We start from the raw sequence: 57,671 nt of genomic DNA, 5'->3' as shown, positions 1-57,671 counted from the left end.
CTTATCTGCAATAACTCTTAAATATGGTGTAACACACTTATTAATTGGTATGTAAGAGAAATTTTACGGAAACTACAAATATTCATAATGTATTTGTCTAATAAAATCAGTAAATACACCATAAGTAAATCTAGCCAGTTACGATTGAATAAGGGACTAAAATCAACCATCACAGGGATTTTCTGGTGATAGACCCTGGCGCAACGCCTTGCGCCCTTACCACGGATGTTTGTGCTGAGGAGAACGGTAATCGATTTTGGATTGACCCTGACCACAAGCGGGTGTGGTGCGTCAGATATAAAATATTGAAAACACATCTGTTTTCTGGTTTTCTGACGCACCCTACTTATTGGAGATTTTTTTAATTGTCAGGGGGTGTGGTGCGTCAGATATAAAATATTGAAAACATATCAATTTTCTGGTTTTCTGACGCACCCTACTTATTGGAGATTTCAGCGGTTGAATATGCGGATTATACTGCGCCAGAACCTCATGATTGGTGTTTCGATTTTGAGTTTAAAGGCTAGTATCTGGGTGCGTTGCAATTTATTGAAATTGTTATCGCTGACGAGAATTAATGTGCGTTGTCCATCTGGTAATTGGGGACCGAGGGTTAAGCCTTCGATGTTGTCTAGCAGTAAGTCTAGATTTCTCAAATCTAACAGTAGTTTTTTCTGGACTGGTTTGATTTTTTTGCTGTCAACACTCAAAATGCTGTTGATATCATGAATGTCATCAGCATTTTCTAAGGAAACTTCAAAGAGGGAAATACCAAATCCTAAGCCACTAAAAGTCCTTTCTAAACTCAGAAAGTTTCCTTGATTATCGAGTGCAATTAAATCAGGTAATCCGCTGGCGAATTTGCCAGTAATATTGAATAGAGGTGAGACTGGTTCTGTCTGGTAAAGATATTCCTTTTCTGGTTGGTTGGTGAGTAGGTTGTATTGTATAATTCGACAAGGACTGCTGATTTTGGGTTGGGCTGCTGGACCATCTTGAATTAGCGCATTTTCGCTGGCTGTGAACAGATTCTTTTCGTCTGGTGTGATGGTCAGGCTTTCAAATGCTAAGTTTTGGCGGATACCTTGTTTACCATTTTTATCAGGTAAAAATTTGTCTGGTATGGGTAATTTTGTGATTACTTTACCAGAAGATAGTGAGAATTCTTGAATAAATGGATTAATGAGTTTGCTGACATCACCTTCAGAAGAAATGAAGATTGTTTCTTTGCTAGTTAAAGCAATTCCTTCTGTATCACTGGTACCTGGAGGAAACTTTTCTCCATTTTCATTTAATAAGGTGGTGACACCAACGGGAACAACGCCGTTTTTTTGCAATGTACCTTTGCTGAGGTCAATTTTCAGGGTGTAAAAACGGGCGGGTGCTTTTTCGCTACGGTCGTCGGAGATGGCGTAATAAAGGTCTTTTTTTTGGTCGTAGGTAATTCCAGATAACCCTCCTACTTGAGTTTTTTGGAAGGTTAATCCTGTGGGTAATATGGCTTGTCCGATCAACTCTATGTTAGTGACTGTTACAGCTGCTGATGCTAAGTTGCCCAAGCAGAGGCTAATAATCAGAATTGGGAGAATAAAGTAAATAATTCTTGGCCAGGATAACAGTTTTTTCAGGCGCTGCATAGATAGCGATGAGTGTGAAATTACTAAACACGATATCACGCTCAATTTCTAACTCAACGCCCTACAGGATTTCATATTGACTTGATCAATCACTGCTGTTGCTGGTGCGTTACAGCGCATCTGGTAATTCATCCTGAAAAACAGGCGCAAATAAGCGCCGTAACACACCCTACAGATGAAACCGTTACCAATAACCAATAACCAATGACAAATGACAAATGACAAATGACAAATGACAAATGACAAATGACAAATGATTTTCAAGGTAGTTGTCGATAATATTCTGGCTGGAAAAAGTTGACTAACCAGTCTTTAACATTGCGGGTGGCGCGGCAGTCGTCTTCGTTGTATTGTTGAATTATTTCTAATAAGGTGCGATCGCCTGTTTCTAACCACTGGTCATACCAGTATATACACTTGGCTCCGCTGGCTTCTGGATTACGCCACTCGAATCCTAACCAACGAGCAATGGCTTTGAGGGCGTAGCTTTCTACTGGTAAGGCGACGCTTTGAATTAATTGTTCATATACATCGACAAACCGATTTAATACAGGTCGCACGGAGGAATATGGTGTGTCATAAAGCTTTGCTAGCCTTTTGACTGTATCCAATTCGTAGACACAAAAATGATATATTGGCGCTTGGGGATATTGCTCAACTAAATTGAGAAATTGCTGCCAAATTAATTTTTCTGCTGCTGGATTTTCTGCTAAAAAAGAATAAAACTGTTCGGTGTTGGTTTGTCTGTCAACGACTAAAACGCCTAAAAGATAATTTAAATTTAAGTCTGGTTGGGCTTCAATATCAAAGTAAATTTCTATGGGGGCTGTAAATATGATGTCTTCGATTGGTGGTGGGTTGGGTAAGATCAACGGCCGATTTTCCAGGACAGATTGAGCTTGTACTATGAGCTTGGATGCAACTTGAGCATCGAAACCAAGTAGACTTTCTAGAACCCTGGGACTGGTATTGGCGAGGGATTCTACTGTGGTGATGGAAAGTGCTTGGAGTTGGCTATAGCGAATGGGTGTGACGCCTGGTAATAATGATAGATGTTTCTGAGATTGGGCGATCGCATAACATTGATTGTACCAATGGCAAAGATGGCATTTCTGACGGGCGATAAATACCTCTGGCGCCTCCAACAACTCTAAAGCTTGAATCAATTCTGCCAAAATCTCTTGCATCTGTGGCGTCCATTTGGATAGATCCACTGGATATGCTGTATCTTTGGTACGCAATAGTAACCATGCTGTCTGGGGTGCAACTTGCTGGACTGTCGCCAATATTTGGGTGTGAAATGCTGCTACTACTTGATATTCTTGCTTGGGGCGTTTACCTAGTTCTAAACTTGCGCTAACGTATATCCAATCACCAAAGCGGGATTTTCCTGGCTGTTTGGCGAGTAAATCGGGACAACTGAGGAGGGTATATTGTTGATGTTCGCCTGCAAAGTCTGTCCACTCGTTGTAATTTAGTAACAGCACTCCGTGACGAATGTAATCAACTCCTTGCTGCATCAATTCTAATGTGGCTACGTGCCCTGCTTGCCAGTTGAAGCGTGGATAGTTTGGTTGGTGATAGGTCAGTTTGGATAACACACCCAACTGATAAGCGATTTTATCTTGCTGTAGTTTGAGCAGCAATTCATTGGCTTCATCTCGCTGGCTTTTGTCACCGTGAGTATCTAAATAAGGTCGGCGTTTGCAGCGTTGATATTGCAGTAGGAGTTCAGCATTGATTAGCATTCCTTTAGGCTAACAATAATTGGCGCGTTGTGGAAGTAAACCACATCACTTATCAAGGATCAAGGCTAAAACTTGAGCCTTTGAGCCTAAAACTTGAGCCTTGTGGGGTGCGTCAGTGCGAAAATCTGGAATTTCATGAGTTGTCTGGTTTTCAGACGCACCCTACTTATGGGATATTTTTTTTTAATTGTCAGTGGGAGAATGAGAGTGAGTATTTCCGTTGCCAAAAATCGCTTGCATCAGCATCGAGAGCAATTTCCAGCTTTAGGGAATAAGATTTATTTTAATTACGGTGGACAAGGACCGATACCGCAAGGGGCGCTGGATGCGATTCACCAAGCTCAAATTCATATCCAGGAGATTGGTCCGTTTAGTGCTGAGGTGGCTAACTGGATTAATCAAGAGAAGAAAGCTGTCAAAGATGCGATCGCCTCTGAGTTACATGCACCATCGGATACAATTACTCTGACGGAAAATGTCTCTGTTGGTTGCAATATCGGGATTTGGGGTATAGATTGGCGCCAACGCGACCATCTGCTACTTTCTGATTGCGAACACCCAAGTGTGATTGCTACTACACAAGAAATCGCCCGGAGATTCGGGGTGGAAGTTACTACCTGTCCCCTGATGGCGACTTTAAATGAGGGGGACCCTGTAACAGTTATTGCTCAACACCTGCGCCCCAATACTCGCCTTGTGGTTTTAAGTCATGTGCTGTGGAATACGGGTCAAGTTTTACCTCTTGACAAAATTGTTAAATTATGCAGAAATAATCATTCCCTACTGCTGATAGACGCTGCCCAGTCTGTTGGTTTATTACCTTTAAATTTAACTGAATTAGGTGTAGATTTCTACGCTTTTACGGGTCACAAGTGGTTATGTGGACCTGCGGGTGTGGGTGGTTTGTATGTGCGCCCAGAAGTCAGAGAAATTTTGCAGCCTACATTTATCGGTTTTCGTGGCGTTGTGGCTGCGAACCCTGTGAATTGGCATCCTGATGGGCGAAGATATGAAGTAGCCACCTCAGCTTATGAATTGTACGTGGGTTTAAGGCAGGCGATCGCCGTTCATCAGCAATGGGGAACGCCACAGGAGCGTTATGAGCAAATTCTCCATAACAGTGAGTACCTTTGGCGAGGGTTGACGGCGTTACCCCAAGTCCAATGTTTACGAACTTCCCCACCCGAAAGCGGTTTAATCTCTTTCCAATTCACCAACCAGCTACAAAGTCTCAAGTTGGTGCAATTTTTGGAGTCACAACGGATATTAACCCGCACAATCGCCCATCCTAACTGTATCCGCGCCACGGTTCATTATTTGACTTTAGAGTCGGAGATTGACCAATTGGTTGACGGCGTGCAAAGATTTATTACAGCATCTTCCTCTGAATAGACCACGCTTTTGGGGCGCAAGCCCTTGCGTCCCTAAGACACACACATGTAACTCCTAACTCCCAACTCCCAACTCCTTACTCATTACTCATTACTCATTACTCCTTACTCATTACTCATTACTCCTTACTCATTACTCATTACTCATTACTCATTACTCATTACTCATTACTCCCAACTTCTAAATGGAACGCCCAATTATATATATAGCTATCACTAATCATGGTTTTGGTCATGCTACTCGCACAGCATCGTTGGTGGCGACAATTCAAAGGTTGTATAAAGATGTAGGGGATCTAGGCCTAGATCCCCTACTAATTATGGTGACTACTGCCCCACGGTGGTTGCTAGAGTGTTATATAGAAGGGGATTTTATCCATCGTCCCCGTGCTTTTGATTTGGGTGTGGTGCAAGCAGATAGCTTGACTATGGATAAAGAGGCGACCTTAGAAAAGTTAAGAGATATTAAGAAAAATCAAAATTCGTTGATTGCTTCGGAAGTCAATTTTATTCGGCAAAATCGGGTTAATCTGATTTTGGCAGATATTCCCTTCCTCGCCCCTCTCATGGCTAAGGCGGCGAATATCCCCTGTTGGATGGTAAGTAATTTTGGTTGGGATTTAATCTACCGTGATTGGGGTGAGGAATTTCGGGAAATTGCTGATTGGATTAGTAATTGTTATTCCAAAAGCGATCGCCTATTCCGTCTGCCTTTCCATGAACCGATGCCGGCTTTCAAGAATATTATAGATGTGGGATTAACTGGTGGTACTCCCCGTGTTGCTGTTGATGATTTACGCGCTAGTTGGGGTATAACTGCACCCAAAGAAAAGACTATTTTGCTTACCTTTGGTGGTTTGGGTTTGCAGCAGATTCCCTATGACAACCTGCAAAAATTTGCCGATTATCAATTTATTGTCTTTGATCAATCTGCTCCTGATTTACCCAATTTGGTGAAGATTAGTGACAAAAAATATCGCCCTGTCGATTTTATGCCTCTTTGTGCGCGAGTAGTTTCTAAACCGGGTTACGGTACTTTCGCGGAAGCGACAAAACTTGATGTACCTATCGTGACAATTACTCGCGAAGATTTTGCGGAAGCGGCTTTTATGTTAGAAGGTGTGCAGAATTATAACCAACATCAAATTCTCACGCCAGATGAATTTTTTCAAGGTTCCTGGGATTTTCTCTCTCAACCTCTCCAACCACGAAAGCAACCCCAACCCATTGCTAAGGATGGTAATGAAGTTATCGCCCAGGCTGTGATTAATTATCTTTGCTAAGAGACTTCCAGTTAAATGTCTAAAGGATAAAGGTCAATAACTCCGACCTGAAGGTACGGAGCTTGTAAGAAACAAATCTTACGTGTTTGACTAGCCCATTGAGACTAATCCTGATACGCACCTCCGAATACTTCCCCAGTTCGGACAAGTTGCAAGACTTTTTGTTAAGTCGTTGGGTAATGCCAAGACATTCTGGATTAGTTGGGCGAGGGGACTTACTACTTTACTCCGAGGATTATCTCCATGTTGCGAGTACCAGTATTAGCGTATAGCGGGAAACCATTAATGCCTACAAAGGCTAGCAGAGCAAGACGTTGGTTGAAAGAGGGGAAAGCAAAGGTCATTCACAACGACCTGGGTATTTTCCAAATCCAACTAACCAACCGCCACTATCTAAAAACTAAGAATACCCAGCCTATCGCCGTAGGAATTGACCCAGGAAAGCTATACACGGGTATGGCGGTACAATCTGCGAAGTTTACCCTCTGGCTAGCGCATCTCCAATTACCATTTAAAACCGTGCGAGACCGTATGGAGCAACGCGCCATGATGCGAAGGGGTCGCCGGGGTCGCAGAATTAACCGCAAAATAGCGTTTAAACTTCGCGCTCATCGTCAAGCAAGATTTGATAATCGTCGCCAACGTGGTATTCCTCCTAGCATTCTGGCTAATCGAGAATTAGAACTAAGAGTGCTGGACGAGTTATCGCTGATTTACCCCATCACTACCATCGTCTACGAAGTAATAAAAGCGCGTGGAGATAAGGAATTTAGTCCTGTAATGGTGGGTCAAAAATGGCAGTTAGAAAATCTCCGCAGCGATTGGGACTTCTGCTTTGAACTTAACGGGTGGGAAACCTCAAACATTAGGCGGGAACTGGGACTAGAAAAACAGAAACACTCAAAAGGCGATGCAATTCCAGCAACTCACGCAGTAGATGGTATAGCGCTCGCTTGCAGTGTATTCATCAAATACGGCATCATTGACCGCCATTCAAGAGGCTGGAAAGGGGATGTTACCGTAACTCCCGCACCATTTACAGTTATTCGTCGTCCGCCAATATCGCGCCGCCAACTTCATCTAATGGTTCCCTCAAAAGGTGGGATTAGAAGGAAATACGGCGGTACTGTTACCCGTCACGGTTTCCGAAAGGGCGACTACGTTGAGGCTACCCAAGGTAATAAAACCTATCGCGGCTGGGTAAGTGGCGATACTGAAAAACAAGTTTCTGTCTCTGATGCTGACTGGAAGCGGTTAGGTCAATTCAGCAAAAACAAAGTGCGATTGATTCAGCGTTCAACTGGACTAATTGTCACTAATCAAAGCAAAGCCGTCCTATAAGGACGGGGTTTCTACCCAAGAATTCTGATGACTCATTACCAAAAGCTACTGAGAGTTTCCACGACTGGTAAATCGTTTTATAATATCACCTCAAAAATTGCCGCGATTGTTGCTGAGTCGGGGGTGGAAACTGGACTGTGTACTTTATTTTTACGCCACACTTCAGCCAGTTTGGTCATTCAAGAAAACGCCGATCCTGATGTGCTTGTGGATTTAGCTGATTTTATGGCGAAACTTGTGCCAGAATCAGGTAAATATATCCATGATGCGGAAGGAGCGGATGATATGCCGGCACATATCCGTACAGCCCTCACCCACACTTCGGAACACATCCCCATTAATGGCGGTCACTTGGTGCTGGGAACTTGGCAAGGTATCTATATATGGGAACACCGTCAGCTTAATCATACCAGAGAGTTGGTTGTCCACATTTCTGGATGAATTTGTCATTTGTCATTTGTCATTTGTCATTCGTCACTACTCCCCAATCCCCAATCGCCAATTCCCAATTCCCAATTCCCAATCCCTGGTAACAGAGCGGAGCCGTTCGCGTAGCGTCTCGCAGAGAAGTGCAATCCCCAATCGCCAATCCCCAATCCCGAAATCTATGAAAATAGCTGATTTAATTACGTGGTTTGAAGCATGGGCTAATCCGGCTTGGTGTGAAAGCTGGGATAATTGTGGTTGGCAGGTAGAACCGGGAGTTCTGCAGGAATCAGCAAGGGTTTTGGTGTGTTTAACGCCGACAATAGCTGTGATGGAGGAAGCGATCGCCTGTAATGCTAATCTGATTTTTGCCCATCATCCCCTGATTTTCACTCCCCCTAAGTCTTTTCGCACAGGTTCGGCGATCGCCCAAATGGTACGATTGTCTTTTACCAAAAATATCGGGATTTACAGCGCCCATACCAATTTTGACCAGGTTCAGGATGGGACTGCTGATGTTTTGGCTCAAATTCTCGAACTCCAGGAAGTTACTCCTATAGTCCCGACGCAAGCAGGGTTAGGATATGGGCGAGTTGGGCTGTTAGAACCTGTGTTGATGTTACGGGATTTGTTGACGGTAATCCACACTCGACTCAAAAGCCCTAATCTGCTAGTTTCACCAACTACTGATTTACAACAGGCGATTTCACGAGTGGCTGTTTTAGGTGGTTCGGGAGCAAGTTTTATTTCGGCGGTTGTCAAAACAGGCGCGCAAGCTTATCTAACTTCTGATTGTAAGTTCCATCAGTTCCAAGAAAGCCGCGACTGCAATCTGATTTTAATTGATGCTGGTCATTACGCGACTGAACGCCCTGCTTGCGATCGCTTGGTGCAAAAATTCCGGTCTTTAAACTTAGACTGGGTGCAGTTGAGTGACCAGGATGAGAATTTCCGCCAGTTTTTTCCTTAAATACGGGTATCATATTTCTTGATAGTGTATTTGTGCCTGATCAAATATCGTCGCCTTGACTTGATGAATTTTTGTATATTTTGTTTTCGTTTCTTTGTGTGATTTTTTGATCTGGCAACTGGATTTTTTTGGAACTATAATCTCTATGGGTCTTGAATTATAAATCTTTCAGACATATCACCCTGAAAGAAACCGTGTGATTTAAATCACAACTATTTAGCGATGACAATCACTCATAACAATGTTAGACATCAACAAAAATCTCAGTAAATGCTTGATAATGAAGGTAATAAATTGTTCATTATGCCCTAATCATCATGATTCGCGCTATCGTTGAATCTGCTTTCCAAACTGGATGTCTGAGTGTTGAATCTGAGGGTCTATTGCATCAAATGCTGGGGATTAAATGCTATCAGCCAGATGATTTGATCGCTCTGACAGCCTTATATGATGCAGTGCGTGCGGGTAAAATTAAACGAGAAGCTTCCTCGGAACTGGTCATGGAATTGCCCATAGGATACCAATCTTGCTGATCCACTCAACAGGTGAGGGGAGGAAGATGAATAATTTTCTGGATGGAATACACAACTCTAGTCCCTAGTCCTCAAGTGAAAAGCGCTATATCTGGTATTACAACGCCTAAGACGAATTGCCAAAAGTGTTTCCAGCCTGCGATAATGCGGGTGATAACTTACAGCTGCTAAACTTGATTCTTCCCTTGAACGCTTGTTTGGGTGATTCTGCCGCTGCATTGTTACCCACAGGCAGATATGTATCATCAAGCAAATACCCTCAATTTAAAACTCTTGAGGTATTGTTGTTTAAAAGTATTCAGGTGAGCAAGAGAATGAGTTAAGATCAGACACATAGGGGCAAAAGTACAGCCGAGTTACCGGACTTCCCAGCAATGCCAATGACTACAAGTAGGCAACTCCAACAACCGCACTCAATGCTTGTTCCAGAGTATCTATTATTACATAATGGTAGGCAGGACTCACCAGCAAGTATTAACCTTGTTAGGACAACTCCCGAATTCTATGACTTCTATGAAGTAGACATTCGCTGAATGACCCTAAAGTGATTGAGTTTAACTGGTGCAGTAACTACTAGTTTATGGCCAAAAACTTCCCTAGATCTGATAAATATAAGCAAGTCTTTGGATTTGGTCAACAGACTAACTTCCTACTAGACCATGAAATTGATCACTTATGGGTGTGATTTATTGGGGTAAAACCCAGATTTTGACAGGTTTAACTAGTTGTTTAAAAAGGCAGAAGCAGTACATGCTACACCGCAAGATTTATCAACTGTGTTGCGATGGGCGGGAGGTATGTGTATTCTTGCGGGACCAGCAACGCTGGATTGAACGCGCCCGCATCATCGATATCGAGGGAGATTTAGTGACCCTACGCTATGAAACAGAAGAAGAAGATGAGGTTTGTTCGTGGGAAGAGATGGTTCGTCTCGAAAGTATTGGCGCTGTCACACAAAAATTGGCTTCAGTACCACGCGGAAATGTAGAACCTCTCATGACTGAGGATTGTCCTGAGGCTGAACGTATCCGCAACCATTATCCTGACTCGAATCCTGAATAACTGAATTAGTCGAAACTCAAGAGTCCAGAGTCTATTTTTCCACTCTGGACTCTTGTTTTTTTTATTACGCTGCGCGTGATGAGGTCTTGGCTGATTTGACATCTCCCCCGGCTGGAAGCGCGGGGGATTCTAAACGGATGTTGCTACGGCTTATAGGCGCCGTAGCAACGTTTACGATATGATTTACTTAATCTCTTGAATAAATCAATTCGTTGTGGCACTGTCAAAGATGCCCTACCCACCTCGGCTAGGTTTAATCCTAGCTGTGTGGCTACTTTTCTCATGATGTTGGCACTTCCATTACAATCCGCATTGATTAAAGCGCCATCAGAACTTTTATACAAACCGCGTTCTACTCTTCTACCACAAGATTCCACCCTTCAGGTTTTTCTCCATATTTGGGCAGGGAGTCGCAATCAAGGAATGATGCTTTAGAACTGTAAGCCTCCTCAGTTATTGTTAAGGTAATTCCATACTCTGGACACAATTGTTTTAGCTTAAACAGCAAGAAGCCCCGCACCATACACTTCGTGTTGGTGTCGGGATGAATTGCGCGACAAAAAGGAGACGCCATTCAATCAATTTTTACCGCAGGTGAAACAGATTGAATGGCAGTCGAGTTTTTGTCAATTTCTGGATTCGGTAGTGAATCGATAAATTCTTCTAAAACTTGTGTCATTGTTTTATCAACTTGTATTGAATATAACTGCAACTTATTATATCTACGTTCAGACATCCTTAACCCTAATCTTTTTCATGATGGCTGTACATTGTTTGTACATTCATGCTAGCATATAACAAGTTAAGTGAGAGGTCGAATCACGATGAAAACAACTTACCAGTATCAGTTTTACCCAGATACTAATCAAAAGATAGAGCTTAACGAGTGGTTAAGAATATCTCGTTATTGGTACAACCGACAATTGGGTGAGCGGTTTTCATGGTGGCAGAACAATCACTTGCAGCTAAAAGCGTTTCCTTTTTGGAAAGACACTTTCCCTGGTTTATTTGAGCGGCCAAGTTACTACTCTCAAAAGTTGCAATTACCAGAAATAAAGAAAGATTTTATCAAGGTAATGCATAGTGGAGAGTTACTAGATTTTTCTCGTGTTGATTCAACTGTTTTGCAAGATATTTGTAAGCGAGTTGATAAGGCTTTTGAAAGGTTTATAGTTGGTGATAAAAAGGGTAAGCGTTCGGGTAAGCCACGTTTTAAAACAGCAGCTAGTTTTGGCACAATGACTTTTGCAAGTGCTAAAGATGATTGGATTAAACTAGTTCGGAAAAACTGGTTATATCTAAGATTACCTAAATTGGGTGTTGTACAAGTCAGAATGCATCGACCTTTGCCCAGTGGTTTTAAACTTAAACAAATCAGCGTAACCAAAAAAGTAGATGGTTGGTATATCCAGATGTGTCTGGAAGATACCTCTGTACCTGATTTTAATCCTGATTTAATTGTTCCAGCTTGGGATAATTCAATGGGTTTGGACGCTGTTTTACATGGTGATGATTATCTGGCTACATCCGAAGGTGACAAACTACCTTCTTTAAAATCACTACGTAAAAACCAACATAAACTGGATAAAGTATCAATCAAGAGAAATAAAAGGGCTCTTGCGTGTATAGCGTGCTTAATTATTAATGAAAGTCGATTAAATTGCTTTAATAACAAGGCTTATAGGCGTTTATAATTTGATTTTTAGTAACAGTAGCTCAAATACAAAAAATAATGGCTTTTATCGGAGCCAGGCAAGGGTTTCAAACTTATTTTTTAACAAATTCAGCACGCTAAGTACGGAAGAGCCCGATATTTTGGAAGTGACGGTTTATCTACTTCACCTTTGTAGTAAAGACTAACCAAGCTGTTGTACGCGGTTATCGACTCCCCTACAGACTTTAAAGTTTGTTGAGCAGATTGGGCTGCCATTGCCTTGTAGTGACAATTTAACTTAAGCAGTTTGTCAATTTCTGGGTAAGTCGAACTACATTTATATGTCTTCCAACCACTTCTTAAATCGTCTTCACGCCAATAAGTTGTAAATGCATTTCCGTTCTCTTGAAGCTTTGAATAATGAGCTTTCTTGACCTCATAAAGAACACAATTGATGAGACTGTTGGCGTGTTCACACTGGTTCAACCAGAATGCTAATTCCTCATCTGAAAACTTGGTTCTAATCGGGACTGTTTTAAACACTTGCTTTTATCCTCATTGTCTTCTATTGTAGTTGTAACAACTAAATAAGTCAACATATTATGTCTAAACTTTCCCAAGAAGATTATGAGTACAGACGTACTGAAGGTTCTGTTTCATCCCTTAATTATCATTTTGTTTTTGTGCCTAAACGCCGAAAAGCCGTACTAGTCAAAGAAGTGGCAGTACGGCTACAAGAAATAATATTAGAACTAGTAATTGAGCATGGATGGAAGCTTATTGCTTTGGAAATCATGCCCGACCATGTACACTGTTTTTTAAACGTGCCTACCCATGAATCGCCTGCTGATGTAGCTAGATGGATTAAGGGCAGGGCATCACACCATTTAAGAAGTGAGTTTCCCCATCTGAAAAAATTACCTAGTATGTGGAGTCCTAGTTACTTTGTTGCTTCGACAGGAGCAGTAAGTACCGAGGTTGTTAGGCAATATATTGAGAACCAAAAAAGCAATTAAGACAGACAAGCCTGATAAATCAGGCGGCTAGCTTTCATCCCCCGGCTTAAAGCACAGATGTGTCTTCCTAAGTCAGCCACATCTTCGGGGGTTCTCAGCATATTTCCGATAGAAGCAGAACGCTGTAAACTTGATGCCAAAATGGAGGAATACTATCAACAAATTGATGCAGAGGACTTTGAGAATGAAATGGACACTTGAAGAAGCCAAACAACAGCTACCTTCCATAATTAATGCCACTAGTCAAGAACCTCAGCTAATTTATACTCAAGAAGAACTAGTAGCCGCAATTGTAAACCCTGAGCTTTTTCAGGAATTTTTAAACTGGCGGCAAAAAACTGCGAAAACATCTCTAGTTCCAGTCTTTCAAGAACTTCAGCAGTTATGTACCGAAGAAAATTATAGCTTAGAGATACCAGCACGAAGCGATCGCGACAATCCTTTTACGGTAGACTAGGATGAGTTATCTTTGTGACACGAATATAATCAGTTCTTAGCAAAAAACATTATGTTTATCCCCATCATCAAAGAACATATCGAAATTACTCCTGGTGTCTGTGGAGGTAAACCTAGGATTGCTGGACATCGCATTAGAGTTCAGGATATTGTTGTCTGGCACGAACAAATGGGAATGTCACCTGATGAAATTCTTTATCATCATCCTAGTATTAGCCTAGCTGATGTTTATGCAGCCCTAGCCTATTATCATGATCATCGCCAGGAAATTCGTCAACAAATCGCAGATGATGAAGAATTTTCCCGCCAATTACAAGACGAAAATCCATCGCTATTGCCACAAAAATTAAAAAATCGCCATCATGGCTAAGATTAAATTTCATGATAAAATTTGTAGTTGCATAAAGAATCGATATTTCTGCCCTACGCCACTCGTAACTTCTAGTCATGACTTAGGCGAGCCATGTTTTTATATTTATGTTATAATTATTAACTATCATTCAACCGCTCAAAGGCAGGACAGTAACCCTCAAGTGTTACCTTGAAGTTATACAATGGGGAAGCGGGATTCCAACAGCGCTGGCCTCTTTGATGTCGGCATGTACCGCAGCAGTCTAAATCGGACAAGGTATAGCGATCGCTATTTTGGTTGAGTAATTCTCTTTGAGTCAATCCCCTTAATACTAATTCTTCCCCTTGCCAACGGGCTTCGATTAACCCTGTATCGGCAAACTGACGCCATCGCGGATCGGCGGTGATTGCATCTGGTAGGGTAATTGTAATGACTGTCCCTAACTCTGTCAATTCCCCTTCATAATTACTCTCTGGGGCTACTGATTGTAAAAATGTATCGCCAATGGGTAATTCCACCAATATTCCAGCGGCTGGAGAATGGACGTGATAGCGGTTTTGTAACTCTTCTAGGCTTGTGAGGTCTGCCAAGTAGGCTGGGGAACCGTGAACAAATACGACGTGTTGCGGGCGCAAATTATGAATTAGCTGGGTAGTACCAGGGCCATCACTATGTTGGGCGAGAAGATAGCTTTCGATGGTGGTGGGTGCGGAATATTCTTTGTTAACTTTTATATCAATTTTTTCGCTTAGGAGAATTAGCCAAGGGCCGGTGTCGGCTTGACAATATTGCGCCAAATCTGCTGTAGAATCTGTAAGGACTATACAGGGGGTATGTCCCACGGTGGGTCGATGTTCTGCTTGCAACCTTCGCACGCGGGGACGGACTCGTTCATCCCAAAACAAGGGTTGATGACGGGCGAAGTTCTGTACTGATGGGGGGAGGTGGGGTAGGAGTTCCAAGTAGGCGTCACAGCCAGTAGCGACAGTACCATCAACCCAAATATCTAAATCCCGTCCGGTGAAGTGGTGATGGGAACGTAATAACATTAGCAGTTCTTGACCCAAACCCAAAGCTGGTGTGGGGAGGAGTACAGAACAGCGTTCGGCGATCGCTTTATTAATTCGTTCTGCGAGTTGATTTTCTTGGTTGCGACGGTGGGGATGACGGGATGTGCCATAGGTACCTTCAATCACCAATACATCCAATTCTAATCCGCGCAATTCTTCTAACCGCAAACCTTCTACCAGCCGGGAGTTGGACAGGAAAAAGTCTCCTGTATATAATAGTCTGTAAGTGCGTTTCTGGGTTGTGTAGGTGAGCAGAATTGCTACAGCCCCTGGTAGATGACCTGCGGGAAATAATTCTGCTACCAGCCCTTCTTGGAATTCTACAGGCGATCGCAACGGTAAGGCCTGACAAAATTGGGGTATTTCCTCTGGGTCAAGCTCTGGCCAGTTTAGTGGTATTAACTTACTTGTGACTTCACTGCTATATATAGGTAATAATGGAAAAGCTTCATGGAGTGCTAGCAATCCTCTGGCATGATCGGGGTGGGCGTGACTGACCAAGACTAAATCGACTGGTAGAGGGGTATTGTCTTGGCGTGCTGAGTTGGTTAGCCCTTCCACCAGGGATGAAATATCCTCTAAGCCACAGTCCAACAGGATGCGGTATGGCCCCATCCGCACGAATAAACATATCCCCTCATCTTGATGCTGGACACTATATGGAAAACATTGTAATTCGCTACCTACCTCCCCAGGATCGACGCGAGAGGATGCCGACTGATTATCCCTCATGCTCTTTGTTCCAAAAATGCTGACAAACGCTCTCACGAAGTGTAGCGAAGCTTCACATTTTCTTCCTGTTTCAACCTGGAAGCTTTGGCGCTATCCAGTCCACAGGCTCACCAAAATTGTCATGCCGAGGAAGCCCTTGGCTATTTTACCAGATTTTTACACTTACCTAATTAGGAGTAGATGCGGCTAGGAGTTAAGTTATATTTCCTAGCCGTTACATAAGACCTATTCATAACTACTCACAAATAGACAAATCTACTCATGTTATGTAGTTTGATGCTTACTTCCTGCTACCCTCCGGGAACGCTAAGAGCGAACATTCTGGCAACGTCGGCGTTAACCAGTCCACAGGCTAAAACTGTCTAACTGACAGCTTGACTCAAAAATTAAGTTACAGTTACTAACCCTTCCCTTGTTTCTTGTCCGCAGTTCTCAAATTTGCCACTCGACTTTGGACTTGCATCAATGTGCAGAGCCGTTGCCGTGATAGTTATCTGAATCATAAAATCCATTTTTAGTGCCAAAAAACAAGCACGCTATCGTAAATATCACTGTTAAGCCCACTAAAATCAGCTTTACATCCATTTGTTTGCTGTCCTCGACTAAAGACTTTCCTATCTTACTAGGATGGTTCTGCCACAAGGTGGAATCGCTAGAAAATCTTTACTATGTTTATTGAAAGTGACGGGAAAACCCCAAGAGTTTGTGCATATCGGTACCGCCTGCTGCTTGGAGGTGCATTTCCTGGTGGAACATGGAAACGAGATTTTACAAGGGTTCTGGCTTAAGCAATGCTAAACCCTGACACCTATTAAGCATTTTTATACATTTATCCCACTTTTTACTGATTATATTTTATATATAAAATATATGTGTTTGTAATATTTGTTTTTAAATATTATGTATGCGTAATTTAGCATCTAGACGTTTAAACATCTAAATGCTATATAAATGTTTAGATGTTTAAGTGTAAAAATTAAATGTCCAGATGTTTGTAAATGGAGTAGAATCTGGCATTATTTGCGTTTAAATCAAAAATGATGATTACTGTAGCGGCTTTCAAGGGGGGAGTTGGGAAATCGACGACAGCCCTACACTTGGCTACATACCTGCAGAACCAAGCTGATACATTGTTGGTGGATGGCGACCTCAACCGCAGTGCGTTGGATTGGTCAAATCGGGGTTGTTTACCGTTCAAAGTGGCTGATGAAAAACAAGGGATACGTCTTGCTGGACTTTATGAGCATATCGTGATTGATACTCCAGCCCGACCAGATCCAGATGAGCTAAAAACGATTGCGACAGGATGCGATTTGTTAGTTATACCTACGACCCCTGATGCGATCGCCTTAGCTGCCACATTGCAAATGGTGGAAGCACTCAAGGAACTCAAGACAAATTATCGCATTTTGTTGACGCTAATTCCGCCCAACCCAAACAAAGCAGGAGTTGAAGCAAGAACTGCGTTGTTAAAAGCAGGATTACCTCTATTCAAATCAGGAATTCGACGGTTAGCTGTATTCCAACGAGCTGCTTTAGAAGGGGTTCCCGTTAATGCTGTTAAAGACCCTTACGCCCAAATTGCATGGCGTTGTTACACAGAGGTGGGAAAGGAAATTTTCAGTAATTAGCAACGGTCAACAGAGGGAGTGAAAATTGGATTCTGTTGAAATTGCCATCCATATAGAGCTGTTGTAGAATTAGAGTGAGCCTAAAGTGGTTGATTAGTGGTTGATTAAAAATATGACAACCGCAACAGAAACAATAAATGCCCCTATTATACCAAAAAAGCTGCCTTTTTTGGAGTCGATTTGTTGGCAGACAACAGATGTCTATCGGTTTACTCCAGAACAAATGCTGAGTCGCTATGAGCGAGGTTGGCAGTACCACAAGCTATTTAACAATCTTGAGGGCGAAGAACTAAATTTCCTGAAGGAACTTGGCAGACTATATAAATCCTGGTTGCAAGCCTGTTTATGACCTTCAGGATAGATCACCATAATAAAATCCTCACAATTCTTGAATGTTTAGATTCTGAGGTACTTAATAAGGGTTCTGCTTACTTCGGTGGTGGAACCCTTCTTGCACTGGATTTTGAAGAATACCGTTGGAGCAAGGACGTTGATTTTATTGCCCCTGTTGGTACATCAGGCTATAAGTATCTCCGTACAGTGGTATTTGATGGTGGGTACGAAGCATTGTTTCGTGATCTGAGTAAAATCCAAGTTGGACGTGGCACGACTGACCAGTATGGAATTCGGATGATAGTAATTGTAGATGATGTGCCCATCAAGACAGAAATTATTGCAGAAACTCGTTTTCAATTAGACCCGCCAAGATATGTCAAATGGGCACCTGTTGCCTGCTTAAGCTTGAATGACTGTTTCACATCCAAGCTGCTTGCAAATTCTGATCGCTATATGGATGACAGCGTTGAGGCAAGAGATTTAATTGATTTAGCAATTCTTAGACTGCGATCTTCAATCCCCCAGGAATCAATTAAAAAGGCAGAGGTAGCCTATGAAGTTATACGCCCTTTGAAAGCAGCGATCAAACGCTTTCAAGAAAACCCAGATTACAGGGAGAAATACTTTCTTAGTCTGAATGTTGATCAAGCTCAGATACCCAAAATTATTGATGGTATTGATTTACTGTCTAGCGATTTAGACTTAACTATTACACAGAGAGTCTTTAAGGAACAGCATGATATCTTCGTTGATTTAGAAACACAAAAGAAAAAACAAGAAGGCTTTTAACCAGAGTAAGCGTGTCTCAAATGCTATTGACAATGCTCCTAATGTTTTAATTATCGACTGCACGCACCGCTCAAAAGCTTTGGGGTCAATGCATTCAAACACCCGTGGTATGTCATTTGGTAGGGCTAAAAACTGTTATAACCAATCCTGTTGATATCAAGTCTCATTGATTAGTTATAATTCCCTCATCTGTGCAAAAACAGAAAAAACCTCCTTCCCTCTCCTCCCCTGGGATATTTATGATAAGTTGGGCAGCGGACACGATATTAATTCTATTTGGAGTAGCTAACTTTGAATAATAAGAAAAAAACTAGTCGTTTTGATGATTTGATTGATGCGGCGCGTAGTCGTCAACAAAGAGACAAACCACAGCTAAATGAAGATAAATCTACATCCCAGAGTAAAAGTACTGACCCAGACTATACGCGAACAACTATTTATTTACCTAAGCAATTGCATCGAAAACTTAAGACAGCCGCAGTTTCACAGCAGCGACAAATGAGCGATATATTGACGGAGTTGGTTGAGCAATGGCTTTTGTCTTTGAATCAGAATGAAGAGAGTTAAAAGTTAGATGTAGGGTGCGTTGTCGCCAAGGGCCGCACCTTCATTGAAGCTAATGTCTCCAAGCAGCAACTATTGTTCATTACATTGAAGGATTATGCCTCATATCAAGTGCGGTTACAAGCTATGAAAGTAGTTGAGCTTATTTAGTGCGATCGCCTCCTATTGTAGGGTGCGTTAACAGGTACGGCACCACTCCTATCATTAAATTCGGTGGGTTATGCGCTTCGCTAACCTACCCCTAAGTTTTATAGCGATCGCCCCACAATATGGGCGATCGCCTTTTTGTAGGGAATGAGCGATCGCAGCTTAAGTTTCTGGTTCATCACCTAAGAGTTGATCTATACTTTGAAGTGTTTGTTGAGAACAACGACGTACACGATGAATACGCACAACTCCTTGCTCTTGCTCAACTGTTTTACTAACAGTAAATAAAATATTGAATTGCTTTTTATAGAGAAGTTGGCGTACCTCTATTCCCATATACTCACTTTCGATAGCCAAAGCACAACGCCCCTTAAAGTTTTCCAGCGTCAACATAATTTCATAACATCCTCTTACCCAGCGATAAGCGTTTTCCGGTGAATCCTCCTTGATCCAAAGAAAAATACTTTCTATATCAGCTACCGCAGTAGGAGATATTTCAATCTGGTAGGCCATATTTTTCCCGAAGTTCTGCAAATGCTTGCTTTAGAGGTATCCCTTTCCCTTGCTCAAATTCTGCAATACTTTTGCGGATACCGACAATAGACTCCAGTAACTCAACCCTATCGAGAAGTTGCTGGTAGCCTTCAGCATCTTGAACAACAGCAGTAGCTTTACCATTAACAGTCAGAACTATTGGTGCTTTAGTTTCTTTGAGTCTTTCCAGAAAAGCTTTTGCGCCCCGCTGGAACTCTGAGAGAGGATAGATGTCACTTAAACTGAGCATGATATTTTCATTAAATTATCAAATAATTTAATGCTAACACTTGGCAATTATTTTGTCTATTGTGCGATGGCGTTCCGCCCACCGTAATAGCTTCCGCTAAGACTTGCTCACGAAAATAACGACTTAAATCTGCTGATGTTCTTAAATCTATCTGGCGATTTATTATACTTGACAACTCATCTTCTATCGTAATAATAGCTAAACCTGGAGTTTTTCCCGGTTCAAATTCGACTAAAACATCAACATCACTTTCTTTGGTAAAATCATCTCTTAATTTTGCCTCATCTCACTGTTAACTGATAGTTAAAGTTCAACATTTTCACCTTTTTCTGTAAAACGAACTTCTTTAATATTCCACTGAGCATTACTTGTTAAAGTTTTACGAACACTGCCAAACATAGCAAATTGTTCACAACTAGAAAGAGAAGCTAATTGTCGTTTGGACTGAGGAGATACTCGCAAATCGACGGTAGCAACGCCATTTTTGACGTTGACACGATAACCAGATAAGCTAAAGTCGGCTGTATCTCGTTCCTGTAAAATTTTACCTACCGCACCTGTCACAGGTTCTTCTGCACCCACTGTAACTTTTTGCGGAATTAGTGCTTGACATTGCGTGTCACTTGTGTATAGTGTGACGTTGATAGTTTTGTTAGTGGTAGCTTGAGGGTTGGCGGTGGGTGTATTTTCGCTCTGGGATTCTGGAGATAAGGACGGCTCAATGTTGGCAGATTTAGCCCTTAATTGAGCCATGCTGGGGGTTTGTGTGGAGCTTGGAGAAGATATGCTATTAGAGGATGTTGGTGCTGGGGAAACGCTAGTAATCTCTTTAGGAGAGGTAGTGTCTGAACTACAGCTGCTGAGGCTAGCAAGCATTGCCACAATAATTAGTGGTAAAAAATTTCTTTGGTTTGTGTTCATAATACTGGTGGTGTTGTTAGATTCTACTATCAACTTCAGTGTAGTTGGTATCAATTCCGTATGATTTTGTGAATTGTAAGTCATTCTAGTCTCAATTGCCCACTACCACTGGGTGCAATTCAAAATTTTCAAATTTTGTTTTAAAATTTTATATCCCATATAGCTTATGCTTAGTAAAGAATCTAGTGCCTATGACCCTCGTAAAGCTGAATGGGATGGTATACCAATTGAGCAATGGGAGCCATCTAAGTGGAAGCAATGGAAATCTAAATATCCTGGGTCAGATGAAAGGGCGAAGATAGAACGGGAATATCTCAGGATTAAACATGCGATTGTGCAAGCTAACTCGGCGTTAAGTTTAGATAGGGTCAAGGTTAAACTTAAGCTAACCAGTCCGAAAACTATTGGGTTACAAGGAACTTTTCCCTGTAGACTTGGTGATGTGGGTAAAAATGGCAGTCGTAATAAACAATATACCATTTCTTTTGGTTTTTATGCTAATGATATTGGCGTGAAAACGGCTGTCGTCAAAGCACGGGAATTGGATTTGTTATTAATTACCAAACAGTTTCAGTGGACACCTGAGTTATTGGGTAAGCAATCACAAAAAATAGCCTTTACAGATGATGAGCAACCTGCCAAACTCATCAGGGAATGGATTGAGGAATACGAGCGGGAATTTTGGAAAACCCATGAGAAGAATAGACAAGGAATACGTACATGGGAAACTCATTATCTCAGGCATTTGAAAAAACTGCCTCAAGATGTTACTCTGTCTGTAGAAGCTTTAGAAACAGCACTAGCTAAGACTAAGCCTAATACATCAGGCAGGTTTTTTTTGACATGGCAATTGAAAAAGTTTTGTGATTTTTGCGGTATTGATGGTTTGAAAACAATTAATGCTTATGCAACTCCTAAGCCTCATCCGGCGATTCGGAAAGTTCCTTTAGATGAGGAAATTATCCAAGGGTTTACTAAAATTGGAGTGCCATTATCAGTTTATGCTAGTAAGGAGAACTTGACGCAACCTGAACAATGGCAATGGGCTTATGCGATGTTGGCTACTTACGGTTTAAGACCTCATGAATTATTTGCGGTAGATATAGAAGCGTTTACAGACCCAGCAAATAGTTTTCATTTGGTGACGTTAAATCCGAGTTTGACCGGTGGTACTAAGACTGGTGAGCGCAGTTGTGGTATTCCCCCCTTATATCCTCATTGGGTGGAACTTTTTGATTTGAAGAATGTAAAATTACCTTATAATGAAGGGACGCTCAATAATAAAACTGCTAAATTGTACATCAGATTTAGAGTGATTGATGTCGGTTTTAGACCTTATGATTTACGTCACGCCTATGCGATACGCGGACATCGTTTAAGGGTCCCGATCAAGACAATGGCTGATTATATGGGACATACAGTACAAGAGCATACTAAGACTTATCAAAGATGGATGAATCAAGAGGCTAATTTAGAAATTTATCGCGAAGTTGTGATTCATCGACAAGGGACGCCGAAGGAAGCTTTGAAGGCGAGAATTAGTGAATTGGAGGCGGAAAATACGGCGCTGAAGGCGGAAAATTCTACTCTCAAAGGTTTGTTAATTCAGCATCAATTAGGTGAGTTGTTGAGTGATTAAGTAGGTCGTTGGTGATTGGTAAGGATTTGGGGGATATTTTTTACCAAACTATTTGTAAATCTAAAATAAAACCGGGGAGAATATCTTCTCCTGATAATTCTGTCGGAGAATTCAATACTTCTACTGGTTGACCTTGACGATAAATTTCTACTTGGCGAGTTTGGCGATTAATTAACCAACCCAGTTTGACTTGATTATCTATATATTCTTGCATTTTCGCTTGGGTATCTGCCAAACTATCGCTGGGTGACATTAACTCTAATACAAAATCTGGCGCGATGGGCGGGAATTTTTCTTTTTGTTCTAGGGTGAGTATATTCCATCTTGCTTGTTTTATCCAAGCGACATCAGGAGAACGCTTGGCGCCATTGGGGAGTTGAAAGCAGGTGGAAGAGTCAAAGCATACACCTAATTTTGTTTGACGATTCCATATTCCTAACTCGATGTCAATTTCAAAATTCCGGTTTCCGGTTTCTCCCCCTGTGGGTGACATGATAATTATTTCTCCTGTGGTGTTGCGCTCAAATTTGACTTCAGGATTTTCGCGACACAGTTGATAAAATTGGTCGTCGCTGAGTTCAATTATGGGGTTAAAGTTGATGGTGACGGCTGTCATAAGTAGGTCATTGGTAAGGATTTGGGGAATATTTATTACCAAACTATTTGTAAATCTAAAATAAAACCGGGGAGAATATCTTCTCCTGATAATTCGGTGGGAGAATTCAATACTTCTACTGGTTGACCTTGACGATAAATTTCTACTTGGCGAGTTTGGCGGTTAATTAACCAACCCAGTTTGACTTGGTTATCTATATATTCTTGCATTTTCGCTTGGGTATCTGCCAAACTATCGCTGGGTGACATTAACTCTAATACAAAATCTGGCGCAATGGGCGGAAATTTTTCTTTTTCTTCCAGGGTGAGTATATTCCATCTTGCTTGTTTTATCCAAGCGACATCAGGAGAACGCTTGGCGCCATTGGGGAGTTGGAAGCAGGTGGAGGAGTCAAAGCATACACCTAATTTTGTTTGACGATTCCAAATTACAAAATCGGCGTTGATTTCTGAGTTCCGGTTTCCGGTTGCTCCCCCTGTGGGTGACATGATAATTATTTCTCCTGTGGTGTTGCGCTCAAATTTGACTTCAGGATTTTCGCGACACAGTTGATAAAATTGGTCGTCGCTGAGTTCAATTATGGGGTTGAAGTTGATGGTAACGGCTGTCATGGGATTGGGATGATGACTAATTACGATTTTACACCAGTTGCTAAAATGCCTAAAATCTTATTCACGTCATTTAAAAAATACTCTGCTAAATCAATCTGCGCTCGTTCTCCTGATAATTTTAAGAATTTCCAAATTTCTCCTGTAGTCACGACTCCATAAATTTCTGTAATTTCATTTCCTTCCCGTTCGTTAAATAATTTAGCTGCGTACATTTCGGCGATACATTGTCCTAACCCGCCTTTTATATTTTCTTTCTTGGCTTCGACAATCATAATTACTGGCGCATTAATCAATAAAATCTCAGGGGAACGACTAATTAAAAAATCGCAACTCCCACTTAAACCCTGACTCGGTTCAATATTAAATTCCACTCCTGAAAATAAACTGATTTCCTGGGCGAATTTTTTGGTTAATTCTAATAAAATCGGGGCAATAATCATCTCTGAGCGAGATTTTTCTGTATTGCTTGCTAAGGCAAAAGGGACGTTATAAGCTAAGGTTTCTTGTAAATACTCGCTGGCTGGTAATGGTGCAATTTGAGGAAAAATATTCTCGCGACTTGAAATATCTAAATTCAAGGTTTTTTTGACAGTTTCTAAGGTGAAATCACTGTAAGACATATATCATATTTGATTTTGGCAATACAAATAGGGTTTATTCGTATATCATAGCAAGCTCCTCGCTTGCGCTTAGGGGATTGGGGGTTGGGATGGTTAGTTACGATTTATACCAGTTATGAAAAGTGCGCTGGCGATTAGAAATCGCGGCTAAACAAAGAAAACCTGGCTGACCCAGGTTGGGAAAACCCTAATTTTGTGTTAGAGAATGTTTCAAAAGTTATCAGCAAATTCTACGAGACTAGGCACATCTTTTCAAACATCCTTTCAGAAGTTTTCCCCCTTTTATAAAAAATTTGGTTACAAAAACTGCAACCACAGACGTAATTACCGACCCAAGCCATAAAATAAAAATAAAGATTCAGTAATATCGCACAAGCAAACTGAATAATTATTCAATGACAGCATTAGCTGGCGTTGGATTTGTGTTGCCATTAATTATTGATTGAGGCTAAAAAATGAACAGGTGTACTAAGTCTCAATGGGTTGTTTGGTGCTTGCTACCGAAATTTACCCGTTATGGTTTCATTTTATTATTGAGTGTGGTTTTATTATCGGATGCAGTGGGGGCAACACCAAGAATTAGAGGGTTGCAAATAACACAAAAACCAGAAACAACGTCACAAGATGCAACTCGCGCTGCTGCTCTACAGCTCACGGAAGAGGGATTGAAACTTTATCAGCAAGGGACAGTAGAATCACTGCAACAAGCAGTGGAAAAATGGCAAGCAGCGTTAAAGCTTTGGCAACAAATTGATGATAAATCTGGCCAAGCCGTTACTCTCCTTGGTATTGGCAGAGTATACAATGATTTAGGAGAAAAGCAAAAGGCACTCGAATTTTACAACCAGGCTCTCCCTTTATATCGTGCAGTGGGCGATGCCTACGGCGGGCAAAGCCAACGCTCTGGGGAAGCATACACCCTCACTAATATCGGTGGTGTCTACGATGATTTAGGAGAAAAGCAAAAGGCACTCGAATTTTACAACCAGGCTCTCCCCTTACATCGTGCAGTGGGCGATCGCTCTGGGGAAGCAACCATTCTCAATAATATCGGTGGTGTCTACGATGATTTAGGAGAAAAGCAAAAGGCACTCGAATTTTACAACCAGGCTCTCCCCTTACTTCGTGCAGTGGGCGATCGCTCTGGGGAAGCAACCATTCTCACTAACATCGGTGTTGTCTACGATGCTTTAGGAGAAAAGCAAAAGGCACTCGAATTTTACAACCAGGCTTTCCCTTTATATCGTGCAGTGGGCGATGCCTACGGCGGGCAAAGCCAACGCTCTGGGGAAGCAATCACCCTCAATAATATCGGTAGTGTCTACTCAGATTTAGGAGAAAAGCAAAAGGCACTCGAATTTTACAACCAGGCTCTCCCCTTACGTCGTGCAGTAGGCGATCGCTCTGGGGAAGCAATCACTCTCAATAATATCGGTAGTGTCTACGATGATTTAGGAGAAAAGCAAACGGCACTCTCATTTTACAACCAGGCTCTGCCCTTATATCGAGCAGTGGGCGATCGCTCTGGGGAAGCAATCACTCTCAATAATATCGGTAGTGTCTACGATGATTTAGGAGAAAAGCAAAAGGCACTCGAATTTTACAACCAGGCTCTCCCCTTACGTCGTGCAGTGGGCGATCGCTCTGGGGAAGCAACCACCCTTAATAATATCGGTAGTGTCTACTCAGATTTAGGAGAAAAGCAAAAGGCACTCGAATTTTACAACCAGGCTCTCCCCTTACGTCGTGCAGTAGGCGATCGCTCTGGGGAAGCAATCACTCTCAATAATATCGGTAGTGTCTACGATGATTTAGGAGAAAAGCAAACGGCACTCTCATTTTACAACCAGGCTCTGCCCTTATATCGAGCAGTGGGCGATCGCTCTGGGGAAGCAATCACTCTCAATAATATCGGTAGTGTCTACGATGATTTAGGAGAAAAGCAAAAGGCACTCGAATTTTACAACCAGGCTCTCCCCTTACGTCGTGCAGTGGGCGATCGCTCTGGGGAAGCAACCACCCTTAATAATATCGGTAGTGTCTACGATGCTTTAGGAGAAAAGCAAAAGGCACTCGAATTTTACAACCAGGCTCTCCCCTTACGTCGTGCAGTGGGCGATCGCTCTGGGGAAGCAAGCACCCTCAATAATATCGGTGGTGTCTACTCAGATTTAGGAGAAAAGCAAAAGGCACTGTCATTTTACAACCAGGCTCTGCCCTTACGTCGTGCAGTGGGCGATCGCTCTGGGGAAGCAAACACCCTCAATAATATCGGTTTTGTCTACGATGCTTTAGGAGAAAAGCAAAAGGCAGTCTCATTTTACAACCAGGCTCTCGCCTTAGTTCGTGTAGTGGGCGATCGCTCTGGGGAAGCAACCACCCTTGGTAACTTGGCTGACTTAGCACGCTCTCAAGGTAATCTGCAACAAGCACGCACACACATTCAAGCAGTTATTGACATCATTGAAGATTTACGCACCAAAATAGTAGACCAACAACTACGCACCTCTTACTTCGCCACAGTCCAAGGTTACTATAAATTCTACACCGACCTGCTAATGCAACTGCACAAACAAGACCCATCAAAACGATACGACGCATTAGCATTGCAAGTCAGCGAACGTTCCCGCGCCAGGGTTCTGTTAGAACTATTAACAGAAGCTAATGCCAAAATTCGCCAAGGTGTTAACCCCCAATTACTAGCCCAAGAACAAAATTTACAACAAAAACTTGATGCTAAAGATAAACTACGTCGGGAATTACTCAGCAAAACAGCAGCCGAAACCACAATCCAAAACATCGACAAAGAAATTACAGACCTCCTAGCTCAATACCGCGAACTGCAAACTCAAATCCGTACAAGTAGCCCCAAGTATGCAGCACTGAAATATCCCCAACCTCTAGATTTAGCCCAAATTCAGCAACAACTAGACCCAGACACAATGCTGTTACAATATTCCCTGGGTAAAGAACGCAGTTATCTTTGGGCTGTCACTCCCAATTCCCTGGATACCTATGAACTTCCCCCACAAGCAGAGATAGAAAAAATCACCAATGATTTTCGCCAAAGTTTGGTGACAGTCACGGACTCTAATCAACAAGCGAAAATAGCCAAACAACTTAGTCAAATCATCCTTGCACCTGTGGCTAACAAGTTAGGCAAAAAACGTTTGGTGATTGTGGCTGATGGTGCATTACAAACCATTCCTTTTGCGGCTTTAACTGACCCAACCTCCCCAGAATCTTACCAACCCCTGCTAGTCAATCATGAAATTGTCAATCTCCCCTCCAGTTCCACCATCGCCATCATCAGACAAGAAACCAAGGGACGCAAACCTGCACCCAAAGCCTTAGCTATCCTCGCTGACCCCATATTCAGTGCTGATGATTCGCGGGTGACTGGTAAACCAGATAAAGATGACTCAAACTCTGAATTTGACCTGCAACGTTCCGCCTTAAGTCGGTCTGTAAAAAATCTTAACCGCAACGGTTGGGACAGACTCCCAGGTACTCGTGAAGAAGCTAAAGCCATTCTCCAACTCCTGTCACCTCAAGATAGTTTACAAGTCTTTGATTTTGATGCCAATTACGACTGGGTGACTAATCCCCAATTGAGTCAATATCGGGTGATTCATTTGGCTACTCATGGCTTTGCTGATGGTATTAACCCAGAGTTGTCAGGTATTGTCATGTCTTTAGTTGACAAACAAGGTAAATCCCAAAGAGGTTATTTACGCCTCAACGATATTTTCAACCTGAATTTACCCGCAGATTTGATCGTGTTAAGCGCCTGTGAAACCGGACGCGGTAAGGAAGTCCAGGGAGAAGGGCTAGTAGGCTTGACAAGAGGATTAATGTATGCAGGTTCACCCAGAGTCGTTTTGTCTTTATGGAGTGTCAGTGATGAAGGAACGAAAGAATTGATGAGTGAATTTTATCGCCAAATGTGGCAACAAGGTAAGTCTCCCACGGCTGCCCTCAGAGCTGCTCAATTAACTTTATGGCAAAACCCCAACTGGCGCAATCCATTATATTGGGCTGCTTTCACTGTGCAAGGAGAATGGAAAAATGAGTAATGAGTAATGAGTAATGAGTAATGAGTAATGAGTGTGTAGGGGCGGGTTTACAGCAGTTTTCAGGTATTTAGACCACACCCCGATATCTGTATTTCTTTCTTCCTTTGCGCCTACTCTTCGCGAAGCGTTCTCGAAGAGTAGGCGCAAAGGCGCATTCGCGGAGCGTCTCGTAGAGAAGAAGGAAAATTATAGGTAATCTTAGACCGGGAAGGGAGTAGGAGTAATGAGTGGATTATTTTTTAGTTTTCTTTCAACTTGTTGATTGAAATTATTAATATCTTAATAATTCTTTCATTACTCATTAAAGTGCAATTCCAAATTACCCAACAAAGGAGTTATATCAATGTCTAAAAAGCCAATTTACAAACAATTTTTCGCTCTATTTATAGCGACAATTATCACTACCATCGCCTGCGGTGGTTGGATATCTGTACAAGCACAAGTCCCAACACTACCAACACAAAGTAAATCGCCAACATTCACCAAATTCCAAGATGCGGATAAATTCAAGCTACCTGCAAATGGTAGTCCTTCTAAGCCTGCTGACCTCAATCAGTCGAGAGAAGCTGATGAAACCACTCGCGGAATCCCCACTGGTAAAGATGATCGCATCCCCATGACTAGCAGAAAATATCCTTGGTCTAGTATTGGTCGAGTCCAAGGTACAAAGACTAATAATCAGGGTTATTACTGTACGGGAACTTTAATTGATGATGATATAGTTTTAACAAATGCTCATTGTGTGATTGACCCAAAAACTCATCGATTGAGCAAAGAAATCTTATTTCTACCCAATGTGATTAATGGTGTTGTTCAAGATGAAACAGATATCGTTTTTGCAGAACAGGTAGTTTATGGTACAGATTTTACAGGCGATAGTCTGACAAATCAAGTCAATGACTGGGCGCTGATGAGAATCAATCAGCCTCTTGGTCGCAAGTATGGTCACTTAGGCTGGAAATCCTTGCGTTCTTCTACTCTGATTAAGAACCCCAAAACACTAACCTTTGTGGGCTACTCTGGTGATTTTCCCAATCCCAAAAAGAAATATTATGAACACCTCACCGCCGGTAGGGGATGGACTGCAAGCTATGAAGAGAATTGTAGCATTGTGGGCGAAGAGTCAGGGGTATTGCTGCATAATTGCGCTACCGCAGGCGGTTCTTCTGGAGGGCCATTAATTGCTTGGATTGGTCAACAACCCTATATTGTCGCTCTGAATAATGCTGAGATTAAAGACAACAAATCTGGTCGAGATATAGTTAACTTGGCTGTGAAAATCAATTTTTTAGACAGGTTTGCAAGTAGATAAGTCAACCCATACTAAAGAATGGGACAGATAGGGTAGGGGCGCAAGGCCTTGCGCCCCTACAGATTATCGATGTGTTGCAAAGATTTTTTGAATTGGTATTAACGTAAGTTGCTAGTTAGAGCAAGTAGGGTGCGTCAGAAGCCGAAAATTAGTCATCTTGGTTGAAAATTAACCATTCTGACGCACCCTACGGGCTACAAAATTCCCCTAAATTTATAACTAGCAACTTGGGTTATTAGGTTATAATAGTTACTGCTCATTAAAAGTGGAGAAGCAATTACAAGTTACAGATGAGTGGTGGGAACAAAAACGTGCTTTTATACAAGGGTTTTAACCTATGAATTTGTCTTTAACTCCAGAGCTTGAGCAGTTTATTCAAAGTCAGATTGAAAGTGGTAAGTATGCAACTGCTGCGGAAGTAATTCTTGATGCTCTCAAGGTATTTGCAGCAGGGAAATATCTTGACAAAGGTTACATTGAAGTGCAATCATCGGCAAAAACACCGGAAGAATTAGGCTGGCCTGCTGGTTTTTTTGAGCAGACGGCAGGGTGTCTGCAAGATGATCCTCTGGTAAGATATCCCCAAGGAGAATATGAAGTACGGGAGTCGTTAGAGTGATTTATTTATTAGATACCAATGCTTGCATTGTTTATCTAAATCGTCCAATTTCTGGTGTACGGCGACACTTAGAGTCTTTACGACCCCAGGATATTGCTGTTTGTTCTGTTGTGAAAGCTGAACTATTTTATGGTGCGAGAAAAAGCAATAACCCTCAACGCACGTTAGCTTTACAGTCAAGTTTTCTGAATAATTTTGTTTCTCTGCCTTTTGATGATGCAGCAGCTACAATATTTGGGAGAATTCGTGCTGAATTGGCAAATTTAGGTACGCCTATTGGCCCTTATGATTTGCAAATTGCATCAATTACCCTGACACATAATTTAATATTAGTTACGCACAATACGAGTGAATTTAGTCGGGTCAATGGGTTACAATTTGAAGATTGGGAAGCAGAAGGTTGATAATTGAGCCGGACAAGTCTTCGGTTTGTTTACCAATGGGGAAATTTTAATTTACAGGGATTTTCAGGTAAATAGACCATGTGTTTGGGGCGCAAGGCCTTGCGCCTCCCGGTACTGTGGTTATTGCGTGAAGGCGATCGCGTAACCCAACACTGCGTTAAAATTAGACTATAATCCAATACAGTTCAGTTAAGGAAAATTGTCGTAGGGGCACGGCACGAATAAAATTGTCGTTAGAAGAAAAAATTGTGGATGCCGTGCCCCTACAGTGTATATCATTCGAGGCTAACTGAACTGTATTGGACTATAATCTAAGCGCAGTAACCTTCATATATGGCAGACCGTTCTAGCTCAAGAGCAACGTCTCTTGAATTGCTGCTTGCTGAAATTCAGGCGACTCCTAGAGAGTATTGGCCAGATTTACTCGATACCTTGCGTCAGTTTCGGCAGAAAATTCCATCAGATGCTCCATCTGTTGTCAATGTCGAACAAGCACGGAAAAATCAAGCAGCGATCGACCTTTTAGACTCTTGGCTTGGCGACAATGAAGATGCGTCAGAACATCAGCGGGCTTGGGAATTTTTGAAACCTGCTCTTGATGAAGATCGGTTGTCGGATCGTCTCTTATTCCCATGAGTCGTTTGATTTTGTTAGATTCAGGTCCACTGGGGATGGTAACGAATCCCAAAGCTAAAGGTATTCCCCAAGACTGTCAACTGTGGCTCAAATCTCTCCTGAAACGAGGAGAAAGGGTTGCTATTCCCGAAATTGCAGATTATGAAGTGCGCCGTGAGCTTCTTCGCGCTGGTTTATTACAAAGTTTGCGCCGACTTGACAATTTGAAGCAAACCCTCGAATATATTTCCATCCAGACAGATACAATGTTGCTAGCGGCTAGACTGTGGGCAGAAGCTCGGCAAACTGGACAACCCACTGCGGATGCTAAAGCATTAGATGGGGATGTTATTCTCTCTGCTCAAGCCCGTATTCTCTGTGATGAGACGACACAGGTGGTAGTTGCGACAACTAACGTAGGTCATCTGTCCCGGTTTATCACCGCCTTGGATTGGCAATCCATTGACTGAATTTGTTTGTTTATTAATTATGACAAAAAACACAAAATATGTGGCTCCAAAAAACCGGAGATGTCGTAGGGGTTTAGCATTGCTAAACCCCGAAAACGCGGGTGTGTTTACCATCAAAGTAATAATTAATCAAAGCCTGAAACAACGTATTTTGGTAAAAGCATACCATGCCAAATTTGTACAGTGCGTAAGTCCTACTACATAATATTCCCAAAAGTTAGTATGGCATTCAGGTCTTCTTTTTCTTCTTTCAAGACGTGGTATAGTTCCCAATTTTGTTGCAGGTTTAACCAAAACTCAGGGCTATTTCCAAAGAACTTTGCTAACCGTAAAGCAGTACTTGGTGTGACTCCACGCTGTCTATTTACCAGTTCATTGATCAGCTCATAGGAAACGTGAATGCTTTTTGCTAGTTCCTCTGATGATATCGCCAAAGGTTCGAGAAAATCTTGCAGTAAAATTTCTCCTGGATGTGTGGGAGGACGATATTTAGGTACTCTCATTACAATATACCTCAATCATGATAATCGACGATTTCAACCTCAGAAGCTCCTGTTGCTGTCCACACAAAGCACATGCGATATTGAGCATTAATCCGAATACTATACTGCCCTTTTTTCTCACCCTTTAACGCTTCCAATCTATTACCCGGTGGTACTTTCATATCATCCAAAGAAATTGCTGCATTTAGTTGGTCTAGTTTCCTTTGAGCGACATTCCAAAGATTGACGGGGCACGTTTTTCGAGCGTCTTTTGAATCGTTCCCATCAAAAATATCTTCAGTGCCTTTGTCTTTGAATGACAGTATCATAAGCAAGATGATAGCACAGATGTCATGCTATGGCAACAACTATCTCTACCATATAAATTACTTTAAGTCAAGATAAAAACCGACAAAATCGCTAAAAAACCGACAACCTAAAGTAAGAAAAAAGTAAGAAATGGATTTTTTTGTAAAAGCTGAAACGCATACAGAGAGGGAGGAATAGATGGTACAACCGCGCAGGGTCTTTGCTCAACATTGGCTCAAAAGTGAAAAGGCTCTCGACGCTATCGTCCAGGCGGGAGGGTGTACGTCAAGCGATCGCATCCTGGAAATCGGTCCTGGTACCGGTATCCTCACACGGCGATTACTACCTTTGGTACAATCTTTGGTCGCCGTGGAAATAGACCGCGATTTATGTCAATTATTAGTTAAGCAACTCGGTAAAAAGGAAAATTTTCTCCTGTTACAAGGTGATTTTCTCATGTTGGATTTAGCAGCAAATTTAACCCCATTCCCCAATTTCCACAATCCCAATAAAGTGGTTGCTAATATCCCCTACAATATCACAGGTCCAATCATCGAAAAGCTTTTGGGTACTATCGCTAATCCTAATCCCCACCCATTTGATTTAATTGTGTTACTCGTGCAAAAAGAAGTCGCAGAAAGGTTGTATGCTAAACCAGGGTCAAAAATTTTTGGAGCTTTAAGTGTGCGGGTACAATATTTGGCTGAATGTGAGTTGATTTGTCCAGTCCCAGCAAGTGCATTTTATCCACCGCCAAAAGTCGATTCCGCAGTCGTCCGGTTACGTCCCCGACAAATCGAAACACCCGCACTCGATACACGAAAATTCGAGAATTTAATTAAGCTGGGGTTCGGCGCCAAACGCAAAATGTTACGAAATAATTTACAACCAGTAATAGAACGCGATCGCCTGTCCCAATTACTGGAACAATTAAATATAAATCCCCTCTCCCGCGCTGAAGACCTCAGCGTCAATCAATGGATAACTCTAGCAAATCAGTTAGAAGTTAAAAGTTAGAATCTCTCCCACTCTCCTAGTCCCCGTCTCTTGAAAATGCGTTCCTACACCCTCACCGCCCCTGCTAAAATCAACCTATATCTCGAAATCATTGGTAATCGTCCTGATGGGTTTCACGAGTTAGCAATGATACTGCAAAGTATTGAGCTGGCTGACCAAATAGATTTGCGTGCTGCTAGCACAGACAATATCCGCGTCTACTGCGACCACCCGCAAGTACCGACAGATAAAACTAATTTGGTATACCGAGTAGCCGAATTGATGGCGACCCAATTTCCCGACGCCTTTAGCAAATATGGCGGTTTAGATATTACCATTAAGAAGCACATTCCCGTAGCGGCTGGGTTGGCTGGAGGTTCCACCAATGCAGCAGCGGTGTTGGTGGGGATAGATTTATTATGGGATTTAGGACTAACTCAGTCAGAATTAGAAGAATTGGGAGCTACACTCGGTTCAGATGTACCGTTTTGCGTCGCCGGTGGAACCGTAATCGCGACAGGTAGAGGTGAACAACTTTCTCCCCTACCAGGTTTGGATCAAATATATATAGTATTGGCAAAATATCGCAGCTTGGAAGTTTCTACCGCTTGGGCATATAAAACCTATCGTCAGCAGTTCGGTAGTACCTATATTAGAGATACCGCAAGTTTAGCAGCTCGTGCTAACGCAGTCCATTCAGGTTCGATGGTTCAAGCTATCCTCAAAAAAGACACCAAAGAAATCGCCCATAAATTGCACAATGATTTAGAGCGCGTGGTCTTACCAGAATATCCCCAAGTTTTGCAACTGCGGGAATTGTTTGCAAATCAGCAAGGCGTTTTAGCAGCAATGATGTCTGGTTCTGGTCCTTCGGTGTTTGCTTTATGTGAAACTCAACAGCAAGCAGAAGCAGTGAAGCAGTATGTCAGACAGACAATTCCTGACGAAGATTTAGAATTGTTTGTGACGCGGATGATTACACATGGGATTCAGGTAGCGTCGTCAGTTTAACACCAAAACACGAAGAAAAAATGAGTGACCAAAATTTAACTCCACAATCAGCAACTCCGTTACGTGCTGTAATTGGGGCGATAACGTCGGGAGGAGTAGGATATGCACTGTATTCTCTCATGATTGCGATCGCCACAAATTTTGCTAACAAACCCATCCATTCAGAGAATGTATTAGTCATCAGAATTACCTCTGCTGTTCGTACCCTAGTTCTGGGTGTCACAGCTTTAGGAACAGGGATATTTGGAGTCGTAGCTATTGGTTTGTTGGCTTTGGGTGTGCAATTATGGTTGCAAAAGTTGACCAAGCAAAAGGAAGGATGAAACTTGACCCTTGACCCTTAACCCTTGACCCTTGACCAAAATCAACCGCAATTTAAAGGTAAGTAGTTCCTCTCTATCTCACCAGTTTTGACCAGTTGTAGCTTCGTGTTTGTGGAAGTCTCCAAGATTTGGTGCTGTTTTCTCCAAGTTTTGGGAGGTAAACCGTGCTGTTCACGAAAATGGCGAGAGAAATGACAAGCATTTTGATAGCCAAGTGATCTAGCTACCTGCTCAATTGTTTGGTTAGTATTTATCAATAAAGGACGCGCAGCAGCCATGCGGCGTTTGAGAATCCAACCGTTAACAGTATCTCCTGTTTGTTGTGCCACTTTATGTGTTAAATAAGCAGGTGAATAACCCACAGCTTCAGCCACATCAGACAAAGTAATCCCTTTGTGATAATGAGCTTCGATGAAGTCGAAAACATCTTTGAGTTGGGGAACCAATGGAAAAATTGAATCAGACGTGACGGGTAATGTTGGTGAGACTTGATGAGAGTTAGTAGCGTACCAGTATCTCAGAAGAGATTGTTTTTCAAATCGGATCGCGATCGCTCTGAGCAATTCCTCTACTGTTGAGGGTTTGGTAAGATAGTCATCAGCTCCCAATTCCATACCTTTGCGAACATCTGCCTTAGTATCGCTACCAGTCAGAAAAATAAAGGGAATAATTGCCGTAATCGGATCTTGACGTAAATGAGTCAGAACACTATAACCATCTATATCTGGCATCAGAATATCGCAAATCACTAAATCGGGTAAATACTCCTGTGCTTTTTGGATACCAATCAGACCGTTTTGGGCACTTATCGTCTCAAAGCCTTCAGCCTCAAGACAGTCTAAGAAGAGATTGCGGGTAACAGCATCATCTTCAACCACGAGAATTTTTTTCGCCGATTCGTAGATCATTGTCATCTGTACAAGAGTTATGGGGTTACAGTTGAACTGGAAACTGGCAATATGACAGTAACAATAGTGCCTATATCAACTTCACTTTCCACGGTGATTTGACCACCTTGTAAATCCACAAGGGTTTTGACAATCGATAACCCTAGTCCAGTACCGTGAATATTATGATTACTACCCCGATAAAATGGTTCAAATAATCGTTGTTGATCTGCTACCGGAATCCCAATTCCGGTATCTTGGATCTCGAAAATTACTTTCTGCTTCCGACAAGAGAGTTTCATATCAACTGGACTGTAGTTTGGGGAATAGTTAATTGCATTTTCTAGCAAGTTCTTCAACATAGGCTCCAACAATTTTTCATCCATACAAACCCTACCACAGTTACCTTGGGTGACAAAATTGATTCGGTGCTGACTACTGCTAATCTGTATTTGGGTCACTAACTCGTTGCAAAAACTCACCAAATCCAGCGGTTTTGGCTGAAAATTTAGTTTTGCAGCTTCAGCCTTAGTGAAAAATAAAAGATCATCCAATAAATGGCTGATATGTTCCACAGATATTTGAATGCGATCCAGTAATGTGCGGATTTTTTCCCCTGTCCATTCGTTGATATGACGCTTGAGTAAGCTATTAGAAAATGAAACTACATTCAGCGGTGTACGGAATTGATGGCAGAGCATAGACACAAATTGCACTCTGATTTCACTCAGTTGCTTTGCTTGTGTTAAAGCGTAAAGAATCTCCGATGCTGTTTGTTTTGTATCACTGATATCAATGTGAGAACGTAGCAAAGAAAGGGATGTTTCTAGTTTGATTTCCTTCCGTTTCAACGCCGTAATTTCTTGCTGTAAAATCTCATTACTATCCTTTAATTCATTAATCGACTTTTGGAGGCTCAAATCTACTACTTCATCACTCTTTTCCCGCGCAAAAACATAGCCAAAATCCCTACCTTGGTGTTTTACATAAGTGATAGTTACTTCCACCCAAAATATCCGACTTCTCTTAGTTCGATAGCGAGATTTAAAGATGAAAGAAGGCTGTGATTGCAGCTTAGAAGCACAGCAGCGCCACTTCTCTAACCAATCATGTAGCGAAAAATCTATATCTATATCATTCAGTGACATGGAAAGTAATTCCTCACGGGAATACTCAGTCATGCGGCTCGTTGCATCATTAACATATAGAAATTGCGCGTTTGCTCCCACACAAAAAGCAGCATCTACAACCTGATTGATCAGGAAATCAGCAAAATTCAACTCTGCTGCTGGCTGTAGCGCCAATTGAGAGTTGGATTGAACTAACGTATACTCGCCACAATTCATATCCCTACTCGCTCCTGTGAAACCGTCGGCACTATATCCATAAATAAGCTGATCATCACATTTTTCTAAAATCCAAATCTTGCCATCATAGTTCCTAGTCCTTTCTCATGGGTTCTGGTGTACGCAATTCATCAAGACTACTTACTTTATTTTTGTTAATAACAATTTTTCATGTTTGTTACTGAAAGTCAATCTATCTCTTGGATATCAAATTAAATAGCCGATTAAAGCCAAGAAAAATTCCAGCATTAAGACAATTTTAATATCATCCAATAGTCATCAGTAAAGCGGGGTGTAACCCCTTATGGGATGGGTAAAATATTCAAAAATATATGAACAATTCCTAATTCGTAATTACATTCAGGATGGATGTATACCCGACCCTTAAGGGGACTACCTATAGAGGTATGGTGTTCCGCTTCAGGATAATTACCTGAGCGTAGCCCATTACAAATTACGAAGAGCATATAGCACTTCCTATTCAGATGAGGTACAAAATTGTATCACGCGATGTAGGGGCACGGCAGTGCCGTGCCCTTACCGATGTACCTCACTAGGGCGAGAAACGCTATAATTATTGTTCATTCACCAGAGATAAATGGCACATAGCATTTTGAAAGATTGAGTTGATGGAGGTTTCATAGCTTGGTAAAATCTACTAATTGTCATTGACTCTCTGTCTCAATATTCTGTTCCATGACAAATGACGACCTACTCCAGTAAAGCCTACGGCATAGCGTAGCGTAAAGCGACGTAGGAGCGTCTTTTAGATTTTTACAGACAGATGGGGTCTTGCTTCCCAAAAAATCTAAAATCCAAAACTTGTACTGAGCGTACCACTACGTGGAAGCAAGCTACGCGCAGCGTCCCGCTCTTAAGTCGTTGGCGTAGCCTCTCGTAGAGAAGTATCCAAAATCCAAAATTCGGAGGGTCAGTCCTGACACCCCTACTAGATTTCTGCCTAAATGTACTATTTAATTCTTGCTCCACAATATTATCGTTTTGTCAATTCCAGTTTAGACCGATTTGCCCAGGGACTTTTTGCGTAAACAGGCAAATTCTTCTTCATAAATTTCACTTCTCTTATTTTACTCTCTCAGGGATTTAACTATATAATAATCCTTTAAGTCATCTGTCAGAAGGAATACTTTTTTATGCACAAATTAGATGTTGATACTTTAGTCATCTATCCAAAGATATAAAAAAGCTTAAAAATTGATGTATTGATGAACACATTGCTGCTTTGCAATAGCTGAAAATTTCAAGACCGAAAAAATAGATAAGTCTATCAAAAAATTCTGCTCACATCCATTCCGGAAAATTGAGTAGGCTTAACGAAGAAGCAGCTTCTATAACACAGTTCATTTGTAGTGGCAGGTTGAATATCAATTCTCTGTAAAGATGATTCATAAAGCCCAAACTCTAGAAGGGAGTGGCTCTATGTAGCTTGCCAAAGACTAAAGTACAAAGCCTGAAAATTCAGGCTTGATTAACTGTATACGAATAGGGTTAGAGTCCCAAATATACTTTAAGCAGAGAAAAATCTGACTGCTTAAACTCACCCCTATTTTCAATAGCAACCCAAAATATCAATAAAAACCTGGGTTTTGTCAAAAACTAAGGAGTAAATCTGCTGGTTTTAGTTAACAGGGGGTAATATCATTCATGAATCAAAAAATCACTGCTAGTAATCCACCACTAGGTAAAAAAATTAATACAGAACAAATTGAACAAATCGTCAAAGCAATTATTGCTGGAAAGTATTCCTGGGCCTGTGTCTTAATTCTCCGGTTTGCAGGCTATAACCCTATAGATTACATACCCTACCGCACCTACATCAGATTACTCAAAAACAACTGCCTAGTTGAAAGGAGCGAGCAAAATCCCAAAAATAGCGATACTTTAGACAATTTTACCTCAAATTCGATTCCTACCTATAAGTGAAAATCCAGCAAGCAATTGAGAATGAAGGTATTCGGCTGAAATAATTCATAATTCAAAATTCAAAATTTAGCGGATAGGGGGATTAAACCCATTAATTAAAAATGAATTGCGAATGGCGAATGGTAAATTGATAATTACTGCGGATTTTTATGCTGAAGACCTCATATTTCTACTTTCTTAGTCATCCCATTTATCCCTTCCTAGTATAGCAACCGCCAAAGTGCTTAGGACATTAACTGATGATAAAACCTAGACACAATCAGACTTGTAACCCAGTCCCCAGCGATGCACTGAGCTTGCCGAAGTGTCCCCAGTCCCCAGTCCCCTGCTATAGCTTATGATTTACCCAATTACGAATACTAATACCCATCTGCAACCTATTCTTAAAGAGATTATGTGGCAGAAAAAACAAGAAGTCGCACAATTACACCAAGAGATGTCTTTAGCTTCTTTGCAACGCCAATTAACTGCAGTTCCGAGTGTACGAGACTTCTTCACCGCCTTACAGCAGAGTTCTCATCGACCCAGACTGATTGCAGAAGTCCAGAAAGCATCACCAAATTATGGCATCATCCGTGCAGACTTTGACCCCCTAGCGATCGCCAAAGCTTATGAGCGTAGCGGCGCAACTTGCATATCCGTCTTCACAGAAGCAACATTCTATCAGGGCGGTTTTGACCAATTGCGAATTATCCGCCAGAGAGTAGCATTGCCCCTACTATGCAAAGATTTTATCATTGACCCATGCCAAATTTATTTAGCAAGGTCAGCCGGAGCAGATGCCATCCTACTGATTGCAGCCATTCTATCAGATCGCGAACTCCAAGACTTCATGCGCGTGATACACTATTTAGGCATGAATGCCCTAGTCGAAGTGCATACCCTAGCAGAACTAGATCGAGCGCTCAAGCTAGATGACCTACGCCTAGTCGCAATCAACAATCGCAATCTCGAAGATTTCACCATCGATATCAACACCACTGACAGACTGCTCACAGCCAGGCGATCGCAATTACAAAACTTAGGCGTTATGGTCGTCAGTGAATCTGGATTATATACACCCACTGATTTATCCCAGGTAGCTGAGTTTGGTACAGATGCAGTCCTCATCGGCGAATCTTTAGTTAAACAAGACGATATAGAACAGGCTGTGCGTACTCTCCTCAGACTTCATCCTTAACTATATTTCGGCGCCGTTGTTCGTAGTTGCGCTAATAGCACTCTTGATCAAGGGAGCGCTATTAGTGCAGCTTTCCCGTAGAGTAGCGCAACCACAAACAAATAAATCAATTCACCTATATACTAATATAAAATCAAGTCCAATAAAATGAAAAAATTTAAGGTAAAACTGTGATCAAATCCCACATCAAGTCACTAACTCAAACCTTAATTGTTAGCAGTCTACTAACAGTATATTGGATAGCTCCAGTACTGGCAGCACCAGACCAGCAACTAACCAGTGCAGAAGTCTACAAACTAATCAAGATGGTCGAACTGCTGCTACAAAACCAAACTCAACGACCAGCAAAACAAAAAGATATCATCCAACCACGAGATGCAGTCAGAACAGGCGTTAGTTCTGAAGCTCAATTATTCTTCAACGATAAATCTCTCATTCGCGTAGATCAAAGTAGCACCTTTCGATTTGAACCAGGGTTACGTCGCTTTCAACTACCAAATCGCATTGCCCTGCTAGAAACAATATTTAAACTAGAAAATGGGACAGCTTTAATTTTAAGTCCCCCTGGTAGTGTTGCTACCGAAATTGCCACACCAGAAAGTCAAATTAGTATCTTAGCACCACGTCCCGCCACCATCTCATCCCCAACTACCAACTTAGTGGCGACTAAAAGCAGCAAATTAAGTCAAAATAGCAGCGAAAAACTATTTATCCCCGCACAGAAAGCTAGTGCAGTCTTAATTACTCATAATACAACCAACAATACCACCCAAGTTTTTGCCCTTACCGATGGTGACATCAAAATATCAGACCAAAACGGGAAAAAAACCGTGGCTTTACAAGGAGGTCAGACAGTCGCAGTCAAAAATGGCGTCGTGGGAACCGTCCAGGAATTCGACTTACAAGGAGTTTATAAACTCATTTCCCTCACTGCTGGACTAGGACCTAGACAAGAAACTATAGTTGCTCAAGAGTCTCCCCCAGTACAAGAAACAATCAACGCCGTACGGATGGAAACTTTAGCAGCATTGAGAAATCAAGCCAAAAGATTTGCGGGATTTGCGAAAAACTTCGTCACCGAAGCACTCGATGGTGAATCTAGTAGGTTGAATCCTCGTCCAGGTCCATCTATCAGAGTCAGCAACCAGCAACGCATTAATAATACAGATATACCAGCAGCTTATTTGCGGTCTAATTCCCCAACACAAACTCCAAACCCTCCCTAATTTTTTCACATATTATTTAATCACAGGAAAATCTCAGTCCCCAGTCCCCAGTCCCAATGATCACCGTTAAAAAAGATTTATTGCTTCTATCAGGCGCAGCACTATTATGTTTAACAGCACCAGCATTAGCAGAAGCAGACACATGTACAGATATAACATGTGACCAATTAGCTCAAAAAACAGACACAGAAAGAGTGACATCAGTCTCACAATTATCTGATGTCCAACCCAGTGATTGGGCATTTGCCGCCTTACAATCTTTAGTAGAACGTTACGGTGTAATTGCTGGTTATACAGATGGTACATTTAAAGGGAATCGGGCATTAACTCGTTATGAATTTGCCGCAGGTTTAAATGCAGCACTAGATAAAATTAATGAATTAATTGCAGCCGGTGCATCAGCACAAGTCAGCAAAACCGACTTAGAAACTATCCAAAAACTGCAAACAGAATTTGCACCAGAAATTGCCAATTTACGCAGTCGAATAGATAAATTAGAAGCTCGTACTGCTAACTTAGAAGCACAACAATTTTCCACCACAGTGCGTTTGGGAGGACAAGTAATCTTTGGACTCACAACAGGTTTTGGCGGTTCCCCCCCAGGAAACGGAGAAGCCAACACAATTCTCAGTCACCTGACACAATTACAGCTTGTATCATCGTTTACCGGAAAAGACAGATTGCGAGTTGGCTTAGTCACAGGTAATACCGCTGGTGATGGCTTCGCAAATCCGGCATCATTTAACACCAGCATGGCTAGACTTTCCTGGCAAGCAAATTATGATAATCAAGTAAAAGTAGATTCTGTAGAATATCGATTTGCGACCCTAGGCGATCGCATTGTTTTTACCTTCAAACCAGTAGGCTTTAGTTTAAGCAGCGTACTCAGCGTCAACACCCCCTACGCCGATGCAGGTCAGGGTGCAATCTCCCAATTTGCCGGTTACACACCCATCTTCAAAATCGGTAGTCTTGATGCAGGCGTAGGCTTTGACTGGTTAGTTTCCAATCAACTGCGCTTACAATTTGCCTATGGTACCAGAGATAGCAATAATAGCAGTCAGGGAATATTTGCCTCAGATCATAGCGCCTTGGGAGTGCAACTTTTATACAAGCCAACGCCTTCCCTAATCGCTGGGTTAGGTTATGTAAACGCCTATGCTAGCAATGGGCAATTAGACACAGGCACGGGCAGTATTAATGCGGATACATCCGACGGATTTAACGAACCAGCGCAAATTAATGCTATTAATGGTAGCGTCAAATGGCAATTAACAGACCAAATAATATTTGGCGCTTGGGGAGGTTTAATAACAACAGATTCCCTCAAATCAAACGCTTCTGCTAGTAGTAGCACCTACCAATTTTCTTTAGGATTATATGACCCCTTTGGCAGAAAAGGTGATTTATTAGCCTTGTTAGTCGGTCAACCCCCAAAATTATATTCTGGTAGATTAATTACAGAAGATAAAAGCACTTCCATGCATTACGAAGTTTTTTATCGTTATTTAGTTAGTGATAATATAGCCATCACTCCCGGCTTTTTTATCGTCACCGACCCCGAAAACATTTCCAGCTACAAAGATATTTTTATCGGCGCCATTCGCACTACCTTTAGTTTTTAAGTACAAAATAATTTATAATTCAAATTGCGTGAACGGGAGCAACTTCTGTCTTCACAATTCGGTGTTTCGCGCACTCAGTAGCAGCTTCAGCCTTGACGTTATCAACTTCAGCCTTGACGTTATCAGCTACAGCCTTGACAATTCAGTGTTTCGCGCAGTCTGTAGCAGCTACAGCCTTGACGTTATCAGCTACAGCCTTGACAATTCAGTGTTTCGCGCAGTCTGTAGCAGCTACAGCCTTGACAATTGAGTGTTTCGCGCAGTCTGTAGCAGCTACAGCCTTGACGTTATCAGCTACAGCCTTGACAATTGAGTGTTTCGCGCAGTTAGTAGCAGCTACAGCCTTGACGTTATCAACTTCTGCTTTCATTTAACCTTATTTCTGTTCAATCTTCTACCCATTCCCCCCCCTCGATGGTTTTCATATCTACAGCGAAATTTTTCCCGCACTCAAACGCTTAGAAGAAACCCAGTTTGGTATATTTGCATTAGTAATGATATTTCTGATTCCCGAATTTGGGGATGGACTGAGTGCGATCGCCGATTTTATGATTAACACCAGTCTAAAAATATTAGGCACAGGTATTTAGCTGTTGATCATGTTACGCTAGTATCAATACAAACGAATGAATGTACTTGAGTTTTATGACCGTTGCTCAGTCAGCGAAACCCTCCAGTAGCAACATTACGGTAACATTAAAGCGGCTCGTGGCTCTTTTGGAAGAAGATGAGACAGATGAGTATGGAATTTTACAACCGAGCCAATCCGCCTTTAAGTTAGCGATGCGATTGGTTGTAGATGCTTATGAAGCAATGGGCGATCGCTTTCCCAAAGCATCAGCTGCGACGGATGAGGAAGGTAGCATTCGATTAACATGGAGCAAACTATCGCCTGAATGTGAAGTACGCTTGGTCTGTCCAGCTACTTCCGCAAAAAATGCTTATCTGTACCACGAATTAGGAGATAATTACGCAGTTGAAACAGATGTCACAACATCCGTACTTGTGCAATGGTTGGAGTGGATCAACCAAGCATGAGCGAGTTTGAGCCATTACCACCAGATACAGTTGTTTATCGGGCTTTGCTGCGTAAACAGTGGATTGATGAAGATACAGGTCGCGTGAAAGCGGATGCTTATTTTCTGCGAGCTTCAGAACCAGGACTTTCGGTCAATATCGCCAGTGTGTGTTCTCCAGAACAGTGTGCGGGGTTGTTTCGCAAGTGCTATGGAGTTGCTAGCCTTGAAGTTGGACGTGTTCGGGAAATAGGCTTGGATGTCGAACAGGATTCGCGCAATCACGCTAATATAGTTGGTGTGCCCTATCGAGAAGATGACCTAGCCGAAGCAGAACGATTAGCGGGTTTGTTGGCGAAGCGATCGCAGATAGTATGGTAAGCAAATTTATGAATTCTAAAAATTTCATCCAGCTTGCTCACCAACTATTGGATAATTCTCCTGGGGTTGTTTAATCACAAATATAGCGATCGCCCTGGCTCACATTTGGGTTATTCTTGAGGTAAGCGGCAATTCGCCCGCATCCTTGACGCAGCAAATCATCTAAATCGAGATTCCACAGCATCACCCCAGCATCCTTACCACCACTCAGCAAAACCTTACCATCAGGACTGAAACTGACACTATTAACTTTGCTAGGATATCCCCAGAGAGTTTTCAACAAAGTACCGTCCGCAAGATTCCAGAGTTTGATAGAATTGTCAGCACTACCAGAAGCCAAAATTTGCCCATCAGGACTGAGACTCAAACTAGTTACACCATCGGTATGTCCCGTGAGGGTATTGATTAAACTGCCGGTTGCCACCTGCCAAAGTTTGATAGAATTATCCCAACTGGCAGTTACTAAAGTTTGACCATCTTGAGAGAACATTACAGAAGCGATCGCTAAACCATGAGCATTGATGCTTCTGACCAAACCACCATTAACTCCCCACAGCTTCACCGTATTATCAACACTACCAGAAGCTAACATCTGACCATCAGGACTAAAACTGACACTAGTCACCTCATCAGCATGTCCTTTGAGTGTTTGTAATAACCTACCATCTGACAACCGCCATAAACTAATAATTTTATCAGCACCACCAGCAGCAATCATTTTACCATCAGGACTAAAGCTAATACTCGTCACCTTCTCCTGTCCTGTTAGAACTTTAATTAACTTGTGATTTTGACTCTCCCAAATTTTAATACTTTTATCAGCGCTAGCAGTAGCTAACATTTTACCATTAGGACTAAAACTTACAGCATCAATAATATCTTGATGAGCCTTAAATATTTCCGTCTTCGCCAAATTCGCACCTTGGGAAAGCTTCACAGTTCCATCCCAACCAGCAGACGCAAACATTTTACCATCAGGACGAAAACTCACACCATAAACATCATCTGATTTGGAGTTCTGACTAGGGACATTCCACAATCTAATACTTTTATCAGCACTAGCAGAAGCAAGAAACTTACCATCAGGACTAAAACTGATATCTCTAACTTGTTCACCATGACCTTGGAGAGTAGCCAATAATTTACCATCTAATCGCCAAAACTTGATAGTTCTGTCAGCAGAAGCAGAAGCTAAAATCTGATTATCAGGACTAAACTTAATGCTGTTAACTTGTTCACCATGTCCTACCAAAGTTTGTAAAAGCTTCCCCTCAACATTCCACAACTTAATAGTTTTATCACCACCAGCAGAAGCGATAAATTTACCATCCTGACTAAACTGAATCCGAGTCACCCGTCCTTCATGTCCAGAAAGAGAATTAATTAACCTACCATTATCAGACCGCCAAACCCTCACCAAATTATCTTCACCACCAGAAGAAATAAAATTCCCATCAGGACTAAAGCAGACAGAATTTACCCAACCATCATGAGCAATCCAACTCCTAATTAAACTCCCATCAATCCGCCATAACTTAATAGTTTTATCCAAGCCAGCAGACACAACCAACTTACCATCACCACTGAAAGCCACATCAGTAACCTTATCAGTATGTCCGCCAAAAACTTTGCTCCTAAATTCTCCCGTTCCTTCCTCCCTTTGCGCCTCTGCGCCTTTGCGCGAGATAATCCAAATTTTATCACCACTAGCAGCAACCAACAGACCAGTAGGACTAAAAGCAATCGCCGTCACCCTATTATTACCCCTAATAGTCCTAATTAATTCCCCATCCCGACCCCACAACTTTATCGTCTGATCATCACTAGCAGAAGCCAGAAATTTACCATCAGGACTAAAACTGATAGCATTAACTTGTTGAGCGTGACCAGACAAACGGTTAAACTCATGAGATTGATAAACAGCCTGCTGAAAAGTCGCCACCGTTGCAAATTGAACATCTGACTGAGGAGCAAAAACCTGCTTAACTTCTCGACCAGCTTTCACACTAGCAATAATTGCTTCCAATTGCTGATGAGATAATAATAAAGCCTCCGCCGAAGCATTTAAAGCAGAGATTTCGCGTAACTGCGCCGCTTGTTTTTGCAAATAAGCAAAACCGCCGAAACCAGCAGCAGCAACACCCAAAACACTAATCACAGCCACAGCGCGTTGAGCTTGTCGTAAACGCTTTTTTTGCTCAAATTGTTGTTGTAGCCTAGCGTCTAAACAAGCAGCAATAAAACCTTGGACATCTTGAGATAATTCCTCAGTATATTTAACGTAAATTTCCTCAGCTTCAGCTAGGCGGACACCATGCAACAAAAAATCAGCCTGCTGATTATTATATTTCCACAAAGCAGCCGATTGTTCAATTTGCCGCTGCGATCGCAATCGACTACGATTTTCCTCCAACCACCAGCGCAACGTTGACCAATGACGAATCAAAATTTCATGCGCCACCTCAATTGTCACAGCTTTCGGCGATGGGGAGACTTGTACTGAGCGGAGCCGTTGGCGCAGCCTCTCGTAGAGAAGTATGGGGTGATGGGGAGAATCATAACTCCTCACTCCTAACTCCTCACTCCTAACTCCCCTACTCCCCACCTCCTCATCCAAATTCACCACCACCAACTTCGCAGCAGTCAAAGCTTGGAGAGTTCTTTCCACCAAAGCAGGGGGATATTTTTGTACCACCAAATCAGATTTAAATACCCTGCGTCTAGTATCTTCCGTCCCCTCACCTAATTGCGTCAGCGAGAGAAAAATCCACCGCGCACAATCTTGAGCTTGACCATCTAAACTTGCGTAAACCGCCTCAGCTTTGCGTTCCAACGCACCCTTAATACCGCCTATCTGTTGCTGATAAGCCGCTAAAGTCAATTCACCCCCTTGACGGAACTCCCACAACTGTTCTAATACAAATTCTAACAGCGGCAAATCACCCGCCGAGTGATTTAATTCCTGTACCAAAACCTCCACCAATTCCGGATCAACATTTAACCCCACCTGTTGAGCTGGATTAACAATCACCCGGCGGTAATCATTATCAGTTAAACTTGGCGAAACCAGCACACTTGACTGTTGTAATAACAGCGCCAATCCAGGAACTTCCAAACAAGAGGCGATAAAATCAGCGCGTAACGTAATAACTAGTTTAAACTTATCAGGAGCATATACCATAGCACCCAGCAGCAAATCCAAAAACCGCCCTCGCTCCTCAGCAGGTGAGAGAGTGAATAACTCCTCAAACTGGTCAACCACCAAAACCACCATCGGTTCAGTCCGACTCCGCAACCAGTAGACAAAACCTTCAACCCCCTGGTAAAGCATAGCCTCAAAGACCAGAGAAGAATCATCACCCCTCACTCCCTCCCCCAAACACCGCACCAACTCATCAATTGGACGCCCACCAGGACGCAGACTTTTAATTAACCAAGACTCACTACCAGGTAATAGTTTACCAGGACGCAATTGAGCAATTAAACCTGCTTTGACCACCGAAGACTTACCACTACCAGAAGCACCGACTAAAGCCAAAAATGATTGATGCGCCACTTGGCTAATTAATTGCTGAGTTAAAGATTCTCTCCCATAGAAATATTGAGCATCAGCTTCACCAAAAGAACGTAAACCAGGGTAAGGACAAATCCTTAAATCAAACCCCGCAGCTTTTTTATGAATATTTGCGCCAGAAATCGCCGGCATAATTTCAATCACACCTTGAGTACCAGACAACCAAAAGTGGACATGAAAAATTCCCGCCAATTGAACTTGTAATTGAGTAATCCAACCAGCGACAGATAAACCAGCAGAAACAGAAGCACCATTTAAAGTATCAATCAGCGCCTGAGTAAAAAAATCCCGATTATCTTTTGGCGAAGTAGCAGCAATAATACACAGACCCTTTTGAGAATCAAGCTGCAAATCTTCCACCCAATCCTTGAGAGAAGAAACCGTAGAATCAAAAATCGGACAATCAAAAATAATAATTTGTTGAGTAACTTGAGAACGACGCAATTGTTGTCTTAACCAAGAACGACTCAACCAGATATCATCTGATATTAATAAAGCCGCTTCCCCAGTCGGAGTTTCCTCCAACCGTCCGCGTAGATATAACAAAACCGTTGCAGATTCCTCACCCAGAAATTGCTGTTTAATTGGTACAGCCAAACAATCTTGAATTGCTTGACGAATATCTTCAGCAGTACTTCTTCCCGGACGCGGTAAATACTCCAACTCAAAAGCCCCAGCACCAACCAAAACCTTACTAAAATCCAGACTTACCTGACCACCACCCAGACCCTCAATCACCAAAGCAATTCTCGGAGAACGAGAATTAGCCACAACCGGAATCGACCCCAAAATTAACTCACCAACACCTTCCACAATCCGCTTCGGAGTTTGGAGCGGATACTCACTAAAAAGTTGCGAATCACCTTTACCACGCTTCTGCTGATTAATCAGACGTAACTGTTGATTAGTCTTATCTATATATTGTAGAGTTTGGTGATAGACATAGCGATAAAGACCATCAGCAAAAATAACCCCTTCAGCATCAGCAGCCTCCCCTTGCAAACCCCGCATCAAATAATAAGTAAACACCCCGTGACCCAATTCTGGAAACTCCCAAGATTGCTGATTAATATCACAAGAAAGCAAAGCATAAAAACCCTTACCTTTCCCCGCACCCCGTTGTAAAACCTCCACCAACTGCGGCGTCAAATTCAATTCAGATGCACCCCGCAGAGACATTCCCCCACTATGACAAGCATCCAACCAAACAACCTGATTTTGTGCCCCACATTTACCCAAAAGTTCCAACAAATCCTTAACAGCCAAACCAGTTATTTCCAAATTATCCTTTTGCGTATCCTGCAAACACAAAAAAGCCTGCTGCGTACTTGACTGCAGCATCCCATGACCAGAAAAATAAAATAAAACAGTATCAATTGGTCGAGCATCAGCAGCGATTTGTTGTAAACTAGCACGCACAGTAGCTAACAGAGGTTTTTCATCAGCAAAATCATGATATATTTTCACCTCCTTTAACGGAAACTGTTCCCCAGTCGCACCCATTAAAGCAGCAGCCAAAACCTGACAATCAACAGCCGAATAACGTAAAGAAGGGAGTTGAATATCTTGATATTGATTCACACCCACCAACAGCAACCACAACTGAGGAGTAGTTCTTTCCTTCCCTGAATTTGAGCGACTAGTTATAACACCGCGTGGACACATTTTATAATTGGGGAATAGTTAACTCTTACTCTCTTCTTTGCGCCTCTGCGCCTTTGCGTGAGACAAATCATCCCATAAATTGAGACAACCAGTGCATTTACACCATAGATCTACCCTCATAGTTTTATGCAGCGCAAGGCGTGAAGGGCGCAAGGCCTTGCGCCCCTACTGCGGTTGCGGAAATTTATTGGCTAGAAAGTCACCCGGCTTTTTAATTGGGGTTCAACAGCCCTTCGTCGATATCATCAAGGTTGGCGAAGACTTCCAGGAGGGATTTTTTCTTGTAGGGTTCTATGATAAGTTTTCCGTCTTCTTGTCGGATGATAACTAAAGATTGTCCTAATGTTTTTGGCTCAGGTAAAGGTTCGCCATTTTCCAAAGCTGTTTCAATTAACATTTCTAGGACTTCCTGTGCATTTTTCAGCGCCTCTTCGTAAGTGTCGCCGTGGGTACAAGGCTGCATAACATCTGTAAATTCAGGTAACAAAACAACATAACATTCGTCTTCATCTGACCATTGAATGACAATTGTATATTTCATTCTTGTGTTTCCTCTGGTTCTGCTTCTATTGTCTTTAATTGTTCCAGAAATGTAGAAATGTAGCCTGATATAGTTAAGCCCAAAAACCTTAAAGAGCGTAGGTTGGGTTGAGGAACGAAACCCAACATTTGGGGGGCTTTGTTGGGTTTCGCAGAGCCTCAACCCAACCTACGATTTTCCTTAACCGAGCAGTATTGAGATGAACCCTGCTTGCAGCAATAAGCTTTTCAATTCTCTAATTTTCTTAGGCATAACCTCAAGTTACATTCTCACTCCCCATACTTCGACAAGGCTCAGTACAAGTCTCCCCATCTATTTATTCTCCCACTCCCTCAACTTTTTCTGTGCATACTCCCGCACTACCTCATCTGGGTCATTTTCTGCTTTATCGCGCAGCAGTGGTAAAGTTTGGGGATGCTGCGGAAATTGCTTGATAATTATCTCTAGCGCAACACGGCGAGGGTTTGTTTCCCATTTTTTTTGACGCTGAAAGGGGTCATTGACAGCACAGTTATAGTAGATATCAAACAACTCCGGCTGATATTGGAAATATTTGCCTAATGCTTCCACCGCTGTACGTCGCACACGCCAGTGATCATCAGCCGTGGCGCGGTGTTGGAGCCAGGTTTTGGTGTCGGGGTCATCTTTGAAATTATTGGCTAATGCAAAGACTACAGCACTTCGCACACTGGCATGATTATCCTGGGTAGCGAGGTGTTGGAGCCAGGTTTTGGTGTCGGGGTCATCTTTGTAGTTGTCGGCTAATGCAAAGACTGCAGCACTTCGCACACAGACCTGCGTTTTCGGGGTTTAGCAATGCTAAACCCCTACGAGATCTCCGGTTTTTTGCAGCCCATATTTTGTGTTTTTTGTCAATGCGTAAGTCCTACATATATCGAACTCAGGTTAAATTATTCACATTAAGGTGCGTCAGTGCAAATAATTTCTGGCTTGATTTTGAGGTAGGGGCGCAAGGCCTTGCGCCCCTACTGACGCACCCTACGGCTACCTGGCTTCCTACTTCAGCAATCTTAACCCACTAAGAGTCACCAACACAGTGGAACCTTCATGTCCAATTACACCCAGGGGTAAATTAATATTCCCCAAAAAATTGCCACACAGCAACAAGACAATAAAGCCCAAGGCGACAACTATATTCTGCTTGACAATGCCATGCGATCGCCTACCTAAATGCATCGCCACGGCAATCTTCTCCAGTTTATCAGCCATCAGCACAATATCAGCGGTTTCTAATGCCACATCGCTACCCGCTACACCCATTGCAATCCCCACAGAAGCCTGCGCCAAGGCTGGTGCATCATTAATCCCATCCCCCACCATTGCCACTGTGTGATACTTTTGCTGTAAACTCCGAATCACACCCAGCTTATCTTCCGGCAATAATTCAGCATACACCTGCTTAATCCCCACCGCCTCGGCGACACTGTAAGCAGTCCGCTGATTATCCCCTGTAATCATCACAATTTCCTCAACGCCCAGCTTTCGCAACCGTTTAATTGTTGCAGCCGCCTCCCCCCGCACCATATCTGCAATCCCTATCACACCCATCACACATAACCCCTCCTTCGCTACCCAAACCACAGTCTTCCCCTGCATCTCCAAGGATTGCGCCAATTCCCCCAATTCTGCGGGTAGCTGCACATATCCCTGAACAAAAGCTGCATTCCCCACAATTAACTTCTGGTTTTCCGCAATCCCCACAATTCCTTGCCCAGGTATTGCCTGTACCTCAGATGCACGTAGCCAATCTAAATCAGTAGCCGCCTCGACAATTGCCTTACCGATGGGATGCTCAGAATTTACCTCCAAAGATGCTGCGGCTTTTAATACATCAAATTGCGAGTATTCACCATGACCTATTACCTGAGAAACCTGGAGATTTCCTGTAGTCAGCGTACCCGTTTTATCAAAGGCGATCGCCCGCACTTTGCCCATCTTCTCCAATTGGGCACCATTCTTAAACAAAATCCCCTGTCCAGCACCATTAGCAATTCCCGACAGTAGTGTAGGCATAATCGCCGCCATCAACGCACAAGGAGAAGCCACCACCAAAAAAGTCAACGCCCGATAAATCGTCACTTCCCAATCCCAACCCCAAAGAAATGGTGGTAAAATTGCCAGCAATATCCCAGTGACAACAATTACCCGTGCATAACCACGTTCAAATTTCTCGATAAACTCTTGAGAAGGCGGCGCTTCTGTCTGAGCCTCTTCCACCAAGCGAATCACCCGCTGAATCAAACTGCTAGCCGCTGGTTTATGTACCTGAAGCTTCAGTGCGCCATAGCCATTAAGTGTGCCAGCAAATACTTCCGCCCCCACCGTCTTCTCCACAGGTAAAGATTCCCCAGTAATCGCCGCTTGATTAATGGTACTAAAACCTGATATAATCACGGCGTCAGTGGGAATCAACTCCCCAGGCTTAACGACAATTTCATCCCCCACCTCTAGCTGCTGAATGGGAATTACCTCTTCTCCACCCTGACGCAGCACCGTGGCAGTATCTGGGGTAAGACTCATCAAACTGCGAATACTCCTTTCAGTGTGCCGCATCGCGTAACCTTCCAATGCGCCACTAATCGCAAAGATGAGAATCAAAATTGCTCCATCAATAATTAAATTATATTCTCGACGCCATAAGCCCAGAGTCGCCGCCCCCAGTGCTGCTACAATCATTAACAAATCTACATCCAGTTCCTTTTCCTCAAACAGAGTCGTCAGACCCTCCTTCGCACTTTCGTAACCGCCGATAACATAAGCCGCGCTCATCAGCAGTAACGCCCATCCCAAAGCGCCAAGATGTAAAGCGAACCATCCGAGAAATAATAATAGCCCACAGAGGAGGGCGGCGAAAACATCGCTATGTTCTTTGGTGAATTGGGTGATACGTTGGGGGTAGAGCATGAGAGTTTGAAGGTGGGGGACTCTCTCACCCTAAACCTTGACATTAATGTTAATGTCAAGAGTAGGGGCGCAAGGCCTTGCGCCCCGGACGCCTGGTCTATTTACCTGAAAAACGCTGTAAATTAAACCCCGACGTATCACTATAGTAAAATTAATTGTCAAACCTCATTTCTTCAATTCCTATGAACACCAGCACACCCATAGGTAAAAATAGCGAACCTCAACTGCTTCATGAAATTAAGGCAGCGCACACTCAGGAACTACAGCAAATTGCTCAAAGGTTAGCTCAGATGACAAATTTGTCAGAGGAAACAGTGAAACCTCATCTTGATGCCATGTTATTGCAGTTGGTGAAGTCTAAAGTTGAACGTCCATTTTATGAAACCGCTACCCCAGATGAATGGGTGAAGGCATTTCGAGAATGGGCTTCTAGTCACACAAGAGATACTCCATTACTTGACGACTATGCTGTAAGTCGGGCAGGAATATATGAAGAGGATGAAGAGATTTAGTGGCTTACCTTGTAGATACCAATTTGTTACTGAGAAGTGTTGAGCCACATCACCCCATGTATGGAGATACTGTAAATGCAATCTCTATTTTAGCAGGTGCAGGAATTGAGCTTTTTATCACATCCCAAAACTTAGTTGAGTTCTGGCGAAGTGCTACCCGTCCAGTAGAGAGAAATGGGTTAGGCTTAACTATAGCCCAAGCAGAAGCAGAGCTACAACGGTTAGAAACATTCTTTCCGGTACTGCCCGATGTGCCAGAGATTTATCCTGAATGGAGACGAATTGTTTTACAGTACAGGGTAATGGGTGTAAATGTCCACGATGCCCGTCTTGTTGCAGTAATGCGTGTTCATGGGCTAACTCATATCCTGACTTTTAATACTGGGGACTTTACTCGATACTCTGGTGAGATTACCCCTATACATCCAGCGAACGTTACACCTTAAAAAAACTGCTGGTCTGTGACAAGTGTGCAACATTCATTGCTGATTCAGTGAATGCTTTTTTCTCAAGTGATGGAGTTCTACAGCATTAAGAAACTTAGTAATTGATTTTTTAGCAAGGGTTGTCACCGCCTTTGGTATAGCAAAAACCAATGAACATTGCCGTGCCCCTACCAAGGTATAATCTTCAAAATCATTATGAAAACTCAGCATCTGACTATTAAAGAATTCACGGCTGCTGTGGGAGGTGGTATCACTCCCCGGATGGTGCGACATTATCATCAATTAGGATTATTGCCGCAACCAGTGCGATCGCCTAGCAATTATCGTCTGTATACTGAGAAGGATGTCATCAGGTTGCAACGGATTGTCGCACTCAAACAGCAAGGATTTCAACTCAACCACATCCGCCACATCTTGGAGTTGGAACCAGACGCAGATACGAATAAAAATCTGATGACGCAACTACAGCAGCAATATCGGGCTGTAATGCAGCAAATTTCCCAACTGCGTCAAACAGCATCGGCGCTGGAAGGGTTATTAGGACGGGATCAACATTGTCAAAATCTCCAAGCTGAAGTATTGGCGCAACTCAAGTTACTCGAAGTCGAAACCCAAGCCGAAATTGGCGGACTCGAAGCATTGTGGAGTGGGTTAGATGCGGTAGTGCATACTCACCCAGAAGCCTTTGGTGAATCTTTGCAACGTTTACTACCTGACTTGTCTGAGCGTTCGGAAATTGAACAGCACCTAATTTCTCAGTTGATTTTAGCTTGTGGTGATGTAAGTTTGGTATCCTTTATCAAGTTGAGCAAAGACGCGATCGCCGCTAGTCGTCAAGCCCTCAAATCAGGCTGTCAAATTGTTGTCGATATTCCCACGGTCGCTGCTGCCCTAGATCAAACTAGATTAGCCCATTTGGGTTGTCAAATCGCCACCCTGATTGACAATCCCCACATCACCACCGCCACAGAAGCAGAATTTGCCTTTTGGTCGGATGATAAATGGCGAGCAAAATTACAATTTGTGACAAAAGATTGTATTTTGGTCATTGGTTATGCTCCTTCCGTGTTATTAGAAGCTTGCAAAGCCATCAAGCAGCAAAAAATTCAACCCGCCCTAGTTATTGCTATGCCCATTGGCTTTAGTCATGCACCCGCAGCCAAAAGATTATTGATGCAACAAAGTATACATTTTATCACAATTTCTGGGACATTGGGTGGTGGTTTATTAGCTACTACTGCTTTGAATTCCCTCGTTGAGTCCCTAATTGATAAGCCAGATTGTCATTGTTATTTGAATGCGGCTTCAAGGCAAGAGGCAGAAGGTAAAAGGCAATAAATCTTTCCGGCGTTGCATATTTGTGGGCTGATTAGACATCTGGGGAAATTAATTATGCTTTAATAGAAGGTCTTGGTAGGGGCGCAAGGCCTTGCGCCCTTACCTCATTTCCCCAGATGTCTATTTGTCTCACGCCCAGACGCACAGAGGATCAGGAGTTTGATCTCTTGTGCAACAGCATCTTTACCTATATAGGATAATTATCAGTAAATAAACTCTGTTAATTATGGTATAAAATATGAAACAATAAAATAGCAGATAGTTGAAACTCAGTCGAGAATCCCCGCCGAAAGTTTATTGGTTAGGGAGTTGGAAATAAAAAAATATTCAATCGCAACTTTTGACTGTTGAGTGCTAACTGTCAACAGTCAAAAGTCAAAAACTTTTAGTTGGTTGATTTTTTGGTGTTCCTTTAAACTCGGCAAGCAAGAGAGTCTCTGGTTATAGGTTGAAAAGCTTATTGGAAATACTTTTAAAAAAAATAAACAGTCGATGAATATTGTTTCCAAACAAGATAGAGTAAAACGGAGTATATATTTACATAAGTATCCACCATAACTTAGAAAAAACATAACAGAGATGTATAATTAGCCCGTCTCCTCCCTAAAAAGATGACTTTGAGGACTGGCCGGCTTTCTGTTTCCTTTAGCTAGAAGAAGGGGCATATGTGGCAACAACAAAAAAAAGATAGTTCGATAGTCAGTCTGGCATTATTGCTGGCCTTAGCTACTATACCTACGGCAGGACATATGTTTGTGTCAACATCTGTGTGGGCACAATCACCGACGGCTACCTCGTTCCCTCTACCACAAACAGTAGAGAATGGGACTATAATACGGATCGATGGTTCCAGTAGCTTGGCAACAATCAACCAAAACCTCAAGGAAAGCTTTGAGAAGCAGTTCTCTGGGACAAAGGTAGAAGTAGCAACTAACGGGACTGATGCAGCACTGCAAGCTTTGCAAGACGGGAAAATCGATATAGCGGCGATTGGTCGTGGCTTGACCAAAGAAGAAAAAGCACGAGGACTGGAACTAGTGCGTTTGCGCCGAGAAAAGATCGCGATCATCGTTGGTGCAGACAATCCATTCCAGGGAAGCTTGACTACTAGACAATTCGCCAAGATTTTCCGGGGAGAAATTACCAATTGGTCGCAAGTGGGAGGTCCAGATCAGCAGATTCGGCTGATTGATCGCCCAGCAACCAGTGAAACGCGCAATACTTTTCGTAACTACCCAGTCTTCAAGACTGCTGACTTTGCCACAGGCGCTAATGCTACCCAAATAGCTGAGGATAATACCACAGAAATCGTCAAACAGCTAGGTAAAGACGGTATTAGTTATGCGGTAGCTAATCAGGTGTCGAAGTTACCAGGTGTGCGAGTAGTCCAGTTACATCAAACTCTGGCAAACAATCCCAGATATCCTTTCTCCCAACCTTTAGTTTACGCTTACAAGAAAAATCCTAGTAAAGGTACAGCAGGTTTTATCGGCTTCGCGATCGCACAACCAGGAAAGCAAGCAATAGAATCAGCTAGGGTCGCTGAAGCAACGGCGATCGCCAACACGGGATCACAACTATTAGCCGTCACTACGATCGCCACACCCACAACTGAGGCGACAACGGCTACGATCGCCACACCGACAACTGAGGCGACAACGGCTGCGATCGCTACACCGACAACTGAGGCGACAACGGCTGCGATCGCCACACCCACAACTGAGGCGACAACCGCTGCGATCGCCACACCCACAACTGAGGCGACAACGGCTGCGACCCCAGCTTCTAGCGAACAACCAGCAAACAACAATCCCAGTAACCCAGCCGAAACATGGTTGTGGTGGCTATTATTGCCCATAGCGCTGATTGCTGGATTATTATGGTGGTTCCGAGGAAGAGGCTCTACTGAACCAACAGATAACGAGCCAGAATCAACTCCCAATCCCTCCCCCCCAGCCGAAGCTAATTCAATCGCACCGCCAGATACCAGCATTGCTTCCCCCATTACTGAAGCAACATCCCATGAGGCGCAAATTGAAAGTACAGCCTCAACCCCATCCAACATTACCTCAACAGGTGCAGCTGTAGCGGGTGGTGCAGCCCTAGCCGGAGCAGCAAT

The 57,671-nt window shown here is 42.6% G+C and carries 57 protein-coding genes and 2 pseudogenes (1 of these 59 running past the window's edge); 36 read left to right on the top strand and 23 right to left on the bottom strand.

What is annotated here, in order from left to right:
* Nucleotides 1-452 precede the first annotated feature (452 nt).
* The 3 genes from HEQ19_26325 to HEQ19_26315 are packed head-to-tail and all read right to left on the bottom strand — an operon-like array spanning nt 453 to nt 3,385.
* A complete protein-coding gene (locus HEQ19_26325) occupies nt 453-1,637 on the bottom strand; it encodes an esterase-like activity of phytase family protein (protein ID WYM03638.1) in 1,185 nt (394 codons plus the stop codon).
* A gap of 48 nt (nt 1,638-1,685) precedes the next feature.
* Nucleotides 1,686-1,901: a hypothetical protein gene (locus tag HEQ19_26320; protein ID WYM02468.1), complete on the bottom strand. Its 216-nt coding sequence runs from the start codon at nt 1,899-1,901 to the stop codon at nt 1,686-1,688.
* On the bottom strand, nt 1,898-3,385 hold the full coding sequence (locus HEQ19_26315) for a TM0106 family RecB-like putative nuclease (protein WYM02467.1): 1,488 nt from the start codon (nt 3,383-3,385) through the stop codon (nt 1,898-1,900). Before HEQ19_26315 ends, HEQ19_26320 begins: the two co-directional genes overlap by 4 nt.
* Nucleotides 3,386-3,592: 207 nt before the next feature.
* Between HEQ19_26315 and HEQ19_26310 the strand changes: the two genes are divergently transcribed.
* The 7 genes from HEQ19_26310 (at nt 3,593) to HEQ19_26280 (ending at nt 10,391) form a co-directional block, all read left to right on the top strand.
* Nucleotides 3,593-4,777: an aminotransferase class V-fold PLP-dependent enzyme gene (locus HEQ19_26310; protein WYM03637.2), complete on the top strand. Its 1,185-nt coding sequence runs from the start codon at nt 3,593-3,595 to the stop codon at nt 4,775-4,777.
* A 184-nt stretch (nt 4,778-4,961) separates the two neighbouring features.
* Nucleotides 4,962-6,059, top strand: a complete 1,098-nt coding sequence (locus HEQ19_26305) for a glycosyl transferase (GenBank protein ID WYM02466.1) — start codon at nt 4,962-4,964, stop codon at nt 6,057-6,059.
* A gap of 285 nt (nt 6,060-6,344) precedes the next feature.
* Entirely contained in the window at nt 6,345-7,400 is a 1,056-nt protein-coding gene (locus HEQ19_26300) for an RRXRR domain-containing protein (protein ID WYM02465.2), read from the top strand.
* A 27-nt stretch (nt 7,401-7,427) separates the two neighbouring features.
* Nucleotides 7,428-7,841 carry a secondary thiamine-phosphate synthase enzyme YjbQ gene (locus tag HEQ19_26295; protein WYM02464.1) on the top strand — a complete coding sequence of 138 codons (414 nt, stop codon included), beginning with the start codon at nt 7,428-7,430 and terminating at the stop codon, nt 7,839-7,841.
* Between the two features lie 166 nt (nt 7,842-8,007).
* Nucleotides 8,008-8,796 (top strand): Nif3-like dinuclear metal center hexameric protein, encoded by a 789-nt coding sequence (locus tag HEQ19_26290; protein WYM03636.1) that lies wholly within the window; start codon nt 8,008-8,010, stop codon nt 8,794-8,796.
* Nucleotides 8,797-9,113: 317 nt separating this feature from the next.
* Entirely contained in the window at nt 9,114-9,329 is a 216-nt protein-coding gene (locus HEQ19_26285; protein ID WYM02463.1) for a hypothetical protein, read from the top strand.
* Nucleotides 9,330-10,079: 750 nt separating this feature from the next.
* Nucleotides 10,080-10,391: a DUF6679 family protein gene (locus HEQ19_26280; protein ID WYM02462.1), complete on the top strand. Its 312-nt coding sequence runs from the start codon at nt 10,080-10,082 to the stop codon at nt 10,389-10,391.
* Nucleotides 10,392-10,534: 143 nt separating this feature from the next.
* On the opposite strand, the gene HEQ19_31385 is transcribed toward HEQ19_26280, so the two are convergent.
* Both HEQ19_31385 and HEQ19_26270 read right to left on the bottom strand, forming a co-directional pair.
* Nucleotides 10,535-10,768: a hypothetical protein gene (locus tag HEQ19_31385; GenBank protein ID WZI67028.1), complete on the bottom strand. Its 234-nt coding sequence runs from the start codon at nt 10,766-10,768 to the stop codon at nt 10,535-10,537.
* 197 nt (nt 10,769-10,965) lie between these two features.
* Nucleotides 10,966-11,127 (bottom strand): hypothetical protein, encoded by a 162-nt coding sequence (locus HEQ19_26270; GenBank protein WYM02461.1) that lies wholly within the window; start codon nt 11,125-11,127, stop codon nt 10,966-10,968.
* 88 nt (nt 11,128-11,215) lie between these two features.
* Between HEQ19_26270 and HEQ19_26265 the strand changes: the two genes are divergently transcribed.
* Together HEQ19_26265 and tnpA are read left to right on the top strand one after the other, a co-directional pair.
* A complete protein-coding gene (locus tag HEQ19_26265; protein WYM02460.1) occupies nt 11,216-12,085 on the top strand; it encodes a transposase in 870 nt (289 codons plus the stop codon).
* A gap of 562 nt (nt 12,086-12,647) precedes the next feature.
* Entirely contained in the window at nt 12,648-13,061 is a 414-nt protein-coding gene (tnpA, locus tag HEQ19_26260) for an IS200/IS605 family transposase (GenBank protein ID WYM02459.1), read from the top strand.
* On the opposite strand, the gene HEQ19_26255 is transcribed toward tnpA, so the two are convergent.
* Nucleotides 13,058-13,201, bottom strand: coding sequence for a hypothetical protein (locus tag HEQ19_26255; protein ID WYM02458.1), 144 nt, complete (start codon nt 13,199-13,201; stop codon nt 13,058-13,060). The two genes, tnpA and HEQ19_26255, sit on opposite strands and share 4 nt — an antisense overlap.
* A gap of 44 nt (nt 13,202-13,245) precedes the next feature.
* On the opposite strand from HEQ19_26255, the gene HEQ19_26250 reads away from it, so the two are divergent.
* Both HEQ19_26250 and HEQ19_26245 read left to right on the top strand, forming a co-directional pair.
* A complete protein-coding gene (locus HEQ19_26250; protein ID WYM02457.1) occupies nt 13,246-13,518 on the top strand; it encodes a prevent-host-death protein in 273 nt (90 codons plus the stop codon).
* A gap of 51 nt (nt 13,519-13,569) precedes the next feature.
* Nucleotides 13,570-13,887, top strand: coding sequence for a DUF433 domain-containing protein (locus HEQ19_26245; protein ID WYM02456.1), 318 nt, complete (start codon nt 13,570-13,572; stop codon nt 13,885-13,887).
* 119 nt (nt 13,888-14,006) lie between these two features.
* On the opposite strand, the gene HEQ19_26240 is transcribed toward HEQ19_26245, so the two are convergent.
* Nucleotides 14,007-15,671, bottom strand: coding sequence for an MBL fold metallo-hydrolase (locus HEQ19_26240; protein ID WYM02455.1), 1,665 nt, complete (start codon nt 15,669-15,671; stop codon nt 14,007-14,009).
* Nucleotides 15,672-16,708: 1,037 nt separating this feature from the next.
* Here HEQ19_26240 and HEQ19_26235 point away from each other — a divergent pair.
* The 4 genes from HEQ19_26235 (at nt 16,709) to HEQ19_26220 (ending at nt 18,994) form a co-directional block, all read left to right on the top strand.
* Entirely contained in the window at nt 16,709-17,302 is a 594-nt protein-coding gene (locus HEQ19_26235) for a ParA family protein (protein ID WYM02454.1), read from the top strand.
* 112 nt (nt 17,303-17,414) lie between these two features.
* Nucleotides 17,415-17,651 carry a hypothetical protein gene (locus HEQ19_26230; GenBank protein ID WYM02453.1) on the top strand — a complete coding sequence of 79 codons (237 nt, stop codon included), beginning with the start codon at nt 17,415-17,417 and terminating at the stop codon, nt 17,649-17,651.
* Nucleotides 17,648-18,427: a nucleotidyl transferase AbiEii/AbiGii toxin family protein gene (locus tag HEQ19_26225; GenBank protein ID WYM02452.1), complete on the top strand. Its 780-nt coding sequence runs from the start codon at nt 17,648-17,650 to the stop codon at nt 18,425-18,427. The genes HEQ19_26230 and HEQ19_26225 overlap by 4 nt, the downstream gene beginning before the upstream one ends.
* A 291-nt stretch (nt 18,428-18,718) precedes the next feature.
* Complete coding sequence (locus tag HEQ19_26220) at nt 18,719-18,994, top strand: CopG family transcriptional regulator (protein ID WYM02451.1); 276 nt, start codon at nt 18,719-18,721, stop codon at nt 18,992-18,994.
* Nucleotides 18,995-19,300: 306 nt separating this feature from the next.
* On the opposite strand, the gene HEQ19_26210 is transcribed toward HEQ19_26220, so the two are convergent.
* The 4 genes and pseudogenes from HEQ19_26210 to HEQ19_26195 form a co-directional block, all read right to left on the bottom strand.
* On the bottom strand, nt 19,301-19,651 hold the full coding sequence (locus tag HEQ19_26210; GenBank protein WYM02450.1) for a type II toxin-antitoxin system RelE/ParE family toxin: 351 nt from the start codon (nt 19,649-19,651) through the stop codon (nt 19,301-19,303).
* On the bottom strand, nt 19,635-19,922 hold the full coding sequence (locus HEQ19_26205; protein ID WYM02449.1) for a type II toxin-antitoxin system Phd/YefM family antitoxin: 288 nt from the start codon (nt 19,920-19,922) through the stop codon (nt 19,635-19,637). The genes HEQ19_26210 and HEQ19_26205 overlap by 17 nt, the downstream gene beginning before the upstream one ends.
* A gap of 10 nt (nt 19,923-19,932) precedes the next feature.
* A pseudogene (locus HEQ19_26200) lies at nt 19,933-20,133 on the bottom strand (hypothetical protein).
* Between the two features lie 92 nt (nt 20,134-20,225).
* Nucleotides 20,226-20,843 (bottom strand): sporulation/spore germination protein, encoded by a 618-nt coding sequence (locus HEQ19_26195; protein ID WYM03634.1) that lies wholly within the window; start codon nt 20,841-20,843, stop codon nt 20,226-20,228.
* 166 nt (nt 20,844-21,009) lie between these two features.
* On the opposite strand from HEQ19_26195, the gene HEQ19_26190 reads away from it, so the two are divergent.
* On the top strand, nt 21,010-22,482 hold the full coding sequence (locus HEQ19_26190; GenBank protein ID WYM02448.1) for an integrase: 1,473 nt from the start codon (nt 21,010-21,012) through the stop codon (nt 22,480-22,482).
* A 40-nt stretch (nt 22,483-22,522) separates the two neighbouring features.
* Here HEQ19_26190 and HEQ19_26185 read toward each other — a convergent pair whose 3' ends face one another.
* Genes HEQ19_26185 through HEQ19_26175 form a run of 3 tightly spaced genes read right to left on the bottom strand, consistent with a single transcriptional unit; the run spans nt 22,523 to nt 24,329 of the window.
* Nucleotides 22,523-23,098 (bottom strand): Uma2 family endonuclease, encoded by a 576-nt coding sequence (locus HEQ19_26185; GenBank protein ID WYM02447.1) that lies wholly within the window; start codon nt 23,096-23,098, stop codon nt 22,523-22,525.
* A gap of 35 nt (nt 23,099-23,133) precedes the next feature.
* Nucleotides 23,134-23,709: a Uma2 family endonuclease gene (locus HEQ19_26180; GenBank protein ID WYM02446.1), complete on the bottom strand. Its 576-nt coding sequence runs from the start codon at nt 23,707-23,709 to the stop codon at nt 23,134-23,136.
* Nucleotides 23,710-23,729: 20 nt separating this feature from the next.
* On the bottom strand, nt 23,730-24,329 hold the full coding sequence (locus tag HEQ19_26175; protein WYM02445.1) for a hypothetical protein: 600 nt from the start codon (nt 24,327-24,329) through the stop codon (nt 23,730-23,732).
* Between the two features lie 455 nt (nt 24,330-24,784).
* Here HEQ19_26175 and HEQ19_26170 point away from each other — a divergent pair, with 455 nt between their 5' ends.
* The 6 genes from HEQ19_26170 to HEQ19_26145 all read left to right on the top strand — a co-directional run bounded on the left by HEQ19_26170 (nt 24,785) and on the right by HEQ19_26145 (nt 31,825).
* A complete protein-coding gene (locus tag HEQ19_26170) occupies nt 24,785-28,405 on the top strand; it encodes a tetratricopeptide repeat protein (GenBank protein ID WYM02444.1) in 3,621 nt (1,206 codons plus the stop codon).
* A 343-nt stretch (nt 28,406-28,748) separates the two neighbouring features.
* Complete coding sequence (locus HEQ19_26165; GenBank protein WYM02443.1) at nt 28,749-29,717, top strand: trypsin-like serine protease; 969 nt, start codon at nt 28,749-28,751, stop codon at nt 29,715-29,717.
* Nucleotides 29,718-30,054: 337 nt separating this feature from the next.
* Nucleotides 30,055-30,336: a type II toxin-antitoxin system ParD family antitoxin gene (locus HEQ19_31380; protein ID WZI67027.1), complete on the top strand. Its 282-nt coding sequence runs from the start codon at nt 30,055-30,057 to the stop codon at nt 30,334-30,336.
* Nucleotides 30,333-30,740 carry a type II toxin-antitoxin system VapC family toxin gene (locus tag HEQ19_26155; protein ID WYM02442.1) on the top strand — a complete coding sequence of 136 codons (408 nt, stop codon included), beginning with the start codon at nt 30,333-30,335 and terminating at the stop codon, nt 30,738-30,740. The genes HEQ19_31380 and HEQ19_26155 overlap by 4 nt, the downstream gene beginning before the upstream one ends.
* A gap of 333 nt (nt 30,741-31,073) precedes the next feature.
* Entirely contained in the window at nt 31,074-31,376 is a 303-nt protein-coding gene (locus HEQ19_26150) for a hypothetical protein (GenBank protein ID WYM03633.2), read from the top strand.
* Nucleotides 31,373-31,825 carry a hypothetical protein gene (locus HEQ19_26145; protein WYM02441.1) on the top strand — a complete coding sequence of 151 codons (453 nt, stop codon included), beginning with the start codon at nt 31,373-31,375 and terminating at the stop codon, nt 31,823-31,825. The genes HEQ19_26150 and HEQ19_26145 overlap by 4 nt, the downstream gene beginning before the upstream one ends.
* 197 nt (nt 31,826-32,022) lie before the next feature.
* Here HEQ19_26145 and HEQ19_26140 read toward each other — a convergent pair whose 3' ends face one another.
* Both HEQ19_26140 and HEQ19_26135 read right to left on the bottom strand, forming a co-directional pair.
* On the bottom strand, nt 32,023-32,328 hold the full coding sequence (locus tag HEQ19_26140; protein WYM02440.1) for a HigA family addiction module antitoxin: 306 nt from the start codon (nt 32,326-32,328) through the stop codon (nt 32,023-32,025).
* A gap of 11 nt (nt 32,329-32,339) precedes the next feature.
* Complete coding sequence (locus tag HEQ19_26135; protein WYM02439.1) at nt 32,340-32,636, bottom strand: type II toxin-antitoxin system RelE/ParE family toxin; 297 nt, start codon at nt 32,634-32,636, stop codon at nt 32,340-32,342.
* Nucleotides 32,637-32,814: 178 nt separating this feature from the next.
* Between HEQ19_26135 and rsmA the strand changes: the two genes are divergently transcribed.
* From rsmA to HEQ19_26120, 3 genes are read left to right on the top strand one after another with little or no spacing between them, the layout of a single operon-like run.
* Nucleotides 32,815-33,633, top strand: coding sequence for a 16S rRNA (adenine(1518)-N(6)/adenine(1519)-N(6))-dimethyltransferase RsmA (rsmA, locus tag HEQ19_26130; protein WYM02438.1), 819 nt, complete (start codon nt 32,815-32,817; stop codon nt 33,631-33,633).
* Nucleotides 33,634-33,669: 36 nt separating this feature from the next.
* Nucleotides 33,670-34,623 (top strand): 4-(cytidine 5'-diphospho)-2-C-methyl-D-erythritol kinase, encoded by a 954-nt coding sequence (ispE, locus tag HEQ19_26125; GenBank protein WYM02437.1) that lies wholly within the window; start codon nt 33,670-33,672, stop codon nt 34,621-34,623.
* Between the two features lie 20 nt (nt 34,624-34,643).
* Nucleotides 34,644-34,946: a DUF3082 domain-containing protein gene (locus HEQ19_26120; protein WYM02436.1), complete on the top strand. Its 303-nt coding sequence runs from the start codon at nt 34,644-34,646 to the stop codon at nt 34,944-34,946.
* A 41-nt stretch (nt 34,947-34,987) separates the two neighbouring features.
* Here the strand turns inward: HEQ19_26120 and HEQ19_26115 are convergent, their stop codons facing one another.
* Both HEQ19_26115 and HEQ19_26110 read right to left on the bottom strand, forming a co-directional pair.
* On the bottom strand, nt 34,988-35,854 hold the full coding sequence (locus HEQ19_26115) for a response regulator (GenBank protein ID WYM02435.1): 867 nt from the start codon (nt 35,852-35,854) through the stop codon (nt 34,988-34,990).
* Between the two features lie 17 nt (nt 35,855-35,871).
* Nucleotides 35,872-37,179 carry an ATP-binding protein gene (locus tag HEQ19_26110; GenBank protein WYM02434.1) on the bottom strand — a complete coding sequence of 436 codons (1,308 nt, stop codon included), beginning with the start codon at nt 37,177-37,179 and terminating at the stop codon, nt 35,872-35,874.
* 1,665 nt (nt 37,180-38,844) lie between these two features.
* Here HEQ19_26110 and HEQ19_26105 point away from each other — a divergent pair.
* The 7 genes from HEQ19_26105 (at nt 38,845) to HEQ19_26070 (ending at nt 44,551) form a co-directional block, all read left to right on the top strand.
* Entirely contained in the window at nt 38,845-39,123 is a 279-nt protein-coding gene (locus HEQ19_26105) for a HetP family heterocyst commitment protein (GenBank protein ID WYM02433.1), read from the top strand.
* Nucleotides 39,124-39,460: 337 nt separating this feature from the next.
* The gene (gene trpC / locus HEQ19_26100) at nt 39,461-40,303 is read left to right on the top strand and encodes an indole-3-glycerol phosphate synthase TrpC (protein ID WYM02432.1); all 843 of its coding nucleotides are present in this window, start codon (nt 39,461-39,463) and stop codon (nt 40,301-40,303) included.
* Between the two features lie 170 nt (nt 40,304-40,473).
* Nucleotides 40,474-41,529: a hypothetical protein gene (locus tag HEQ19_26095; GenBank protein ID WZI67026.1), complete on the top strand. Its 1,056-nt coding sequence runs from the start codon at nt 40,474-40,476 to the stop codon at nt 41,527-41,529.
* 56 nt (nt 41,530-41,585) lie between these two features.
* Nucleotides 41,586-43,154, top strand: coding sequence for an iron uptake porin (locus tag HEQ19_26090; protein WYM02431.1), 1,569 nt, complete (start codon nt 41,586-41,588; stop codon nt 43,152-43,154).
* A gap of 92 nt (nt 43,155-43,246) precedes the next feature.
* The gene (locus HEQ19_26085; GenBank protein WYL98134.1) at nt 43,247-43,528 is read left to right on the top strand and encodes a hypothetical protein; all 282 of its coding nucleotides are present in this window, start codon (nt 43,247-43,249) and stop codon (nt 43,526-43,528) included.
* Between the two features lie 271 nt (nt 43,529-43,799).
* Nucleotides 43,800-44,192, top strand: coding sequence for a hypothetical protein (locus HEQ19_26075; protein WYM02430.1), 393 nt, complete (start codon nt 43,800-43,802; stop codon nt 44,190-44,192).
* The gene (locus HEQ19_26070) at nt 44,174-44,551 is read left to right on the top strand and encodes a hypothetical protein (protein WYM02429.2); all 378 of its coding nucleotides are present in this window, start codon (nt 44,174-44,176) and stop codon (nt 44,549-44,551) included. Before HEQ19_26075 ends, HEQ19_26070 begins: the two co-directional genes overlap by 19 nt.
* Before the next feature lie 70 nt (nt 44,552-44,621).
* Here HEQ19_26070 and HEQ19_26065 read toward each other — a convergent pair whose 3' ends face one another.
* From HEQ19_26065 to HEQ19_26050, 5 genes and pseudogenes are all read right to left on the bottom strand, one after another.
* On the bottom strand, nt 44,622-49,790 hold the full coding sequence (locus tag HEQ19_26065) for a caspase family protein (protein ID WYM02428.1): 5,169 nt from the start codon (nt 49,788-49,790) through the stop codon (nt 44,622-44,624).
* 331 nt (nt 49,791-50,121) lie between these two features.
* Nucleotides 50,122-50,331 (bottom strand): annotated as a pseudogene (locus HEQ19_31375) (type II toxin-antitoxin system HicB family antitoxin).
* A complete protein-coding gene (locus HEQ19_31370; GenBank protein ID WZI67025.1) occupies nt 50,328-50,459 on the bottom strand; it encodes a hypothetical protein in 132 nt (43 codons plus the stop codon). The pseudogene HEQ19_31375 and the gene HEQ19_31370 overlap by 4 nt, the downstream one beginning before the upstream one ends.
* A gap of 184 nt (nt 50,460-50,643) precedes the next feature.
* Nucleotides 50,644-51,120, bottom strand: coding sequence for a HEAT repeat domain-containing protein (locus HEQ19_26055; protein WYM02426.1), 477 nt, complete (start codon nt 51,118-51,120; stop codon nt 50,644-50,646).
* A gap of 228 nt (nt 51,121-51,348) precedes the next feature.
* Nucleotides 51,349-53,256 carry a heavy metal translocating P-type ATPase gene (locus tag HEQ19_26050; protein ID WYM02425.1) on the bottom strand — a complete coding sequence of 636 codons (1,908 nt, stop codon included), beginning with the start codon at nt 53,254-53,256 and terminating at the stop codon, nt 51,349-51,351.
* Between the two features lie 182 nt (nt 53,257-53,438).
* Between HEQ19_26050 and HEQ19_26045 the strand changes: the two genes are divergently transcribed.
* The 4 genes from HEQ19_26045 to HEQ19_26030 all read left to right on the top strand — a co-directional run.
* Nucleotides 53,439-53,768, top strand: a complete 330-nt coding sequence (locus tag HEQ19_26045) for a hypothetical protein (GenBank protein ID WYM02424.1) — start codon at nt 53,439-53,441, stop codon at nt 53,766-53,768.
* The gene (locus HEQ19_26040; GenBank protein ID WYM02423.1) at nt 53,768-54,214 is read left to right on the top strand and encodes a PIN domain-containing protein; all 447 of its coding nucleotides are present in this window, start codon (nt 53,768-53,770) and stop codon (nt 54,212-54,214) included. Before HEQ19_26045 ends, HEQ19_26040 begins: the two co-directional genes overlap by 1 nt.
* 195 nt (nt 54,215-54,409) lie before the next feature.
* Nucleotides 54,410-55,552: a precorrin-8X methylmutase gene (locus tag HEQ19_26035; GenBank protein ID WYM02422.1), complete on the top strand. Its 1,143-nt coding sequence runs from the start codon at nt 54,410-54,412 to the stop codon at nt 55,550-55,552.
* Nucleotides 55,553-56,217: 665 nt separating this feature from the next.
* On the top strand, nt 56,218-57,671 hold the 5' portion of the coding sequence (locus HEQ19_26030; GenBank protein ID WYM02421.1) for a DUF4912 domain-containing protein. Its footprint extends 3,346 nt past the window's final position; the window shows 1,454 of its 4,800 coding nt (coding positions 1-1,454); the start codon lies at nt 56,218-56,220; the stop codon falls past the right edge of the window.

The sequence above is a fragment of the Gloeotrichia echinulata CP02 genome, from assembly GCA_038087035.1.
Taxonomy (GTDB): domain Bacteria; phylum Cyanobacteriota; class Cyanobacteriia; order Cyanobacteriales; family Nostocaceae; genus Gloeotrichia; species Gloeotrichia echinulata.
The sequence above is the reverse complement of the archived record's forward strand: the minus strand, read 5'-3'. Positions and strand labels throughout refer to the sequence as shown.

Coding starts and splice junctions, on each gene's coding strand:
- HEQ19_26325 (WYM03638.1), bottom strand. CDS start 1,637: ATGCAGCGCCTGAAAAAACTGTTATCCTGGCCAAGAATTATTTACTTT.
- HEQ19_26315 (WYM02467.1), bottom strand. CDS start 3,385: ATGCTAATCAATGCTGAACTCCTACTGCAATATCAACGCTGCAAACGC.
- HEQ19_26305 (WYM02466.1), top strand. CDS start 4,962: ATGGAACGCCCAATTATATATATAGCTATCACTAATCATGGTTTTGGT.
- HEQ19_26300 (WYM02465.2), top strand. CDS start 6,345: ATGCCTACAAAGGCTAGCAGAGCAAGACGTTGGTTGAAAGAGGGGAAA.
- HEQ19_26295 (WYM02464.1), top strand. CDS start 7,428: ATGACTCATTACCAAAAGCTACTGAGAGTTTCCACGACTGGTAAATCG.
- HEQ19_26290 (WYM03636.1), top strand. CDS start 8,008: ATGAAAATAGCTGATTTAATTACGTGGTTTGAAGCATGGGCTAATCCG.
- HEQ19_26285 (WYM02463.1), top strand. CDS start 9,114: ATGATTCGCGCTATCGTTGAATCTGCTTTCCAAACTGGATGTCTGAGT.
- HEQ19_26280 (WYM02462.1), top strand. CDS start 10,080: ATGCTACACCGCAAGATTTATCAACTGTGTTGCGATGGGCGGGAGGTA.
- HEQ19_26270 (WYM02461.1), bottom strand. CDS start 11,127: ATGTCTGAACGTAGATATAATAAGTTGCAGTTATATTCAATACAAGTT.
- HEQ19_26265 (WYM02460.1), top strand. CDS start 11,216: ATGAAAACAACTTACCAGTATCAGTTTTACCCAGATACTAATCAAAAG.
- tnpA (WYM02459.1), top strand. CDS start 12,648: ATGTCTAAACTTTCCCAAGAAGATTATGAGTACAGACGTACTGAAGGT.
- HEQ19_26250 (WYM02457.1), top strand. CDS start 13,246: ATGAAATGGACACTTGAAGAAGCCAAACAACAGCTACCTTCCATAATT.
- HEQ19_26245 (WYM02456.1), top strand. CDS start 13,570: ATGTTTATCCCCATCATCAAAGAACATATCGAAATTACTCCTGGTGTC.
- HEQ19_26240 (WYM02455.1), bottom strand. CDS start 15,671: ATGAGGGATAATCAGTCGGCATCCTCTCGCGTCGATCCTGGGGAGGTA.
- HEQ19_26235 (WYM02454.1), top strand. CDS start 16,709: ATGATGATTACTGTAGCGGCTTTCAAGGGGGGAGTTGGGAAATCGACG.
- HEQ19_26230 (WYM02453.1), top strand. CDS start 17,415: ATGACAACCGCAACAGAAACAATAAATGCCCCTATTATACCAAAAAAG.
- HEQ19_26225 (WYM02452.1), top strand. CDS start 17,648: ATGACCTTCAGGATAGATCACCATAATAAAATCCTCACAATTCTTGAA.
- HEQ19_26210 (WYM02450.1), bottom strand. CDS start 19,651: ATGGCCTACCAGATTGAAATATCTCCTACTGCGGTAGCTGATATAGAA.
- HEQ19_26205 (WYM02449.1), bottom strand. CDS start 19,922: ATGCTCAGTTTAAGTGACATCTATCCTCTCTCAGAGTTCCAGCGGGGC.
- HEQ19_26195 (WYM03634.1), bottom strand. CDS start 20,843: ATGAACACAAACCAAAGAAATTTTTTACCACTAATTATTGTGGCAATG.
- HEQ19_26190 (WYM02448.1), top strand. CDS start 21,010: ATGCTTAGTAAAGAATCTAGTGCCTATGACCCTCGTAAAGCTGAATGG.
- HEQ19_26185 (WYM02447.1), bottom strand. CDS start 23,098: ATGACAGCCGTCACCATCAACTTTAACCCCATAATTGAACTCAGCGAC.
- HEQ19_26180 (WYM02446.1), bottom strand. CDS start 23,709: ATGACAGCCGTTACCATCAACTTCAACCCCATAATTGAACTCAGCGAC.
- HEQ19_26175 (WYM02445.1), bottom strand. CDS start 24,329: ATGTCTTACAGTGATTTCACCTTAGAAACTGTCAAAAAAACCTTGAAT.
- HEQ19_26170 (WYM02444.1), top strand. CDS start 24,785: ATGAACAGGTGTACTAAGTCTCAATGGGTTGTTTGGTGCTTGCTACCG.
- HEQ19_26165 (WYM02443.1), top strand. CDS start 28,749: ATGTCTAAAAAGCCAATTTACAAACAATTTTTCGCTCTATTTATAGCG.
- HEQ19_31380 (WZI67027.1), top strand. CDS start 30,055: ATGAATTTGTCTTTAACTCCAGAGCTTGAGCAGTTTATTCAAAGTCAG.
- HEQ19_26150 (WYM03633.2), top strand. CDS start 31,074: ATGGCAGACCGTTCTAGCTCAAGAGCAACGTCTCTTGAATTGCTGCTT.
- HEQ19_26145 (WYM02441.1), top strand. CDS start 31,373: ATGAGTCGTTTGATTTTGTTAGATTCAGGTCCACTGGGGATGGTAACG.
- HEQ19_26140 (WYM02440.1), bottom strand. CDS start 32,328: ATGAGAGTACCTAAATATCGTCCTCCCACACATCCAGGAGAAATTTTA.
- HEQ19_26135 (WYM02439.1), bottom strand. CDS start 32,636: ATGATACTGTCATTCAAAGACAAAGGCACTGAAGATATTTTTGATGGG.
- rsmA (WYM02438.1), top strand. CDS start 32,815: ATGGTACAACCGCGCAGGGTCTTTGCTCAACATTGGCTCAAAAGTGAA.
- ispE (WYM02437.1), top strand. CDS start 33,670: ATGCGTTCCTACACCCTCACCGCCCCTGCTAAAATCAACCTATATCTC.
- HEQ19_26120 (WYM02436.1), top strand. CDS start 34,644: ATGAGTGACCAAAATTTAACTCCACAATCAGCAACTCCGTTACGTGCT.
- HEQ19_26115 (WYM02435.1), bottom strand. CDS start 35,854: ATGATCTACGAATCGGCGAAAAAAATTCTCGTGGTTGAAGATGATGCT.
- HEQ19_26110 (WYM02434.1), bottom strand. CDS start 37,179: ATGAATTGTGGCGAGTATACGTTAGTTCAATCCAACTCTCAATTGGCG.
- HEQ19_26105 (WYM02433.1), top strand. CDS start 38,845: ATGAATCAAAAAATCACTGCTAGTAATCCACCACTAGGTAAAAAAATT.
- trpC (WYM02432.1), top strand. CDS start 39,461: ATGATTTACCCAATTACGAATACTAATACCCATCTGCAACCTATTCTT.
- HEQ19_26090 (WYM02431.1), top strand. CDS start 41,586: ATGATCACCGTTAAAAAAGATTTATTGCTTCTATCAGGCGCAGCACTA.
- HEQ19_26075 (WYM02430.1), top strand. CDS start 43,800: ATGACCGTTGCTCAGTCAGCGAAACCCTCCAGTAGCAACATTACGGTA.
- HEQ19_26065 (WYM02428.1), bottom strand. CDS start 49,790: ATGTGTCCACGCGGTGTTATAACTAGTCGCTCAAATTCAGGGAAGGAA.
- HEQ19_31370 (WZI67025.1), bottom strand. CDS start 50,459: ATGTTGGGTTTCGTTCCTCAACCCAACCTACGCTCTTTAAGGTTTTTG.
- HEQ19_26050 (WYM02425.1), bottom strand. CDS start 53,256: ATGCTCTACCCCCAACGTATCACCCAATTCACCAAAGAACATAGCGAT.
- HEQ19_26045 (WYM02424.1), top strand. CDS start 53,439: ATGAACACCAGCACACCCATAGGTAAAAATAGCGAACCTCAACTGCTT.
- HEQ19_26035 (WYM02422.1), top strand. CDS start 54,410: ATGAAAACTCAGCATCTGACTATTAAAGAATTCACGGCTGCTGTGGGA.